We start from the raw sequence: 43,882 nt of genomic DNA, 5'->3' as shown, positions 1-43,882 counted from the left end.
CTCCGGGCTTTTCCCTTCGGTCTTGCGTTTCCGACTCTATCAGATCTTTCCGATCCGATTTCCTCGGTGCTTTCCGGTCCCTTTCGCTTTCGCTCCGGGGGCCTTTCGGCGTGGTCACTACTTTAGCTGATTTCCCCGGTGACTCATAATCGAGTCATTCGAAACGCATTACGGCATGCCGGAATACGCCCCCGCCGGGGGAATCTTCTTGAGTAGTGGATGGCCGCGCTACGGGGTGCTAGAACAAGCAGGCCCTGATCCAGCGGCTCGGGCCACATTACGCACTTCTGCGGCCCGAGTCAAGGCGCCTCTTGCGAGGGGTGTGGGCGCGGTACGGGCTCACCGTCGGGTCGCCCTCGATCCAGAAGCGCCAGGGGTGCGGGGCCCCCTCGCCTCCGACGCCCGTGCGGGGGCCGCTGCGGACGAGGGCCGGGGCCGGCGGGGTGCCGGTGAGGACGGCGAGCGGGGCGTCCGGGTCGGCGCAGGCGTCCTCGCCGTTCAGGGAGAGCGCGACGTCGAGGGCGGTGGCCAGGCGTGCCGGGCCCTTGGCCAGCTCGTTGTCGTTGCGGGCCGAGCGGCGGCGGGGGCGGGCCTGCTCGGCGCCGCTCACGATCTCCCCCGCGCGCAGCAGGACCCCGCTCGCGCTGCCCTCGGGGCCGCACACCAGATTCAGGCAGTGCCACATGCCGTAGGTGAAGTACACGTACGCGTGTCCGGGCGGGCCGAACATGACGGCGTTGCGTGCCGTCCGCCCCCGGAAGGCGTGCGAGCCCGGGTCGATCGCGCCGGCGTACGCCTCCACCTCCGTGAGGCGCAGCTCGATCCGTCCGTCCTCCGTGGTGCGGACGAGGGTGCGCCCGAGGAGGTCCGGGGCCACCTCCAGGACGGGGCGGTCGAAGAAGGACCGCGGGAGCGGCGTGCGGTCGGGGCTCTCGTTCATGGCGTCCGAGCGTAGTGGGGGGACCGGCGCGGAACCGGTTACCGTCTTGGCGCGTATGTAGGGGTCAGGACTAGAAGGAGTGAAAGCCATGGGATTCAAGAAGCTGCTCGCGAGCCTGGGTGCCGGCGGGGCCACCGTGGAGACGGTGCTCACCGAGGAGAACGTGGTCCCGGGCGGGGTCGTCCAGGGCGAGGTGCGGATTCAGGGCGGGAACGTCGACCAGCAGATCGAGGGGCTGTCCGTCGGGCTCCAGGCGCGCGTGGAGGTCGAGGGCGGCGACCAGGAGCACAAGCAGGACATCGAGTTCGTGAAGGTGCGCCTCGGCGGGGCCTTCCAGGTGCAGGCCGGCGCGGTGCACGTGGTGCCGTTCGGTCTGGAGATCCCGTGGGAGACGCCGATCACCACCGTGTCCGGGCAGCAGCTGCGCGGCATGAACATCGGCGTGACCACGGAGCTGGAGATCGCGCGCGCCGTGGACTCCGGTGACCTGGACCCGATCAACGTGCACCCGCTGCCGGCGCAGCAGGCGATCCTGGACGCCTTCCTCCAGCTGGGCTTCCGCTTCAAGAGCGCGGACATGGAGCGCGGGCACATCCGGGGGACGCGGCAGAAGCTGCCCTTCTACCAGGAGATCGAGTTCTTCGCGCCGCAGCAGTACCGCGGTCTGAACCAGGTCGAGGTCAGCTTCGTCGCCGACGACCGCGAGATGGACGTCGTCCTGGAGATGGACAAGAAGCCGGGCCTGTTCATCGAGGGCAGCGACTCCTTCCGGTCCTTCAAGGTCGGCCTGCACGACTTCCACACCACCGATTGGGCGGCTTACCTGAACCAGTGGCTCGCCGAGGTCGGCGGCCGTCGCAACTGGCTCTAGGCTCGGGTCCGTAAGGCCGTCGCGGCGGGACCGCCGAGGCGGCTACGGGCGATACGGAGGGTTTCTACGTGTCCGAGGGCAAGAGGGCGCCGCTCCCCCACGACTTCCATCCGCCGGTGGCGGCGTTCACCGTGGTGAGCGACGACATCGCGCCGGGCGGGGTCCTGAAGGACGCTCAGGTGTACGCGGAGGGGAACGCCTCGCCGCAGCTGAGCTGGGAGGGGTTCCCGGCGGAGACCAAGAGCTTCGCCGTCACCTGCTTCGATCCGGACGCCCCGACGGGCAGCGGGTTCTGGCACTGGGTGCTGTTCGACATCCCGGTGTCGGTGACGGAGCTGCCGGCCGGTGCCGGGTCGGGTGCGTTCGAGGGTCTGCCGGCCGGTGCCGTGCACGCCCGGAACGACTACGGCGCGAAGGAGTTCGGCGGTGCGGCTCCCCCGGCGGGGGATCCGGCGCACCGCTACGTCTTCACGGTGTACGCGGTGGACGAGGAGAGGCTCGGGCCGGACGCCGACGCCTCGCCGGCGGCGGTCGGGTTCAACCTGCGGTTCCACACGCTGGGCCGTGCGCAGTTGGTCGGTGAGTACGCGGCTCCCGCGGCAGGCTGATCGTTCGTTTGTTGTTTGCCCGCTTCTGGTCTTGGAGAGATCAGAAGCGGGCACCTTTTGTTTCGCGAGAAATTGCGTTGTCCGACCCGGCCGGCCCGGCCATCGTTGATCCAAGCCCGCCAGGGGGGCGGGACGGCATACGGGAGGTGGGCAACATGCGGGACACGCTGGTACTCAACGCGAGCTTCGAGCCGCTTTCGACGGTCACTCTGCACCGTGCGGTGGTGCTCGTGCTGCAGGCCAAGGCCGTCGTCGAGCAGGCCCATCCCGAGCTGCGGGTGCGCGGTGCCGCCGTCGATCTGCCGGTGCCCCGGGTGATCAGGCTCTGCCGGTACGTCCGGGTGCCCTTCCGAAGACAGGCGCCGTGGTCGAGACGGGGGGTGCTGGTCCGGGACCAGCACCGGTGCGCGTACTGCGGGAGACGGGCGACGACGGTCGACCACGTCGTGCCGCGGGCCCAGGGGGGCAAGGACACCTGGCTGAACACGGTGGCGTCCTGCGCCGAGGACAACCACCGCAAGGCGGACCGGACGCCGGAGCAGGCGGGGATGCCGCTGCTGCACCAGCCGTTCGAGCCGACCCCGGCGGACGCGATGCTGCTCGCGCTGCGGGCGAGCGAGCGGTCCGCGCTGCCGGAGTGGCTGGCGAGCTCGGCCGCGTAACGCGTACCCGCGGATTCCGCGTGCATGCGAAGGGCCCGTCTCCCCGGTGGGAGGCGGGCCCTCGCGTGTCACTTGAGCGTCAGCTGGAGGATGGCGACGACGCCGACGGCGATGATCACTCCGCGCAGGACGGTGGGCGAGAGCCTGCGGCCGACCTTGGCGCCGAGCTGGCCGCCGATCGTGGAGCCGACGGCGATGAGCAGGACGGCAGTCCAGTCGAACTCGGCGACGAAGAGGAAGAAAACGGCGGCGACCCCGTTGACGAGGGCTCCGAGGACGTTCTTGACGGCGTTGACGCGCTGGAGGTCGTCGTGGAGCAGCAGGCCCATGAGGGAGAGGTAGAGCACGCCCTGGGCGGCGCCGAAGTATCCGCCGTACATGCTGGCCAGGAGGAGGCCGACGAGGAGGGCGGGGCCGCCGTCGGGGTGCGCCTCGGACCCGGTCCGTTCGCGCCGGCGCTTGACGGCGGCCGCGATGCGGGGCTGGAGGACGACCAGGACGAGGGCGAGTCCGATGAGGACGGGGACGATCGCGTCGAAGGCGGCGGACGGCAGGGCGAGGAGCAGGATCGCGCCGACGAGGCCGCCGACGAGGGCGGCGGCGCCGAGGCGCAGGACGCGCTTCCTCTGGCCCTTGAGTTCGCGGCGGTAGCCGATGGCGCCGCTGACGGAACCGGGGACGAGGCCGAGGGCGTTGGAGACGTTGGCGGTGATCGGTGGCAGTCCGGTCGCGAGGAGGACCGGGAACGTGATCAGCGTTCCCGATCCCACGATCGTGTTGATGGTGCCGGCGCCGATGCCGGCGGCGAAGACCGCCAGGGCTTCCCAGATGGACAAAGCCCTCTCCTTACAGGGTCGGTGGGTCGCCTCCCCGCTCCGAGGTCGTCGGGGTCGAGGGGCTCGTACCGATCATGCACGAGAGTTACGTGTACGTGTCAGTCAACCGGCGGTTCGTCTCGCCTTTCGGGCGCGCCGGTCCTGGTGTTGAAGCCGGGGGCGCCGCCGCCGATGTTGCCGAAGGCGCCGGAGAGGCCCTTGAGGGCGTCGCCGATCTCGCTGGGCACGATCCAGAGCTTGTTGGCGTCGCCCTCGGCGATCTTCGGGAGCATCTGGAGGTACTGGTACGAGAGGAGCTTCTGGTCGGGGTCGCCCGCGTGGATGGCCTCGAAGACCGTGCGGACGGCCTGGGCCTCGCCCTCGGCGCGCAGTGCGGCGGCCTTGGCCTCGCCCTCGGCGCGGAGGATCTGTGACTGCTTCTCGCCCTCGGCGGTGAGGATCGCGGACTGGCGCGTGCCCTCGGCTGTGAGGATGGCGGCGCGCTTGTCGCGCTCGGCGCGCATCTGCTTCTCCATCGAGTCCTGGATGGAGGTCGGGGGCTCGATCGCCTTGAGCTCGACGCGGTTGACGCGGATGCCCCACTTGCCGGTGGCCTCGTCGAGGACGCCGCGCAGGGCCGCGTTGATCTCCTCGCGGGAGGTGAGGGTCCGCTCCAGGTCCATGCCGCCGATGATGTTGCGGAGGGTGGTGACGGTGAGCTGCTCGATGGCCTGGATGTAGCTGGCGACCTCGTAGGTGGCGGCCCGGGCGTCGGTGACCTGGTAGTAGATGACCGTGTCGATGTTCACGACCAGGTTGTCCTGGGTGATGACCGGCTGCGGCGGGAAGGGGACGACCTGTTCGCGCAGGTCGATCCGGTTGCGGATCGAGTCGATGAACGGGACGACGATGTTCAGTCCGGCGTTGAGCGTGCGGGTGTAGCGGCCGAAGCGCTCCACGATCGCCGCACTCGCCTGCGGGATGACCTGGATCGTCTTGATCAGGGCGATGAAGACGAGCACCACCAGAATGATCAGGACGATGATGACTGCTGACATCGTGTTCCCCGTGCCCTTCGCTGCCGGTTGACTGCCGGTTTGCTTTCGATGATCGAGTCTCGCAGACGCCGGAACGTCATGGGCGGGGTTCGGTCACATGACCACGGCGGTAGCGCCGTCGATCTCGACGACGTCGACCTGTTCGCCCGGTTCGAAGGTCTGTCCGGTGTCGAGCGCGCGGGCGGACCAGATCTCTCCGGCGAGTTTGATGCGGCCCCCGCCGCCGCCGTCGATCCGTTCCAGGACGACGGCCTGACGCCCCCTCAGGGCGTCGACCCCGCTGGACAGTCCCGGTCCGTCGCCCCTGTGGCGGGCGGCGAGGGGGCGTACCACCGCGATGAGCGCCACGGAGACGACGACGAAGACGAGTACTTGGGGAACGATGCCGAAGCCGAGGGCGGCGGTCACCGCTCCCGCGACCGCTCCCACGGAGAACATGCCGAACTCCGGCATCGCGGTGAGGACCAGGGGAATGCCGAGCCCCACCGCGACGATCAGCCACCACACCCACGCGTCGATGTCCACGTGGTCATGGTAGGGCGGTGGGGCGCTTCCGGGACAGGGCGCGGTGCTGTGCGGTCACGGCGCCCGGCCGGTCACTTGAGCGGCAGGCCGCGGGCGGTCCAGCGGTCCTCCAGGCGCTCGACGACGAGCGGGAGGCCGAAGCAGAGGGAGAGGTTGCGGGAGGTGAGCTCGGTCTCGACGGGACCGGCGGCGAGGACCTTGCCCTGACGAATCATCAGGACGTGGGTGAAGCCGGGGGCGATCTCCTCGACGTGGTGGGTGACCATGATCATGGAGGGGGCGTACGGGTCGCGGGCGAGGCGGCCGAGGCGGCGGACCAGGTCCTCGCGGCCGCCGAGGTCGAGGCCGGCGGCGGGCTCGTCGAGGAGGAGGAGCTCGGGGTCGGTCATCATCGCGCGGGCGATCAGGGTGCGCTTGCGCTCGCCCTCGGAGAGCGTGCCGAACCTGCGGTCCAGGTAGTCGTTCATGCCGAGGCGGTCGAGGAAGGCCTTGGCACGGTCCTCGTCGACCCGGTCGTAGTCCTCGTTCCAGGTGGCCGTCATGCCGTACGCGGCGGTGAGGACGGTCTGGAGGACGGTCTGGCGCTTGGGGAGCTTCTCCGCCATGGCGATGCCGGCCATGCCGATGCGGGGGCGGAGCTCGAAGACATCGGTGCCGACGCCGCCGAGGTGCTCGCCCAGGATGCGGGCGGTGCCCCTGGTGGGGAAGAGGTAACTGGAGGCGACGTTCAGGAGGGTGGTCTTGCCGGCGCCGTTGGGTCCGAGGATCACCCAGCGTTCGCCCTCCTTGACCGACCAGGAGACCTCGTCCACCAGAGCCCGTCCGTCGCGGACCACGGATACGTCCACCAGCTCCAGTACATCGCTCATGAGCGCGTTGTCTCCCCTTGGGGTCGAGTGTCGTCGCCTTGCGCCGGCGGGCGCGGCGTCCAGGGGAAAACCTACGTTATCGCCGGAGCGGGCCGGACAGGCCCTGGTGTTTCCCCCGAGTCCTTAGTCTGGGGGGATGCTTTCGGAACCACGCTCAGGACGCCTGGCCGCTTGGGGCAATGCCCTGTTGGCCGGGGAGGTGTCGCCGGACGAGGCGGCGCTCGCCATTGTCGGGGAGGACGCGGTGCACCGCGTGGAGGGGCTGCCGGGTGAGGCGGGGCCGGTGGGGCTGACGCTGGCCCTGGGCCGGCTGCGGCGGCTCGGGGTGACCGGGTGGCGGGTGGCGCTGCCGGCGCCGGGCCATCCGCTGGGGCTGAGCGGGCCGCCGGACTTCAACGCGCGCGCGTTGGAGGCGGAGGAGGCGGTGGTGGGCTTCGGCGCGCCGTACGGTCTCGTGCCGGAGGTCTCGGAGGCGGGTCCGGCGGGGAACGTGCACGTGGAGGTGGTGTGGCGCTGTCTCGCGGTGCGGGAGGCGCCGCCGGCGGACGTGCCGTCGCTCGGCGAGGCGGAGCGGGAGCTGGCGGAGGCGCTGCGGGACGCGACGACGGTGCTGACCCGGCTCGACGTGGCGGCCTCGGGCCCGGCGGCGGAAGCGGCGCGGGAGGCGTACCGGGCCCGGTCGGAGGTGGGCCGCGAGGTCCTGGCCCCGGGCTATCCGCCGCGCGCGGTACGGGTCCTGGAGCTGGCGCAGCGGATCGGCCTGCTCGTGGACCTGGCGTACGACCACGGCCACGGGGGCGCGGTGAGCGCCTCGGAGATGACGGCGCGGGGGGAGGCGCTGCGGCCGGTGGAGCGGGTGGCGCGGCGGGCGCAGGTCGCCGCGTACAACGCGTACGTGGAGGAACGGGAACGGGACCGGGGGTTCTGAGGGCCTGTCGTGACGGTCCCCGGCGGGTCTGTCGTGACCGGGCTCGGCGGGTCTGTCGTGGAAAGGGGAAACCCCCGGCTCCCGGGGGGATCGTCCGGGGGCCGGGGGTTTCGGCAGTGGGTCAGTCGTTGACGGCGCCGTTGCCGAAGGCCGGGTTGAGCAGGCCGATCACGTTGACCGTGTTGCCGGAGACGTTCACGGGGACGTGGACCGGGACCTGCACCGCGTTGCCGGAGGCGACACCCGGGGAGTGGACGGCCGCGGCCTCGGCGCCCGCGTCGGCGGAGGCGGCACCCGCGCCGGCGGCGACGATGCCACCGGCGACCATGGTGAGGGCGGCGGCCTTCTTGAACTTCTTCACTTGGTGATTCCTCCTGGTCGTCGCTGCGGCCGGTCCGCCGCAGCACGCCCTGGAGAACGCCCCGCCGCCCGGGAGGTTGCGCCGAACGGGGGACGTACACACGACGGTATGAACGGGTGAACGGTCGTGCGCCCGGCGCGCGGCGGGGGCGCGTCAGCGGGTGAGGCCGTGGCGGACCGCCCAGAGGGCCGCCTGGGTGCGGTCCGCGAGGTCGAGCTTCATCAGGATGTTCGAGACGTGCGTCTTGACCGTCTTCTCGGAGAGGACGAGGGCGCGGGCGATCTCCCGGTTGGAGCGCCCGTCCGCGATGAGGCCGAGGACCTCGCGCTCCCGTTCGGTGAGGGACGGCCCCCGGCCCGTACCGCCGTGGGAGTCGTCCGGGGAGAGGAGCGCGCCGGCGACCTCGGGCTGGAGCAGGACGTGTCCGGCGTGGACGGAGCGGATCGCGCCGGCCAGGGCGTCGGGGTCGATGTCCTTGTAGACGTACCCGGAGGCACCGGCGCGGAGCGCGGGGACGACCGTGCGCTGCTCGGTGAAGCTGGTGACGATCAGGACCCTGGCCGGGTTGGCGAGCTCGCGGAGCCGCTTCAGGGCCTCGATCCCGTCCGTGCCGGGCATCTTCACGTCCATGAGGACGACGTCGGGGCGGAGCTCCTCGGCGCGGGCGACGCCCTCGTCGCCGTCGGAGGCCTCCCCCACGACCTCTATGTCGTCCTGCACCTCCAGGAAGGTGCGCAGGCCTCGGCGGACGACCTGGTGGTCGTCGACCAGCAGGACGCGGATCGGCTTGTCAGCCACCGGGAACCTCCATCTCGATCGTGGTGCCCTCGCCCGGGGCCGAGGTCACGGTGAGCCGTCCGCCGACGCCGCCCGCCCGGTCCCGCATGGAGACCAGGCCGAGGTGGCGTCCGGCACTGCGGACCGTACGCGGGTCGAAGCCCTTGCCGTCGTCGGTGACGGCGAGCCGGGCGCCCTGGCCGCTGCGGACGAGGGAGACCCGGACCAGCTTCGCGTCCGCGTGCCGCAGGGCGTTGTGCAGGGCCTCCTGGGCGACCCGGAGGACGGCCTCCTCCTGGGCGGCCGGCAGGGCGCGGGTGCCCGGGCTCTCGAAGGTGACCCGGGCGGAGTGGGCGCGGTCCAGGACCTGGATCTGGGTGCGGAGGGTGTGGACGAGGCCGTCCTCGTCGAGGGCGGCGGGGCGCAGCTCCACGACGGCGGCGCGCAGCTCGTCGGCGGCCTCGGCGGCCAGCGCTGCGACCTGCTGGAGCTCGCCCTTGGCGCGGGCCGGGTCGCGGTCGACGAGGGCGGCGGCGGCCTGGGCGGTCAGCCGGAGCGAGAACAGCTTCTGGCTGACGGCGTCGTGCAGCTCGTGGGCGAGGCGGGAGCGCTCCTCGACGATGGTGAGCTCGCGGCTGCGCTCGTACAGGCGGGCGTTGGTGAGGGCGATGGCCGCGTGCTGGGCGAGGATCGCGAGCAGGGCCTCGTCCTCGGCGGTGAAGCCGCAGCGGCCGTCCTCCTTGGGGCAGCGCTTGTTGGCGAGGAAGAGGGCGCCGAGGGTCTCGTCGCCGTCCCGGACGGGCAGGCCGAGGAAGTCGGACATCTCGGGGTGGGCGTCGGGCCAGCCCTCGAAGCGGGGGTCCTTGCGGACGTCGGCGAGCCGCTCGGGCTCGGCCCTGTGGAGCATCGAGGCGAGGATGCCGTGCTGGCGGGGCAGCGGGCCGATCGCCCGCCACTGCTCGTCGCTGACGCCGTCGACCACGAACTGGGCGAAGCCGCCGTGGTCGTCGGGGACGCCCAGGGCCGCGTACTCGGCGTCGAGGAGCTCGCGGGCCGAGGCCACGATCGTCTTGAGGACGTCGCGGACCTCCAGGTGGCGGCTCATCGCCAGGAGCGCGGTGCTCACGGCGGCGAGGCCGGAGCTCGGTCGATGGCTCATGTGTTCACCGTACCGGTGGGGTGTGACCGTCCGTATCCGTCCGGGGACGAGGCCCGGGCGGGTCCCGGGACCTAGGTCGAAGGGCCCTCGGCGGTACGGGCGCGGGGACGAGGCGGCGGGCGGGGGCCGCGCCGGAGGGTGGAGCCGTCGGTATCCGAGCGGATGGACGGGAAGGGGCGGTCGTCATGGCTGTCGCGATCGTGACGGGGGCGTCGAAGGGGCTGGGCCTGGCACTGGCCCACGGGCTGGCGGGGCGGGGCTGGGACCTCGTGCTCGACGCCAGGACGGCGGACGTGCTGGAGGAGGGCGCGGCGGCGGTCCGCGCGGCGCACGGGACGCGGGTGGTGGCGCTGCCCGGGGACGTCCGGGACGCGGGGCACCGGCGGGAGCTGGTGGCGGCGGCGCGGGGGCTCGGCGGGCTCGACCTCCTGGTGAACAACGCGAGCGCGTTGGGCGCCGCTCCGCTGGTGCGTCTGGAGGAGCAGTCGCCGGAGGGCTTGCGGGAGGCCCTGGAGACGAACGTGGTGGCGGTCCTCGGTCTCGTGCGGGAGGGCCTGGCGCCGCTGCGGGAGAGCGCGGCGGGGACGGTGGTCGTGGTCAGCTCGGACGCGGCGGTGGAGGCGTACGGGACGTGGGGCGGGTACGGGGCGTCGAAGGCGGCGGCGGACCGGCTGGCGGCGGTGCTCGCGGTGGAGGAGCCGGGGCTGCGGGTGTGGTCGGTGGATCCGGGGGACATGGAGACGGACCTGTACGCGGCGGCGGAGCCGGAGGGGGTCGGCGGGCGGCCGGACCCGGAGACCGTGGTGCCGGGCTTCCTGGCCCTCCTCGACCGGCGTCCGGCGTCCGGGCGGTACGGGGTGGCGGCTCCGTCGCCGTCGGAGCCGGCGGAGCCGGCGGAGTCGGCGGAGTCGGCGGAGTCGGCGGAGTCGGTCCGATGAGCGTGGTGGCGGACGGCCTGGAGGGGCTGCGCGTACCGGAGGAGCTGTCGGCGCGGGTGCCGGCCGAGCAGCGGGGGCCGGGGCGCGGCCGGGACGACGTGCGGCTGCTGGTGTCGCGGGGCGCGGCGGTGTCGCACCACGCCTTCCGGGAGCTGCCGTCGCTGCTGCGGGCCGGGGACGTGCTCGTCGTCAACACGTCGCCGACGCTGGCGGCGGCGGTGGACGGGCGGCTCGGGCCGGAGCCGGGCGGGGAGCCGGTGGTGGTGCACTTCTCGACGCGGGGCGACGACGGGCGGTGGGCGGTGGAGCTGCGGTCGCCGGAGCCTTCGGGCAGTACGCGCCCGCGTGCGGGCGGCCCCGCGGGGGCGGTCGTACGGCTGCCGGGAGGGGCGCGGCTGGTCCTGGCGGGGCCGCTGACGCCGGGGAGCGGGCGGCTGTGGTGGGCGCGGCCGTGCGGGGACGTGCCGGGGCTGCTCGGGCGGTACGGGCGGCCGATCCGGTACGGGTACACGGAGCGGGACCAGCCGCTGTCCGCGTACCAGACGGTCTTCGCGCGCCCCTTCCCCGACGGCGCGGGCTCGGCGGAGATGCCGAGCGCGGGCCGGCCCTTCACGGCGGCGCTGGTGGCGGAGCTGGAGGCCCGGGGCGTGCGGATCGCCCCGCTCTCCCTCCACACGGGGGTGGCGTCGGCGGAGGCGCACGAGCCGCCGTACCCGGAGCGCTTCGAGGTTCCGGCGGCGACGGCGGCCCTGGTGAACGCGGCGAGGGCCGGCGGCGGCCGGGTCGTCGCGGTGGGGACGACGGTGGTGCGGGCGCTGGAGTCGGCCGCGGTCGGCGCTTCGGTGCGGGGCGCCCGGGGGTGGACCGGGCTGGTCGTGACGCCCGCGCGGGGCGTGCGGGTCGTGGACGGGCTGCTCACCGGGCTGCACGAGCCGGAGGCCTCGCACCTGCTGATGCTGGAGGCCGTCGCCGGGCGGGCGGCGCTGCGGGGCGCGTACGCCGCGGCGGTGAGGGACCGCTACCTCTGGCACGAGTTCGGGGACGTCCATCTCCTCCTTCCGGAGGAGACGGCTCACTGTGCGCATTGCTGACGCAACGCGGGGTGAGTTCGCCACCGTCGCCGTGTGAGGCGCCGCATAGGACCCACGTCACTTACGAAGCCTCTTAGTGGAGACCTTAAGGTCGGATAAGGACGGAGAAAAACGGGCACAGGGGACAGCTGACGACCTACCTCCGACCCCCCGATCCACTACCCGGCTTCGTACGTCACACCTTTGCCAGCAGATTTTGCTGCCGCTAAGAATTGCATCCGTCGCCGCCGAGTGAGGCGTGTGCCGCCCCCGGCCGGAGCGACCCCCAGCGATTCGAAGAGGTAGTCCTGCATGTCTGCGAACACCCCTGGCCACAGTCGTCGTGGTCTGAAGAAGACCCACAAGGCCACGATCGCCGGCGTCGCCGCTCTGGGCGCCGCGGCCCTCACGCTCTCCCTGGTCCCCGGCAACGGCTCCACCGAGACCGAGCCGCAGGCTCTCTCCGGTACGCACAAGGTCGCGTGGTCCTACAACGCGAACAGCACCCAGGCCAAGGCGCTGGCCGCCGGCCTCAACGAGCAGCAGACCGCGCTCGGCCTCAAGGCCCAGCAGGAGGCCAAGGCGCAGGCGAACCTCGCCGCCCAGGCGAAGGCCGCCGCCGAGGCCAAGGCCGCGAAGGCCAAGTCCGTCGCCCAGGCCCAGGCCGCGGCGAAGGCGAAGGCCGCCGCCAAGGCGAAGGCCGCCGCGGCGAAGCGCGCCGCCGAGAAGGCCGCCGCCAACCGCTCCGTCACCCGCGCCCCGGTCTTCGCGAACAACCTCGACGGCTGGATCCGCGAGGCGCTGTTCATCATGGACAAGCACGACATCCCGGGCACCTACGCGGGCATTCACCGCAACATCATCCGGGAGTCCAGCGGCAACCCCCGCGCCATCAACAACTGGGACATCAACGCCATCAACGGCATCCCCTCGAAGGGTCTGCTCCAGGTCATCCAGCCGACCTTCGAGCGGTACCACGTCAAGGGCACCAAGTTCGACCTGTACGACCCGGTCGCCAACATCGTCGCGGCCTGCAACTACGCCGCCGACCGCTACGGCTCGATGGACAACGTCAACAGCGCGTACTGATCGCGCACCGGTACGCCGAAGGGCGGCACCCCGTACGGGGTGCCGCCCTCGCGGCATGTGGTCAGCCGGTCACTTGCGCATGACCTCGGGCTCGTGGCGGCGCAGCAGCCGCGCCACGACCACGCAGAAGACGGCCGCCATCAGGAGCTGGACGCCGAGGTCCAGGCTCCACTGGCCGACCGTGTGCTCCCACAGGGGGTCGGTGTCCGTGGGGTTCTTCGGGTCCCACGGCGGCATGAGGCGCCCCAGGTCGAGGGTGGTGCCGGCGCCCGCGATGCCCCAGCGCGACGGCATCAGCCAGGCGAACTGCTCCAGGCCGGGCGAGCCGTACACCTGGAACAGGATGCCGGTGAAGACGACCTGGACGATCGCGAACATCACCAGGAGCGGCATCGTCTTCTCGGCGGTCTTCACGAGCGCGGAGATGACCAGGCCGAACATCATCGAGGTGAGGCCCAGGGCGATGACCTGGACGCACAGCTCGACGGCCGGCGGCATGAAGAGGCCCTCCTCGGGCAGCGCCCGGGTGGAGAAGCCGATGCCGCAGATGATGACGCCCTGGAAGGCCGTGATCAGGCCGAGGACGATGACCTTGGACATCAGGTACGCGGAGCGGGAGAGGCCGGTGGCGCGCTCCCGCTCGTAGATGACCCGTTCCTTGATCAGTTCGCGGACCGAGTTGGCGGCGCCGCTGAAGCACATGCCGACCGCGAGGATCAGCATGATCGTTCCGGCGTCGCCGTTGAAGCGGGACGGCGGGGTCGGCGAGCCGAGGCCGAAGTCGGCCGGGATGACGACCGAGACCGCGCCGAGGACCGCCGGCAGGATCACCATCAGGCCCAGGAAGCCCTTGTCGGACGCGATCACCGAGACGTAGCGGCGGATCAGGGTCCACAGCTGGGAGCCCCAGCCCTGCGGCTTCGGCGGACGGGACATCGCCCGCTGCGGCACCTGGACGGGCTGGGCGGCGACGGCGTCGATGTCCGCGGCGTACATCTGGTAGTGCTGCGAGCCCTTCCAGCGGCCCGCCCAGTCGTACTCGCGGTAGTTCTCGAAGGCGGAGAAGACGTCGGCCCAGGTGGAGTAGCCGAAGAAGTTCAGCGCCTCCTCCGGCGGGCCGAAGTACGCCACCGAGCCGCCGGGCGCCATCACGAGCAGCTTGTCGCACAGGCCCAGCTCGGCCACCGAGTGGGTGACGACGAGGACCGTGCGGCCGTCGTCCGCGAGGCCGCGCAGCAGCTGCATGACGTCGCGGTCCATGCCCGGGTCGAGACCGGAGGTCGGCTCGTCCAGGAAGATCAGCGAGGGCTTGGTGAGGAGCTCCAGGGCGACGGAGACGCGCTTGCGCTGGCCACCGGAGAGGGAGGTGACCTTCTTCTCCTTGTGGATGTCGAGCTTGAGCTCGCGCAGCACCTCGTCGATGCGGGCCTCGCGCTCGGCGGTCGCGGTGTCGCCGGGGAAGCGGAGCTTGGCCGCGTAGCGCAGCGCCTTCTGGACGGTCAGCTCCTTGTGCAGGATGTCGTCCTGCGGGACCAGACCGATGCGCTGGCGCAGCTCGGCGAACTGCTTGTAGAGGCTCCGGTTGTCGTAGAGGACGTCGCCCTCGTTGGCCGGGCGGTAGCCGGTCAGCGCCTTGAGGAGCGTGGACTTGCCGGAACCGGACGGGCCGATGACGCCGATCAGCGACTTCTCCGGGACGCCGAAGGTGACGTCCTTGAGGATCTGCTTGCCGCCGTCGACCGTGACCGTGAGGTGGCGGGCGGAGAAGGAGACCGAACCGGTGTCGACGAACTCTTCCAGCTGGCCGCCGACGATCCGGAAGGTCGAGTGGCCGACGCCGACGATGTCCTGCGGGCCCAGGAGGGCCGTGCCGCCCTTGGGGATCGGCTGGCCGTTGACGTACGTGCCGTTGTGCGAGCCGAGGTCGCGGATCTCGAAGCGCCCGTCGGGCGTCGCGTGGAACTCGGCGTGGTTCCGCGAGACCTGGAGGTCGGAGACGACCAGCTCGTTCTCCAGGGCACGGCCGATGCGCATGACGCGGCCGAGGGAGAGCTCGTGGAACGTGGTGGGGCTGCGGTCGGAGTAGGCCGACGACGCCCCCGCGGCGACGCCGGGGTGACCGTGCCCGGGCCCCTGCTGGTGCGGGACCTGGGGCTGCGCGGGCTGCTGCTGCCAGCCGGGCTGCGGCGGTGCCTGGTGCGGCTGCTGGTGCTGCGGCGGCGCCTGGTGCGTGACCCACTCGGCCTGCTCCGCGGCCTGGTGGGCCGGGACGGGCCGGGCCGGCTGCTGCGCGGCCTGCTGGGGCTGGGGCTGCTGCCCGGCCCGGGCTCCGGCGGCGAGATTCAGCCGCGGGCCGTCGTTCGCGTTGCCCAGGTGGACGGCCGAGCCGGGGCCGATCTCCATCTGGTGGATCCGCTGCCCCCGGACGAACGTGCCGTTCGTGGAGCCGTGGTCCTCGATGACCCAGCTCCGGCCGCCCCAGCTGATCGTGGCGTGGCGCCACGAGACCCTGGCGTCGTCGATGACCAGGTCGCCCTGCGGGTCCCGGCCCACGGTGTACGACCTGGACGGATCGAGGGTCCAGGTCCTTCCATTCAATTCCAGTACGAGTTCTGGCACTCCATGCCCCACTACTTGTCCCCCGATGTACCCCCGTCGCGGGGAGTCCAGGGATGGCGAACATCCGGGGGGAACTATTTCAGGCCCGGTCCCCTCTCCGAAAGTCGGGACGCGGGACGGGGGCCGGAGGAGCCTCCCGGGCACCCGGGTGTCCGGTACGCGGGACGGGGGGTCGGGGGGCGCGCGGTCCCCGATACGGTGGGAACCACCATGAGCGCATCGCAGATCTCAGACGTTCCCCCCTCGGACGTTCCCACCCTTCTCGTCAAGATCTTCGGGAAGGACCGTCCCGGGATCACCGCGGGACTCTTCGACACCCTCGCCGCCTACTCCGTCGACGTCGTGGACATCGAGCAGGTCGTCTCGCGCGGCCGCCTCGTCCTGTGCGCGCTCGTCACCGAACCGACCGTCGCCTCGCAGGGCGAGCTCCGGGCGACCGTGCACAGCTGGGCCGAGTCGCTGAAGCTCCAGGCCGAGATCATCTCCGGCACGGGCGACAACCGCCCCCGGGGCGAGGGGCGCTCGCACGTCACCGTGCTCGGCAACCCGCTCACGGCGGAGCAGACGGCGGCCATAGCGGCCAGGATCGCGGAGGCCGGCGGCAACATCGACCGTGTCTTCCGCCTCGCGAAGTACCCGGTGACGGCGGTCGAGTTCGCGGTCTCGGGCTGCGAGACCGAGCCGCTGCGGACCGCGCTCGCCGTCGAGGCGCACACCATCGGGGTCGACGTGGCCGTGGTCTCCGCCGGTCTGCACCGGCGCGCCCAGCGGCTCGTCGTCATGGACGTCGACTCGACGCTGATCCAGGACGAGGTGATCGAGCTCTTCGCGGCGCACGCGGGCTGTGAGGACAAGGTCGCCGAGGTGACCGAGGCCGCGATGCGCGGCGAGCTGGACTTCGAGCAGTCCCTGCACGCGCGGGTGGCGCTCCTTGCCGGGCTCGACGCCTCGGTGGTGGACAAGGTGCGCGCCGAGGTGCGGCTGACGCCCGGGGCGCGGACCCTGATCCGTACGCTCAAGCGGCTCGGCTACCAGGTGGGCGTGGTCTCCGGCGGGTTCACCCAGGTCACCGACGACCTGAAGGAGCGCCTGGGGCTGGACTTCGCCTCGGCCAACACCCTGGAGATCGTGGACGGGAAGCTCACCGGGCGGGTCACCGGGGAGATCGTGGACCGGGCGGGCAAGGCGCGGCTGCTGCGCCGGTTCGCGGCGGAGGCGGGGGTGCCGCTGGCGCAGACCGTGGCGATCGGCGACGGGGCCAACGACCTGGACATGCTGAACGCGGCCGGGCTCGGGGTGGCGTTCAACGCCAAGCCGGTGGTGCGCAGGGCGGCCGACACGGCGGTGAACGTGCCGTTCCTGGACACCGTGCTCTATCTGCTCGGGATCACGCGCGAGGAGGTCGAGGCCGCGGACGGCGGCGAGGACCTGCTGCACTGAGCCGTGGGCGGACCTCCACGGCGAGGAGGGCCCGGTCGTCCTGGGGACGACCGGGCCCTCGTGCGTACGGGAGGGGGTGCGGGCGTACGGGAGGGGGTGCGGGCCCGTCAGTCGTGCGGGGTCCAGAAGTCGACGAGGCTGCCGACGCCGTGCTCCACCGACTTCCAGGAGCCGTCGAAGGCGAGGACGGCGAAGGCGGAGGTCGGGAAGCCGCTGCGGTTCATACGGGCCGCGGTGTCGCCCTCGGCCCGGCCCGCGAGGGCGTCGGCGAGGGCGTGCATGCCGGGGTTGTGGCCGATGACCAGGAGGTCGGAGACCTCGTCCGGCACGTCGTTGAGCAGGGCGATGAGCTCGCCGAGGGAGGCCTCGTACAGCCGGTCCTCGTACACGGTCCTGGGGCGCTCCGGCAGTTCCTGCACGGCGAGCTTCCAGGTCTCCCGGGTTCTGACGGCGGTCGAGCAGAGGGCCAGGTCGAAGCCGATGCCGGTCTCGGCGAGCTTGCGGCCCGCGACGGGGGCGTCCGAGCGGCCTCGTTCGGCGAGGGGACGCTCGTGGTCGGACACCTGGGGCCAGTCTGCCTTCGCGTGCCGGAGGAGCACGATCCTGCGGGGTGTATCGACGCTCATGGTCCACAGCTTCGCACGAAACGGGCCGCTCCGACTCAGAGAGGCAGCGTGTGCCGGACCTGCTCCAGGAACCGTCCGACCGTCGGGTCTCCTCCGGTCGCGTGGGCCTCTCCCGGCCCGGTCATGAGCAGCAGGAGGGCGACGAACGCGGCGGCCGGGAGGGCGAGGGCCCACCAGGACAGCCGGGTGTCGACGCCGGTCGCCGTGGTTCCGGTGCCGCTGCGCGTACGGACCGACATGGCCGCCTCCGTGGGTGGGTCTCCGCTTTCGCCGTCGTCACCACCGTACGGAGCGCGGGGGCGGCGGCCCATCCGGTGATCCACCCACTCGACCCTGAGACCCGCCCCCTAGGGGATGCGGGGGCTGTCCCCCGGGCGGAGGGTCACGGGGCGGCGATGGACGCGATGACTCCGATGACGACGGTGATGGCGATCATCGCGCCGAAGACGGCGAGCAGCTTCTTCTGGCCGTTCGGCGGATTGGGTTCGAGGACTGGCATGGGAACAGTCTCGCACCTCAGCATTCGTCCTCGACCGTCCGGTCCCGGCCGGCCAGGATTCCGACGATCATCTGAGGCACCATCAGCCCGCCCATGAGCGCGATGGGCAGCCCCCAGCCGCCGCTGTGCTGGTAGAGCACGCCGACGAGGAGGGGGCCGGGGATCGAGATGAGGTAGCCGACGCTCTGGGCGAAGGCGGAGAGGCGGACGACGCCGGCGCCGGTGCGCGAGCGCAGGCCGATCATGGTGAGGGCGAGCGGGAAGGCGCAGTTGGAGACGCCGAGCAGGACCGCCCAGAGCCAGGCTCCGGCGGCCGGGGCGAGGAGGAGGCCGGTGTAGCCGCCGAGGCCGCACAGGGCGAGGGCGACGACGATCGGGCCCTGGGTCTTCATGCGGGTGGCGAGCCGGGGGATGACGAAGGCGAGCGGGACGCCCATGACCATGGTGACGGCGAGGAGCACGCCCGCGGTGGAGGCGGAGACGCCGGCGTCGCGGAAGATCTGCGGCATCCAGCCCATGGTGATGTAGGCGCCGGTGGCCTGGAGGCCGAAGAAGGCACCGAGGGCCCAGGCGGTGCGGCTGCGGGTGACGCGCGGCGGGGCGGCCTGCGCCGGGACGGCGGCCGCCGACTTCGCCTCCGTACGGGAGACGCGGGCGCCGGCGCCGTCCCGGTCGCGCAGGAGCGGGAGCCAGGGCAGGACGGCGAGCGCGGCGAGGGCCGCCCAGACGCCGAGGCCGAGGCGCCAGTCCCCGCCGAGCGCCTCGGTCATGGGGACGGTCGCGGCGGCGGCGACGGAGGTGCCGAGGGCGAGCGCCATGGAGTAGAGGCCGGTCATGGTGCCGACGCGGTCGGGGAAGTACCGCTTGACGATGACGGGCATCAGGACGTTGCTGACGGCGATGCCCATGAGGGCGAGGGCGCTGGCGGCGAGGAAGCCGGCGGTGCCGCCGGCGAGGGGCCGCAGGAGGAGGCCGGTGAAGATCGCGGCCATGCCCGCGCAGACGACGGCGGCGGGGCCGAAGCGGCGGGCGAGGCGCGGGGCGGTGATGCCGAAGACCGCGAAGCAGAGCGGCGGTACGGAGGTGAGGACGCCGGCGACGCTGCCGCTCATGTGGAGGCCTTCGCTGACCTCTTCGAGGAGGGCGCCGAGGCTGGTGATGGCGGGGCGCAGGTTGAGCGCGGCCAGGACGAGTCCGACGGTGACCGGGACGAGGAACCGGCGGGCCGGGGCGGCCGGGGGCGCCGTAGCGGCGGGGCGGTCGCGGTCGGGTGCGGGAGAATCCCCGGCGGTGGCGGCCGGTCGGACGGCGGGGTCGAGGGTCTTCGGCTCGTCAGGCATGGAGCCATCATAGAATCATGGGATGATTGGTTGTCCAATCTCGAACATCTCGAACATCTCGAACCCGAGAACATCTCGAACCCAGGCCTCAAATCGAATGGGAAGGTGCCTCCATGGCCCTCGGCCATCCCCGGCGCGCAGGTCTCTCCGACCAGGTGATCGCCGAGCTGCGGAACCAGATCACCTCCGGCGAGTGGCCGGTGGGCTCGCGCATCCCGACCGAGCCCGAGCTGGTCGAGCAGTTGGGCGTGGCCCGGAACACGGTGCGCGAGGCGGTCCGCGCGCTCGCGCACAACGGGCTGCTCGACATCCGGCAGGGCTCCGGGACGTACGTGGCGGCCACCAGCGAGCTGGCGGGCGTCATGCACCGGCGCTTCGCCGGCTCCGACCCCCGGCACGTCGCCGAGCTGCGCTCGACCCTGGAGTCCGCCGCCGCGCGGTTCGCGGCGGAGCGGCGCACGGAGCGGGACCTGAAGCAGCTCGACGCCCTGCTCGCACGGCGCGAGGAGGCGTGGGGGACGGGGGACGCGGAGCGGTTCGTGACGGCCGACGCGACCTTCCACCACGCGGTCGTCGCCGCCTCGGGCAACGAGGTACTCACCGAGCTGTACGCGGACCTGGGCGATCTGCTGCGGCAGTGGCTGCGGGACGACGTGGGGCAGGAGCTGCGGCCGGAGAACCACATGGACCACGCGCGCCTGGTGGACGCGATCCGGGACGGCGACGCGGAGCGGGCCGGCACGGAGGCGGCCGGCTACCCCTTCATGTGCCTGCGGAGCCCGGCGCCGGACGCCGCACCGGACGTACGGGGCTCAGGGGCCTGAGGAGCCCGGCGCGGGTTCCGGGTCCGCCGGCTGGTGGGTGATCCAGGCGGACCGGACCTCCTTCCAGCAGCGGCCGGCGAGCCGGGCGTAGTCGGCGGGGCCGACGTCCACGGGGGCGCTGTCGGTGTCGACGTCCCACCACCGCTCGCACTCGACGTGGAGGCGGACCCGGTCGGTGCGCGGATAGGGGTTCTGGCAGTGGGCGGTGACGCGGGAGCCCTCGACGTCGGTGCGGCAGGAGGCGCCGAAGTTCTCCGGCTCCCCGGCCGCGGGGGCGACGGCGGGTTCCTCCGCCGGGGCGGGCGCCGCGCGCACCTCGGCGGCGAGGGCGACCCCGGTCAGCAGCACGGCGACCGAGGCGAACGCCCCGAGTCCACGGCGTATCGCGCGCATGCCCGTACCTCCTCCCCGTCAGCAGCAGACCTTCACGCTCTGCACCAGTCTGGGGTCGTTCGGGCTACTTTTCGAGTCGACTGTTCGATTACGGCGTTCGGGAGCCCGGCGACCGGAAGACGGCGAAGGGCCGTGCGCACCGCCCCGGGGGGCGGGCGCACGGCCCTGGAGTCCGTACGAGGGCGTCAGGCGCCGATCGCGTGCAGACCGCCGTCGACGTGGACGATCTCGCCCGTCGTCTTCGGGAACCAGTCGGAGAGCAGCGCGACGATGCCGCGGCCGGCCGGCTCCGGGTCCGTGAGGTCCCACTCCAGCGGGGAACGGCTGTCCCAGACGGAGGCGAGCTCGCCGAAGCCCGGGATGGACTTGGCGGCCATCGAGCCGAGCGGACCCGCCGAGACGAGGTTGCAGCGGATGTTCTGCTTGCCCAGGTCGCGGGCGATGTAGCGGCTGGTGGCCTCCAGGGCGGCCTTGGCCGGGCCCATCCAGTCGTACTGCGGCCAGGCGAACTTCGCGTCGAAGGTGAGGCCGACGACGGAGCCGCCCTCGCTCATCAGCGGCAGCAGCGCCATCGTCAGGGACTTCAGGGAGAAGGCCGAGACGTGCATGGCGGTGGCGACGGACTCGAACGGCGTGTTGAGGAAGTTGCCGCCGAGCGCGTCCTGCGGGGCGAAGCCGATCGAGTGCACGACGCCGTCGAGGCGGTCGCCGAGGTGCTCGCGGACCTGGCCCTCCAGGCGCGCGAGGTGCTCGTCGTTGGAGACGTCGAGCTCCAGGACCTTGACGGCCTCGGGCCGGGGGAGCTTCTTGGCGATGCGCTCGGTCAGCGTCGGCCGGGGCCAGGCGGTGAGGATGATCTCCGCACCCTGCTCCTGGGCCAGCTTCGCGGCGTGGAAGGCGATGGAGGACTCCATCAGCACACCGGTGATGAGGATGCGCTTGCCCTCGAGGATTCCACTCATGGTGATCAGTGACCCATGCCCAATCCGCCGTCAACCGGGATGACGGCTCCAGTGATGTACGCGGCGTCGTCGGAGGCGAGGAACCTCACCGCGGCGGCGATCTCCTCGGGCTGCGCGTAGCGGCCCAGCGGCACCTGGGACACGATGCCCGCGCGCTGCTCGTCGGTGAGCACCGCGGTCATGTCGGTGTCGACGAAGCCGGGGGCGACGACGTTGAAGGTGATGTTGCGGGAGCCCAGCTCGCGCGCGAGGGAGCGGGCGAAACCGACCAGACCGGCCTTGGAGGCGGCGTAGTTGGCCTGGCCCGCGGAGCCCAGCAGGCCGACGACCGAGGAGATCAGGACGACGCGGCCCTTCTTGGCGCGCAGCATCCCGCGGTTGGCCCGCTTGACGACCCGGAAGGTGCCGGTGAGGTTGGTGTCGACGACGGAGGTGAAGTCCTCCTCGGACATGCGCATGAGGAGCTGGTCCTTCGTCACGCCGGCGTTGGCCACGAGGACCTCCACCGGACCGTGCTTCTCCTCGATCTCCTTGTACGCCTGCTCCACCTGCTCGCCGTCGGTGATGTCGCACTTCACGGCCAGGCAGCCCAGCTCGGCCAGGGCGGCCGGCGGCTCGCCGGAGCGGTACGTGAAGGCGACCTTGTCGCCGGCCTCGGCGAACGCGCGGGCGATGGCGAGGCCGATGCCCCGGTTTCCTCCGGTGACGAGAACCGAGCGGCTCAACGGATCACCCTTTCGATAGCGGTCTGGTAGCCGAAAACCTATCTGCATCGCTCCCGACATGAGGAATCGACCTCCGACAGTGGCGTACGGGCCGCACTGTCGGGTCCCTACAGCCCGGGGCCGCCGGGAGCCGACCGCCCGGCGGCCCTCGACCGGGCCCGCGAGGGGGTGCTCAGGGGGCCGGGAAGCCCGGTCCGGCGGGCCGCCGGAACGCCCGGCGGTCACCGGCGCGCCTTGTGCCGTTGCCCCAATGCCCGGCGCGCGGTGGCCGGTTGGGCCCGGTTCCGCCGAGGGCGCACGCCAATGCGCCGCCCCGGCCGCCCCTCCCGTGATTGACTTCCCGGGCAGTCCCGTGACAGTCGTCCGAGACCGTCTTCCGAGTCTTCCGATCACCGAGAGCGAGGCCGCTCGTGGTCCATCAGATCGACCCTTCGTTCGTCGCGCTGCCCCTTCGGGCACTCGCCGACGCGGCGCTCGCCCGAGCGCGCGCGCTGGGTGCCGAGCACGCCGACTTCCGCCTGGAGCGGGTGCGCAGCGCCTCGTGGCGGCTGCGCGACGCCAAACCGTCCGGTTCCTCGGACACCACGGACCTCGGCTACGCGGTGCGGGTGGTGCACGGCGGGGCCTGGGGGTTCGCCTCCGGGGTCGACCTGTCCATGGACGGGGCGGCCCGGGTCGCCTCGCAGGCGGTCGCCATGGCCAAGCTGTCGGCGAAGGTGATCGCGGCGGCCGGCTCCGACGAGCGGGTGGAGCTGGCGGCGGAGCCGGTGCACGAGGACAGGGAGTGGATCTCCTCGTACGAGATCGACCCCTTCTCCGTGCCCTCCGAGGAGAAGGGCGCGCTGCTCGCCGACTGGAGCGCGCGGCTGCTGCGGGCGGAGGGCGTGGCGCACGTGGACGCCTCGCTGCTCACCATCCACGAGAACAAGTTCTACGCGGACACGGCCGGCACCGTGACCACCCAGCAGCGCGTGCGGCTGCACCCGCAGCTCACGGCGGTGGCCGTGGACGGGACGACCGGCGAGTTCGACTCGATGCGGACGATCGCGCCGCCGGTCGGTCGCGGCTGGGAGTACCTGACCGGCACGGGCTGGGACTGGGACAAGGAGCTGGACGAGATCCCGGCGCTGCTGGCCGAGAAGATGCGGGCGCCGAGCGTCGAGGCGGGGCGGTACGACCTGGTCGTGGACCCGTCGAACCTGTGGCTGACCATCCACGAGTCGATCGGGCACGCCACCGAGCTGGACCGGGCCCTGGGCTACGAGGCGGCCTACGCGGGCACCTCCTTCGCCACCTTCGACCAGCTGAACAAGCTGGCGTACGGCTCCTCGGTCATGAACGTGACGGGCGACCGGACCGCCGAGCACGGGCTCGCGACCATCGGCTACGACGACGAGGGCGTCGAGGCGCAGTCCTGGGACCTGGTGAAGGACGGCACGCTCGTCGGCTACCAGCTGGACCGGCGGATCGCGAAGCTCACCGGCCTGGGCCGGTCGAACGGCTGCGCCTTCGCGGACTCCCCCGCGCACGTGCCGGTGCAGCGGATGGCGAACGTCTCGCTCCAGCCCGATCCGGGCGGCCTGTCGACGGAGGACCTGATCGGGGGCGTGGAGCGGGGCATCTACGTGGTCGGCGACCGGTCCTGGTCGATCGACATGCAGCGGTACAACTTCCAGTTCACCGGGCAGCGCTTCTTCCGCATCGAGAACGGGCGGCTCGCCGGGCAGCTGCGGGACGTCGCGTACCAGGCGACGACCACGGACTTCTGGGGCTCGATGGAGCAGGTCGGCGGCCCGCAGACGTACGTCCTCGGCGGCGCCTTCAACTGCGGCAAGGCCCAGCCGGGCCAGGTCGCCGCGGTCTCCCACGGCTGCCCCTCCGCCCTCTTCCGGGGCGTCAACATCCTCAACACGACGCAGGAGGCCGGTCGATGATCGCGCGCCACCAGATCCGCCGGGGGTCCGGGGGGCGTCCCCCGGGCAAGCACAGTCTCAACACGACGCAGGAGGCCGGACGATGAGCCGCGTCAGCAAGCCGTACGAGATCGTCGAGCGGGCCCTGGAGCTGTCCCGGGCCGACGGGTGCGTGGTCATCGCGGACGAGGAGTCCTCGGCCAATCTGCGCTGGGCCGGGAACACCCTGACGACGAACGGCGTCACCCGGGGCCGCACGCTCACGGTGATCGCGACCGTCGACGGGGCGCGGGGCACCGCCTCCGGCGTCGTCTCCCGGTCCGCCGTGACCGTGGACGACCTGGAGCCCCTGGTGCGGGCCGCCGAGGCCGCCGCCCGGTCCGCCGGGCCCGCCGAGGACGCGCAGCCGCTGGTGGAGGGCGTGCCCGCCTCCCCCGACTTCACGGACGCCCCGGCGGAGACCTCCTCCGCCGTCTTCGGGGACTTCGCGCCCGCGCTCGGCGAGGCCTTCGCCCGGGCCCGGGCCGGCGGCCGCGAGCTGTACGGCTTCGCCCACCACGAGCTGACCTCCACCTATCTGGGCACGTCGACGGGGCTGCGGCTGCGGCACGACCAGCCGAACGGGACCCTGGAGCTGAACGCCAAGTCCCCCGACCGCTCGCGCTCCGCCTGGGCCGGGCGCGCGACGCGGGACTTCAAGGACGTCGACCCGGCGGCGCTCGACGCCGATCTGGCGGTCCGGCTCGGCTGGGCGGAGCGGCGGATCGAGCTGCCCGCCGGGCGGTACGAGACGCTGCTGCCGCCGACCGCCGTGGCCGACCTGCTGATCTACCAGCAGTGGAACGCCGCGGCCCGGGACGCGGTGGAGGGCCGTACGGTCTTCTCCAAGCCCGGCGGCGGCACCCGGCTCGGCGAGACCCTCTCGCAGCTGCCGCTGACGCTGCGCACCGACCCGAACGAGCCGGGCCTGGAGTCCGCGCCGTTCGTGATCGCGCACTCCTCCGGCGACGACTCGTCGGTCTTCGACAACGGCCTGCCGCTGGGGCCGACCGACTGGGTGCGGGACGGGAGGCTGGAGCGGCTGGTCACCACCCGGCACTCGGCGGGGCTTACTCGGTTGCCCGTGGCCCCCGGAGCGGGGAACCTGATCCTGGACGGCGGCGGGGAGCGTTCCCTGGAGGAGATGGTGTCCTCCACCGAGCGCGGTCTGCTGCTGACCTGCCTCTGGTACATCCGCGAGGTCGACCCGGCGACGCTGCTGCTCACCGGGCTGACCCGGGACGGCGTCTACCTCGTGGAGAACGGCGAGGTGGTCGGCGAGGTGAACAACTTCCGGTTCAACGAGTCGCCGGTGGACCTGCTGTCGCGGGCGTCGGAGGCGGGCCGTACGGAGAAGACGCTGCCGCGCGAGTGGAGCGACTGGTTCACCCGGGCCGCGATGCCCGCCCTGCGGGTGCCGGACTTCAACATGAGCTCGGTCAGCAAGGGGGTCTGACCCACCTAGACTGAGCCACGGCATCACCCCAATCGACCGAGGAGACGGACGACCGTGACGGACATCGTCGACGAGCTGAAGTGGCGCGGGCTCTTCGCCCAGTCCACCGATGAGGACGCACTGCGCAAGGCTCTCGCGGACGGTCCCGTCACGTTCTATTGCGGCTTCGACCCGACCGCGGCCAGTCTCCACGTCGGTCACCTGGTCCAGGTCCTCACCGTCCGCCGGCTCCAGCGCGCCGGGCACCGGCCGCTGGCGCTCGTCGGCGGGGCCACCGGGCAGATCGGCGACCCGCGGCCGTCGGCCGAGCGCACCCTGAACGACCCCGGGACGGTCGCGAACTGGGTGAACCGGCTGCGGTCGCAGATCGAGCCGTTCCTCTCCTTCGAGGGGGAGAACGCGGCGGTCATGGTGAACAACCTGGACTGGACCGCCGGCCTCTCGGCGATCGAGTTCCTGCGGGACATCGGCAAGCACTTCCGGGTCAACAAGATGCTGACCAAGGACTCCGTGGCCCGGCGCCTGGAGTCCGAGCAGGGCATCAGCTACACCGAGTTCAGCTACCAGCTGCTCCAGGGCATGGACTTCCTGGAGCTGTACCGCCGCTACGGCTGCGTGCTCCAGCAGGGCGGCTCGGACCAGTGGGGCAACCTGGTGGCCGGGCTCGACCTGATCCACCGGCTGGAGCCGGGGGCCGAGGTCCACGCGCTCGCGACCCCGCTGATGGTCAAGGCGGACGGCACCAAGTTCGGCAAGACCGAGGGCGGGGCCGTCTGGCTGGACCCGGAGATGACCACGCCGTACGCGTTCTACCAGTTCTGGCTGAACGTGGACGACCGGGACATCTCGACCTACCTGCGGATCCTCTCCTTCAGGTCCCGCGAGGAGCTGGAGGCGCTGGAGGCGCAGACCGCCGAGCGGCCGCAGGCCCGGGCGGCCCAGCGGGCGCTGGCCGAGGAGCTGACCACCCTGGTGCACGGCGCCGAGCAGTGCGCGGCCGTCGTCGCCGCCTCCAGGGCGCTGTTCGGCCAGGGCGACCTGGCCGAGCTGGACGGGGCGACGCTGGCCGCGGCCCTGTCCGAGCTGCCGCACGCGCGCGTGTCGGAGCTGGGCCAGGTCGTGGACCTGTTCGCCGAGGTCGGCCTGGTGGCGAGCAAGTCGGCGGCGCGCCGCACGGTGAAGGAGGGCGGGGCGTACGTGAACAACGCGAAGGTCACCGCCGAGGACGCCGAGGTGTCGGCGGACGACCTGCTGCACGGGCGCTGGCTGGTGCTGCGGCGCGGCAAGAAGAACCTGGCGGCGATCGAGTTCGCCGGCGCCTGACGGGTCCGCCCGTACGGCATGACCGGAGGCCCGGTACGGCACGTGGTGTGCCGTACCGGGCCTCCCGGCTCTCCGCGCGGTCCCCGCGGGGTCAGGTCCGCTGTCTGTTGCCCTTGATCGAGGCCCAGAGCATGTCGCCCAGGCCGACGACGACGACCGCGCCGATCAGCTGGAGCAGATGGCGGATCCAGTCGATGCCCTTGGTGTCGTTCACACCGATCCAGGTCGCGACCGCGTTTCCGAGGACGCTGCCGAGGATGCCGAACACGACCGTCAGCCAGAGCGGGATCTGCTGCTTCCCCGGCAGGATCGCCTTCGCGATCAGACCGAGGACGAGTCCCACGATGATCGCCCACAACCAACCCATTGTCGCCTCCTTGTACGCATGTGGCCCCAGTCTCGACCTTGCGGACATGTGACGCATGTCGGACAGCGCCATACGTGCCCCGGTCTCGTACGCGCCGGGGGGCGGGCGTACGGTGGAACGAGGACCGGACCGGGGTGGGTCCGGCGCGACCGGCGGGTGGTGAACGGTGATGCCGAAGCGTGGCGGAACCGAGGTCTTCCGGATCACGGGGGCCCGGCAGGGGCTCGCCGACGACGTCCGGGGGCGGCAGCGGAGGTACGTCATCTCGATGACGGTCCGGACGCTCTCCGTGATCGCCGCCGCGGTGCTGTGGAACGTCGAGCGGCACGTGGCGGTCGTGGCGCTCGCCCTGGGCATCCTCCTGCCGTACGTCGCCGTGGTGATCGCCAACGCGGGACGCGAGTCGGCCCCGTCCCTTCCCTCCACGTTCGTACCGACTCCGGTGCGGCCCGCGCTCGGCGCGGAGGAGGAGAAGGCGGACCCGGAGGCGGACCGCTCGCAGGGCCGGAACTGATCACCGAGCGTGGCCGGAAACCTCAAGAAAAGCTCAGATCAATCATGAAGTTCCAGTGCACCGCACCCCATGTGCCGTGACATACTGCCTACGCGCTCCGCATCCCCCGTCGGAGCGACGGACCGGTGCCGGGCAGCTCCCCCCGTGGCTGCTCGGCATCGCCCTTGCTGGACAATGACCGGATGATCAATGGTCCGGTGAGCGAAGAGAAGCCGATCTGTTCGGCCAAGGGCTGCCGCGCCGACGCCGTCTGGGTGCTCGCGTGGAACAACCCCAAACTGCACGCGCCGGAGCGGCGCAAGACCTGGCTCGCGTGCGAGGAGCACCGCGAACACCTCTCGCAGTTCCTGGGCGTACGGGGCTTCCTCAAGGACGTCGTGCCGCTGGCCGACTGGGAGTCCACCGCCCCCTAGGGGGTATCTCGCCGATCAGACCGGGCACCGCGAGCCCGGCATGATCGGCGAGACACGCCCTGGGCCCGGGGCTCAGCCGCCGATCGCGGACATCGGGCGGTCGGGCTGGAGGAAGCTCGGGTCGTCGAGGCCGGAGCCGGCCTTCTTGCCCCACATCGCCTTCTTCCAGATCTCCGCGACCTCGGCGTCCCCCGCGTCCGAGCGGAGGGCGGCCCGCAGGTCGGTCTCCTCGGTGGCGAAGAGGCAGGTCCGGACCTGTCCGTCGGCGGTGAGCCGGGTGCGGTCGCAGGCCCGGCAGAACGGGCGGGTGACGGAGGCGATGACGCCGACCGTGTGCGGTCCGCCGTCGACCGTCCAGCGCTCGGCGGGGGCGGAGCCGCGCTCGTCGGCGCCCTCCGGGGTCAGGGCGAAGCGGGTGCGCAGGGACTCCAGGATGTCCCCCGCGGTGATCATGCCGTCGCGCTTCCAGCCGTGCTGGGCGTCGAGCGGCATCTGCTCGATGAAGCGGAGCTCGTACCCCTCCTCGATCGCCCAGGCCAGCAGGTCGGGGGCCTCGTCGTCGTTGAGTCCTGGCATCAGGACGGCGTTGACCTTGACCGGGACGAGGCCGGCGTCGCGGGCGGCGGCCATGCCGTCGAGGACGTCCCGGTGCCGGTCGCGGCGGGTGAGGGTCTTGAAGACGTCGGGGCGAAGGGTGTCGAGCGAGACGTTGACCCGGTCGAGGCCCGCGGCCTTCAGCGCGGTCGCGGTGCGCTTGAGTCCGATGCCGTTGGTGGTGAGGGACATCCGGGGGCGGGGCTCCAGGGCCGCGCAGCGCTCGACGATGCCGACGAGGCCGGGGCGGAGCAGCGGCTCGCCGCCGGTGAAGCGGACCTCGGTGACGCCGAGGTCGGTGACGGCGATGCGGATGAGCCGGACGATCTCGTCGTCCGTGAGCAGGTCCGGTTTGGCGAGCCACTGGAGGCCCTCTTCCGGCATGCAGTAGGTGCAGCGCAGGTTGCACCGGTCCGTGAGCGAGACGCGCAGGTCGGTGGCGACCCGGCCGAAGGTGTCGATGAGCACGGTGGGCCCCCTCCCCGTCTGTGGATCGGTTCGTTTCGATCGCCTTGTTCCGAGCCTACGCGAGCGGTGCGACATCGAGCAGGGCAGATTGTCACGAGGAGCGGCGCGGCCGCGTCGTAGGGTCCTACGACGCGGCCGTCCGTGCGGGGGCGGGACGCGTCCGGTTCAGTGCGCTCCGACACCGGTGAGGGACTTGACCTCCAGCTCCGCGTACTTGCCCTTGTCCGCCTTCTCCTTGGAGAGGACCGAGCCGAGCCAGCCGAGCAGGAAGCCGAGCGGGATGGAGACGAGCCCGGGGTTCTCCAGCGGGAACCAGTAGAAGTCGACGCCCTTGAACATCGAGGTCGGCTTGCCGGAGACGACCGGCGAGAACAGCACCAGGACGACGGCGGAGACCAGACCGCCGTAGATCGACCACAGGGCGCCCCGGGTGGTGAACCGCTTCCAGAAGAGCGAGTACAGGATCGTCGGCAGGTTGGCGGAGGCGGCGACCGCGAAGGCGAGGGCGACCAGGCCGGCGACGTTGAGGTCGCGGGCGAGGGCGCCGAGCGCGATGGAGACGACGCCGATGAGGACGGTCGCCCAGCGGGCGGCCCGCACCTCCTCCTTCTCGGTGGCCCGGCCGCGCCGGATGACGTTGGCGTAGATGTCGTGCGCGAAGGACGACGAGGAGGCCAGGGTCAGGCCGGCGACGACGGCGAGGATGGTCGCGAAGGCGACCGCGGAGATGACGGCGAGGAGGATCGCGCCGCCGGTGGAGCCGGCTCCGCCGCCGATCTCCAGGGCCGCGAGCGGGGCCGCGGTGTTGCCCGCCTTGTTGGAGGCGATGATGTCGCCGTTCTTGAGCAGGGCGGCGGCGCCGAAGCCGAGGACGATCGTCATCAGGTAGAAGGCGCCGATGATGCCGATGGCCCAGTTGACCGACTTCCGGGCGGCCTTGGCGGACGGGACCGTGTAGAAGCGGATGAGGATGTGGGGCAGGCCGGCCGTGCCGAGGACGAGCGCGATGCCGAGCGAGAGGAAGTCCAGCTTCGAGGTGGCGGTGGCGCCGTACTTGAGGCCGGGCTCCAGGAACGCCTGGCCCTTGCCGCTGTTGGTGGCGGCCGCGCCGAGCAGCTCCGACAGGTTGAAGTGGAACTTCCACAGGATGAGGAAGGTGATCAGGAGCGTGCCCGCGATGAGCAGGACGGCCTTGACCATCTGCACCCAGGTGGTGCCCTTCATGCCGCCGATGGTCACGTACACGATCATCAGGACGCCGACGAGGGCGACGATCGCGACCTTGCCGCCGTCGCTGGTGATGCCGAGGAGCAGCGAGACGAGGACGCCCGCCCCGGCCATCTGCGCGAGCAGGTAGAAGATCGAGACGACGATGGTGGAGGTGCCGGCGGCGGTGCGCACGGGGCGCTGGCGCATCCGGTAGGCGAGGACGTCGCCCATGGTGAACCGGCCGGAGTTGCGCAGCGGTTCGGCGACCAGGAGCAGGGCGACGAGCCAGGCGACGAGGAAGCCGATCGAGTAGAGGAAGCCGTCGTAGCCGAAGAGGGCGATGGCGCCGGCGATGCCGAGGAAGGACGCGGCGGACATGTAGTCGCCGGAGATCGCCAGGCCGTTCTGGAAGCCGGTGAACTGGCGTCCGCCGGCGTAGAAGTCGGCGGCGCTGCGGGTCTGCCGGCCGGCCCACACGGTGATGACGAGGGTGGCGATCACGAAGGCGCCGAACAGGGCGATGATCAGGGGCCGGTGCTCGCCGGTGGCGTTGTCCGCCGCGAGCAGGACGGGGGTGCTCATGCGTCGCCCTCCATACGGGACTTGATGGCCTCGGCCTTGGGGTCGAGCCGGTTCGCCGCGTGCCGCGAGTAGAGCCAGGCGATGAGGAAGGTGGTGAGGAACTGTCCGAGGCCCAGGACCAGCGCCACGTTGACGTTGCCGAGGACCTTGGTGCCCATGAAGCCGCCCGCGTAGTTGGAGAGCAGCACGTAGAGCAGGTACCAGGCGATGAAGGCGAGGGTGAGGGGGAAGGCGAACGAGCGGTAGGTGCGGCGCAGTTCGCCGAACTCCTCGCCCTCCTGCACCTCGACGAACTGCTCCGTGGTGGGCGGCACGGGAGCCCGGTCGGCCTCCGTGTCGTTTCGGGCTGGCGGCGGTGCTTCGGTAGCCACGGATTCTCCTCGTGACGCGGGGGCGGACGGCTGGGTCAAAGGGGGCCTCACCGGGGGTACGGGAGCCGGGGCTCCGGGTGGAGCCCTCCCCTGCACAACGGCACGGAGGAGGAAGCGAAGCGGTTCACCCCGAGGATTTTCTCGGGCAGATCTTCATGAAGTCCTCTCAACTCATTGATGGGACAGGAAGATCAGCGATAGCTTCACTCGTCATGCACCTGTCCGTGCGCAAACCCGCGCGCGGGCAGTACATACGGATGATGTGGAGAACCCATGGCTCATCTGGGATCGAGGCGCGGCCGAGCTCTCGCTCTGCCGGTCGGCCTCGCGCTCACGGCCTCGCTCGGCTTCCTTCCCTCCGGTGCTTCGGCCGCGGAACTGAGCGACGCCCCGGCGGCCACCGCCGTGGCGACGGACGGGCCGAAGCTGTCGTACGTCGTGAACGTCGACGGGGGCCGCTCGGCCGCCAAGTCGGTGAAGAAGGCGATAGCCGCCGCCGGCGGTACGGTCGTCGTCTCGTACGACCAGATAGGCGTGATAGTCGTCCACTCGCAGAACCCGGACTTCGCGCAGCAGGTCCGCAAGGCGCGCGGCGTGGTGTCGGCCGGCGCGACCCGCACCGCCCCGCTCTCCGTGCAGGGCGACAAGTCCGTCGGCGGCGGCACGCAGGAGCTGACCGAGGCCGAGGCCAAGGCCGCCGCGGCCCGGGCCACGGACGAGCAGGACGCGCTGGAGCCCCTGCAGTGGGACCTGCCGGCGATCAAGGCCGACAAGGCGCACCAGCGGACGCTCGGCAGCAAGCGCGTCACCGTCGGCGTCATCGACACGGGCGTGGACGACACCCACCCGGACCTGGCGCCGAACTTCGACGCCAAGGCCTCCGCGAACTGCGTCTCCGGCAAGCCGGACACAACCCCCGGCTCGTGGCGTCCGAACCCGGGCGAGAGCGACCACGGCACGCACGTCGCCGGTACGATCGCCGCCGCCAAGAACGGCATCGGCATCACCGGTGTCGCCCCGGGCGTGAAGCTCTCCGGCATCAAGGTGTCCACCCCGGACGGCTTCTTCTACACGGAGGCCGTGGTCTGCGGCTTCGTGTGGGCGGCCGAGCACGGCGTCGACATCACGAACAACAGCTACTACACCGACCCGTGGATGTTCGCGTGCAAGAACGACGCGGACCAGAAGGCCCTGATCGAGGCCGTCACCCGCGCCACCCGCTACGCGGAGCGCAAGGGCACGGTCAACGTGGCGGCGGCCGGCAACTCCAAGTTCGACCTGGCGGCCGACTCGATCGTCGACGACAGCAGCCCGAACGACTCCACGCCCGGCGGCCGGACCATCGACCCGAAGGTGTGCCTGGACTACCCGGCGATGCTCCCGGGCGTCGTCACGGTCTCCGCGACCGGCGCCAAGGACCTCAAGGCGTCCTACTCCAACTACGGCCTCGGCGTGATCGACGTCGCCGCGCCCGGCGGCGACCGCACCGCGTACCAGACGCCGGACGCCCCGGCGGTGAACGGCCTGATCCTGTCGACCACGGTCAACGGCGGCTACAACTACAAGGGCGGCACGTCGATGGCCTCGCCGCACGCGGCGGGCGTCCTGGCGCTCATCAAGTCGAAGCACCCGAGCGCGAGCCCGGCGGCGCTCAAGGCGCTGCTGTACGCGCAGGCCGACAAGCGCGCCTGCACCAACCCGTACGACATCGACGCCGACGGCAAGATCGACGCCGTCTGCGAGGGCGGCAAGAACAAGAACGGCTTCTACGGGGCCGGTCTGATCGACGCGCTCGACGCGGTCCGCTGGTAACCAGCGGTCGTCGGGGCCCCGGTGCGGTACGCCGCGCCGGGGCCCTTTCGCACGCTCCGGACCCCGGGGCGGATCATGGGCTCCATGGACAGCACGGTGCGCACGGGTACGGAATCGCTGTGGTCGGCCCTCGGCGGTGATCCCGCCCTCGTCGACCGGGTGTCGTTCACGGGGCCCTCGGGGCTGCTGCCGGCCCGGCTGCCGGTGATGGACCTGGCGCGGGCCTCGGTCGCGGTGGCGGGGCTCGCGGCGGTCGAGCGGGCGGGGCTCCCGGGACCCGTGCGGGTGGACGACGGGGCCGTGGCCACCGCCTTCACGAGCGAGCGGCACCTGCGGGTCGACGGGCGGGCGCCGGTGAACTTCGCGCCCCTCTCCCGGTTCTGGCGGGCGGCGGACGGCTGGGTCCGCACCCACGCCAACTACCCGCGCCACCGGGCGGCGCTGCTCGCCGCCCTCGGCGTGCCCTCCGGGTCGTCGGAGGACGTGGCGGTGGAGGCCGTGGCGGCGGCGATCGGGGAGCGGAGGGCCGTCGAGGTGGAGACGGCGGTGTACGGGGCCGGGGGCCTGGCGGTCGCCCTGCGCACGCCCGGGGAGTGGGCGGCGCACCCGCAGGGCCGGGAGGTGGCGGGGGGCCCGCTGCTGACCCGGGAGCGGCTCGACGGGGCGCCGCCCCGGCCGCGTTCGGGACCGCCCCGGGTGCTGGACCTGACCCGGGTGCTCGCGGGGCCGGTGGCGACCCGGACCCTCGCGCTGCTCGGCGCGGACGTGCTGCGGATCGACCCGCCGGGCAATCCGGAGCTGCCGGACCAGCACGCGGACACCGACGTCGGGAAGCGGACGGCCGTCCTCGACCTGGAGCGCCCCTCGGACCGGCGCGCCTTCGGCGAACTCCTGGACGCGGCCGACGTGCTGGTGACCGGCTACCGGCCGGGCGCGCTCGACCGCTTCGGCCTCGACCGCCCGGGGCTCGTCACGGCCCGGGTCTCGGCCTGGGGCGACCGCGGGCCGTGGGGCGGGCGGCGCGGCTTCGACTCCCTGGTGCAGGCGGCGACCGGGATCGCCGTCGTGGAGGGCTCGGCGGAGGAGCCGGGCGCGCTGCCCGCGCAGGCCCTGGACCACGGCACCGGCTATCTGCTGGCGGCGGCGGTCCTGCGGTCGCTGACCGAGCAGGACCGGGACGGCGGCACCCGGCTGGTCCGCCTCGCGCTCGCGCGGACGGGCCACTGGCTGACGCACGGGCTGCCCGCGTACGAGCCCGAGCGGTACCTCACCGAGTCGGAGGGCCCGCTCGGACGGCTGCGGCACGCGCTGTCGCCGGTCGCGTACGAGGGCGGCCCGGCGGGCTGGTCGCGGCCGCCGGGCCTGCCGGGCGCGGACGCGCCGGTGTGGGCGGACCCTACGGCTTGACGAGGACCTTGAGGGCGGTGCGCTCGTCCATGGCCTTGTAGCCGCCGGGGACGCCGTCGAGGCCGACGGTCAGGTCGAAGACCGGGGACGGGTCGACCGTGCCGTCGAGGACGTCCGGGAGGAGTTCCGGGATGTACGCGCGCACGGGGGCGACGCCGCCGCGCAGCGCGATGTTCCGGTCGAACATGACGGACAGGTCGAGGCCGGTGCCGCTGCCGTGCGGGACGCCGACGTAGCCGATGGACCCGCCGTCGCGGGCGACGGCGACGGCGGTCCGCATGGACTGCTCGGTGCCGACGGCCTCGATGACGCCGTGGACGCCCTGGCCGCCGGTGAGCTCGCGGACGGCGGCCTCGGCGGCCTCCCCGCGCTCGGCGACGACGTCGGTGGCGCCGAAGGCGCGGGCGATGTCGGTGCGGGCGGTGTGCCGGCCGAGCGCGATGATCCGCTCGGCGCCGAGCCGCTTGGCGGCGAGGACGCCGCAGAGGCCGACGGCGCCGTCGCCGACGACGGCGACGGCGGAGCCGGGCCGCACGCCGGCGCCGAGGGCCGCGTGGTGGCCGGTGCCCAGGACGTCGGAGAGGGCGAGGAGCGCGGTCAGGAGCCGGTCGTCGGAGGCCGCGTCGGCGGGCAGCTTGACGAGGGTGCCGTCGGCGAAGGGGACGCGGACGGCCTCGCCCTGGCCGCCGTCGGAGCCCACGGAGCCCCAGAAGCCGCCGCGCGGGCAGGAGGTCTGGAGGCCCTCGGCGCAGTACGCGCAGGTGCCGTCGGACCAGACGAAGGGGGCGACGACGAGGTCGCCCCGCCGGAAGCCGCGGACCCCGTCGCCGGCCTCCTCGACGACGCCGAGGAACTCGTGGCCGATGCGCTGGCCCGGCTGCCGGGCGGACTCGCCGCGGTAGGCCCACAGGTCGCTGCCGCAGACGCAGGCGCGCAGGACCCGCAGGACGACGTCCCGGGGATCCTGGATCACCGGGTCGGGCACGTCCTCCACGCGCATGTCGAACGGGGCATGGATGGTGGTGGCGCGCATGACGGACGGTCCTTGCTGTCAGACGGTTGTACGACTTTCACCGTACATCGCCCGCAGCGCTCCGGTCGTCAGCAGGTACTGCGCCGCGATGTAGGTCAGCATGATCCAGAAGTCGGGCGCGGGCGGCTGGGGCCATGCGGCGACGCCGGTGGCGATGAGGGTGTCGGACAGCAGGAAGAGGGCGCCGCCGAGGCCGGCGAGGAGCCCGAGGGAGCTCGCGCGGTAGGCCATGGCGGTGAGCAGCAGCGAGTAACCGGCGACCGGGATCCGCAGCTCGGCGGGGAGGTCGGGCCAGAGGAGCGCGACGGTGCCGGCGAGGGCGGCGGCGTAGAGGGCGCCGAGCGCAGGGGACGTGCGCCGGCGGCCGAAGAGGACCAGGTAGCAGATGTGCCCGGCGGCGAAGGAGCCCATGCCGACGAGGAAGGCCCAGTCGGCGTCGGAGAGCAGGAAGACGTCGCCGCCCCAGCCGAGGAGGAGCGCGGCGAGCAGGAGCTTCGGGGCGCCCCGGGTGGCGGCGTACGCGGCGAGCAGGGGCATCAGGAGCGGCTTGGCGATCTGGTGGCCGAGCTCGGCGCCGGCGAGCAGGGAGGCCAGGTCGACGGCGGCCGCGAGCCCGAAGGCGGCGAGCAGCGCGCGGGAGACGGGGGTCGCGGGCGCGGCGGGCGGCACGGCCCGCGCCGTGGCGGGGGCGCTCACGCGGCGGACTCCGCGGCGGGTCCGGCCGTGGCGGGACCGGCCGCGACGGGGCCGACCGTGGCGGGACCGGCCGTGATGGGGCCGGCCGTGGCGGGGCCGACCGTGGCGGGGCCGGTATTCGGCGGCGAGGGCGGGCCCGGCTGCCAGCCGGGGCCGCGGAACACCCGCCCGGCCCGCTCGCGCCAGCCGTGCGCGGCCCGCAGGTCGCGGGCGATGGCGGCGTACTCGTGGGTGGCGACCCGGAGCGGGTTGTACGTCTCGATGTTCTTGGTGAGGCCGTAGACGGGCCGCTCGGTCTCGCCGACCCAGGAGCCGAACATCCGGTCCCAGACGATGAGGATCCCGCCGAAGTTCCGGTCCAGGTAGCCGCCCTGGGAGGCGTGGTGGACGCGGTGGTGCGAGGGGGTGTTGAGGAGGTACTCGAAGGGGCGGGGCAGCTTGCCGACGCGCTCGGTGTGGATCCAGAACTGGTAGACGAGGTTGACCGAGTAGCAGAAGGCGACGGCCGCCGGGTGCACGCCGAGGGCGATCATCGGCAGGTAGAACGGCCAGGAGGTCACGCTGGTCCACGGCTGGCGCAGGGCGGTGGTGAGGTTGAACCTGCGGCTGCTGTGGTGGACGACGTGGCAGGCCCAGAGGATGCGGATGACGTGGTGCCCGCGGTGCTGCCAGTAGTAGAAGAAGTCCTGGGCGAGCAGCATGAGCGGGACCGTCCACCAGAGGACGGGCACGCGGAGCGGGGTCAGCTCGTAGACGGCGGTGTAGATCGCCACCACGGGGATCTTCCACAGCGCGTCGAAGGCCAGGCTCCCCAGGCCCATGCCGAGGCTGGTGGCGGCGTCCCTGGTCTCGTACCCGGCGGCGTCCTCGTCGGGGTGGATCCGGTGGCTGACCATCTCCAGGACGGTGAGCAGGACGAACGCCGGTATGGACCAGAGCACGACATCGGGCAGGTTCGGCATGCCGTCGACGGTAGAGGCGGGGGTCGGGGCGCGGCTAGACGTTGTTACCAACAAGTATGCGAGACGGGTTGTCAGCAGGCTTTGGCACCTTCCGACAAGACCCCGTCCCGGCTCAGACCCCCGCCGCCCCCAGCAGCGATCCCGCCCCGTACGTCACCGCCATCGCCGGGGCCCCGCCCGCCGCGTCGCGCAGGACCGCGCGGGTCGCGGGGGCGGCGCCCGGGCGGGCGCTGGACCAGCCGGTGAGGGCGTCCGGGGCGATGCCCGGCTCCACGCGCACGTGGGCGCGCAGGGCGTCGCGGGCGGTGAGCTGCTCGGCGGCCTCGCGGGCGACGTCCGGGGAGAGGCCGCGGGCGGCCAGGAGGGCGGCGGGTTCGTCGAGCTCGGCCGCGGGCCGCTCGCGCGGCTCGCGCTCCTCCTCGGCAAGCGCCGCCTTCTCGGAGTCGCGCCGGGTGGAGACCGAGACGTACTCCCCCGCCGCCATCGGCATCGATCCGGCGAGGAGCCCGGAGAGGCGGGCCGTGAGCGGCGCGGACCCGGATCCGGTGGCTCCGGCGACGCCGACGACGAGGCCCGCCGTGGAGACGACGCCGTCGTCGGCGCCGAGGACCGCGGCCCGGAGCCGGTTGAGGCGGGAGCCGAGACCGCCGCCGTGGGCCTCGTCGTGCGCGGAGGGCGCGGGAGGCGCGGGAGGCGCGGGAGGCGCGGGAGGCGCGGGGGGTTCGGTCACGTGAGGAGGGTCGCACCCGGCGGGGCGCCGCCCCCGGAACGACCCGCCCGGCCCGGCCGGGACCGGTCCGCCCGGAGCACCGGGGAGGGAATTGTCGGTCGCGGGCCGTATTCTCAATGACCATGCTCGACGACCGCACGACAGCAGCAGCGTGGCCGGCCGCCTACCCGCAGGGGTACGCGGTCGTCGACGTGGAGACCACCGGCCTCGCCCGCGACGACCGGATCGTGTCCGCCGCCGTCTACCGGCTGGACGCCCAGGGGAACGTCGAGGACCACTGGTACACCCTCGTCAACCCCGAGCGCGACCCCGGTCCGGTGTGGATCCACGGGCTGACCAGCGACGCCCTGGAGGGCGCGCCGCTCTTCCCGGAGATCGCGGCCGACTTCGCGGCCCGGCTCGACGGGCGGGTGCTCGTCGCGCACAACGCGATCTTCGACTGGCAGATGATCGCCCGGGAGTACGCGCGCGCCGAGTCCACCGCGCCCGTGCGGCAGCGCCTGTGCACGATCGCGCTCGCCAAGCAGCTGTCGCTGCCGCTGCCCAACCACAAGCTGGAGTCGCTCGCCGCGCACTTCGGCGTCGAGCAGCGCCAGGCGCACAACGCGCTCGACGACGCCCGGGTGCTCGCCGAGGCGTTCCGGCCGAGCCTGCACGCGGCGGCCGAGCAGGGCGTGCGGCTGCCGCTCCTGGAGTGCCGGCCGCTGACCGAGTGGGCCGCCTCCCCGGCCGCGCCCGCCGCGTACCCCTCCTCCGCGTACCGGGCGAACAGCTGGCGTCCCTCGCGGAAGCGGCCGGCCTGCCCGTACCCCAATCCCGGCCGTTACGAGACCGACAAGCCGCTCCGGCAGGGGATGCGGGTGGCGTTCTCCGGGGACACCTCCATCGACCGCGAGCTCCTGGAGGACCGCACCGTCGAGGCCGGGCTGCACGTCGCCGGCAGCGTCTCCCGGCTGACCAGCCTGCTGGTCACCAACGACCCGGAGTCCGCCACCTCCAAGACCCTCAAGGCCCGGTCCTTCGGCACGCCCGTCGTCGACGAGGCCGCCTACACCCAGCTGCTGCGGGACGTGGCCCCGGCAGACGGGTGACGCCCCGGCCCCTCCTGGCGTGCCGGACCGCCCGCGCCCGCGAGGGGCCCCACCCTGTGGCGCATGGCACGTTGTGAGGTCTGCGGAAACGATTACGGCATGTCGTTCGAGGTGCACGCGCAGGGCGCGGTGCACGTCTTCGACTGCTTCGCCTGCGCCATCCACCGCATGGCGCCCATCTGCGAGCACTGCCGGGTCCAGATCATCGGCCAGGGCGTCGAGGTCGGGGGCAGCTGGTACTGCGGCGGCCACTGCGCCCGCGCGGAGGGGAAGGTGGGCATCGTCGACAAGGTGTGAGGACAAACCCCGAAGAAACGATTCCGGAGGGCGGCCCCAGCGCGCCGAACCCCCCTGCGTGCACCCCGTGGCCCCCGCTGTACGGTCATGGGGTGTACCGCTTCCTGTTGTCCCGGCAGTGGGTGATCCTCACTCTGATCGCCCTCGTCCTCGTCCCGACGATGATCGAGCTGGGCTTCTGGCAGTTCCACCGGCACGAGCGCCGGGTCGCCCAGAACGCCCTGATCGCGGACAGCGTCGCGGCGGAGCCGGTCCCGGTCGAGGAGCTCACCTCCCCCGGCCACACCGTCCCGCGCGCCGACTACTGGCGCCCGGTCACCGCCACCGGCACCTTCGACACCGCCCACGAGGTGGTCGTCCGGCGCCGCACCTCCTCCGACGACCGGATCGGCGTCCACGTCCTGACCCCGCTGGTCCTGCGGGACGGGAAGGCCCTGCTGGTCAACCGGGGCTGGGTGCCGGCCGCCGCCGACCAGCGCTCCTACCCGGCGGTGCCGCCCGCCCCCAGGGGCGAGGTCACGATCACCGGGCGCCTCAAGGCGGACGAGACGACCGGCGCCAGCGGCATCAAGGACCTCAAGGGCCTGCCCGACCGCCAGGTCATGCTGATCAACGGCCGGCAGCAGGCCGAACTCATCGGCCGCGAGGTCCTCGGCGGCTACGTCGAGCAGACCGCGCCCGAACCGGCCGACGGCACCCTCGAACAGATCCCCGAGCCCGACCACGACTCGATCGGCGCCCACATGGCGTACGCCGTGCAGTGGTGGCTCTTCGCGGCCGGAGTGCCCGTCGGCTGGGTGATCCTGGTGCGCCGCGAGAAGCGCGACCGGGAGGCGGACGCCGCCGCCGGGGCCGCCGGACCGCCGGAACCGGACGCCGCGGAGACCCTGGCCGCGCCGTCGCGCTGATTGACCGCCGCCGCTTCCGGGAACAGCCCGAGCGTGACGCGACACATCGACGACTACGCCCTCATCGGCGATCTCCAGACCGCCGCGCTCGTCGGCCGCGACGGATCGGTCGACTGGCTGTGTCTGCCCCGGTTCGACTCGGCCGCCTGCTTCGCCGCCGTTCTCGGCGACGAGGAGAACGGGCACTGGCGGATCGCCCCCAAGGGCGCCACGACCTGCACCTCCCGCCGCTACGCCGAGGACTCCCTCGTCCTGGAGACCCTCTGGGAGACCCGTACCGGCACCGTCAAGGTCATCGACTTCATGCCCCAGCGGGACGTCTCTCCCGACGTGATGCGGATCGTCGAGGGGGTCGGCGGCAGCGTGGAGATGGACGCCGTCCTGCGGCTGCGCTTCGACTACGGCTCGATCGTGCCCTGGATGCGCAGGGCCGACGGGCACCGGGTGGCGGTCGCCGGGCCCGACGCGGTCTGGCTGCGCAGCGAACCGCACGTGAAGACCTGGGGCCAGCAGTTCTCCACCCGCTCCTCCTTCACCGTCGCCGCCGGCGAGAAGGTGGCCTTCGTGCTGACCTGGCACCCCTCGCACGAGCCGCGCCCCGAGCTGATCGACCCCTTCGAGGCCCTGGAGCAGTCGCTCGCGGACTGGCGGGAGTGGGCGGCCCGCTGCACCTACCGGGGACCCCACCGGGAGGCGGTGCTGCGTTCCCTGATCACCCTGAAGGCGCTCACGTACGCCCCCACCGGAGGGATCGTCGCCGCCCCCACCACCTCCCTGCCGGAGGAGATCGGCGGCGTGCGGAACTGGGACTACCGCTCCTGCTGGCTGCGCGACTCCTCCCTCACCCTCGGCGCGCTGCTCGCCGCCGGATACGTGGAGGAGGCGGCCGCCTGGCGCGACTGGCTGCTGCGCTCGGTCGCGGGCGACCCGGCCGACCTCCAGATCATGTACGGCCCGGCCGGGGAGCGCCGACTGCCCGAGACGACCCTGCCGTGGCTGCGGGGGTACGCCGACTCGGCGCCGGTGCGGACCGGGAACGCGGCCGTGGACCAGTTCCAGCTCGACGTGTACGGCGAGGTCATGGACTCGCTCAACCGGGCGCGGGAGGCCGGGATCCCGGCGGAGCGGCACGCCTGGAACCTCCAGCTGAGCCTGCTGGGCTTCCTGGAGTCGACCTGGCGGGAGCCCGACGAGGGGCTGTGGGAGGTGCGCGGGCCGCGCCGCCACTTCACCCATTCGAAGGTGATGGCCTGGGTGGCCGCCGACCGGGCCGTGCGCACCCTGGAGGCCGATCCGTCGCTGCCGGGGGACGCGGCCCGGTGGCGGGCCATGCGGGACGACATCCACGCCCAGGTGTGCGACAAGGCGTACGACCCCGTGCGGAACACCTTCACCCAGTCGTACGGCTCGCGGGAGCTGGACGCCGCCACCCTGCTCATCCCCCAGGTGGGCTTCCTGCCGCCGGACGACCCCCGGGTGGTGGGCACGGTGGACGCGATCATGACGGAGCTGACGCACGACGGCTACGTGCGCCGCTACAGCGCCGACTCGACGGCGGTGGACGGCCTGCCGGGGCAGGAGGGGACCTTCCTGGTCTGCTCGTTCTGGCTGGCGGACGCGCTGCGGGCGACCGGGCGGCCCCGGGAGGCGCGGGCGCTCTTCGACCGGCTCGTGGCGCTCGGCAACGACGTGGGGCTCCTCGCCGAGGAGTACGACCCGGCGACCGGCCGCCAGCTGGGCAACTTCCCGCAGGCCTTCAGCCACATCGGCCTGGTGGGCACGGCGTTCGCGCTGGCAGCGGACGAGCCGGACCCGGCAGGATGAGGCCATGGATCTTGGACTGAAGGACCGTGTGTACGTGGTGACCGGCGCGACGCGGGGGCTCGGCCGGGCCTCGGCGGAGGCGCTGCTCGCGGAGGGCGCCAAGGTGCTGGTGACCGGGCGCGAGGAGAAGACGGTCGCGGAGGCCGTGGAGGCGCTCGGCCCGGGCGCGGCCGGGGTCGCGGCCGACAACACCGACCCGGGGACCCCGGCCCGGCTGATCGCGGAGGCGCGGTCCCGGTTCGGCGGCTTCGACGGCATCCTGATCAGCGTCGGCGGGCCGGCGCCCGGCTTCGCGGCGGACAACACCGACGAGCAGTGGGCCACCGCCTTCGACACCGTCTTCCTGGGGGCGGTGCGGCTGGCCCGCGCGGCGGCCGAGGCGCTCGGCGAGGGCGGGGTGATCGGCTTCGTCCTGTCGGCCTCGGTCCACGAGCCGATCGCCGGTCTGACCCTCTCCAACGGGCTGCGCCCCGGCCTGGCCGGCTTCGCGAAGTCCCTGGCCAACGACCTCGGCCCGCGCGGGGTGCGGGTCGTCGGGCTCCTGCCGAGCCGGATCGACACGGACCGGGTGCGCTCGCTGGACGCGCTCTCCGGGGACGCGGACGCGGCCCGCGCGGCGAACGAGGCCACGATCCCGCTGCGCCGGTACGGCACGCCCGGGGAGTTCGGACGGACGGCGGCCTTCCTGCTGTCGCCGGCCGCCTCGTACCTGACGGGGCTGATGCTGCCGGTGGACGGCGGGGCCCGCAGCGGCTTCTGAGCGGCCGTCACGCGAAAGCGCCCGCCGGGAGTGACCCGGCGGGCGCTCTCCGCGCTCCGTCCTCAGGTGACCCGGCGGGCGCCGTGCTTCACCGCGCGCAGGCGCGCCTCGGTGGGCAGGGACGACAGGCCCGTCGCGGTGCGGGCGTGGGCGAGGGCCCGGCCGCTGAGGGTGGTGAGGGCGTCGGCCGGGGAGGCGTGCGGCTCCAGCTGGAACCTCACCCGGGTGCGGGGGGCGCTGCGGCGGCCGGTGAGGGAGACCCGGGCCTGCGCCACGCCGTCCTGTGCGGCGGCGTCCGCCTCCAGGACGCTTTCCAGGGCACGCCCGCGCACGACCGCCTCCTCGCCGTCGCCGGTGTCGACGACGACCTCGGCGAGCCTGGCCCGGCGGAACTGGGCGATCAGCCACCAGAGGGCGAGCAGGACGATCACCCCGAGGACGGCGATGACCACCGGCCACCACCAGCCCTCGTCCCGCCAGCGCTGCCGGTCGGCGGTGGTGAGCAGGACGTCGGAGGGGCCCGACCAGGGCCACCAGGACGGTACGGCGAGGCCGGCCGCGGCGGCGAGGACGGAGCCGCCGAGGAGGACGAGGATCAGCCCGGCGAGGCCGAGCAGGACGCGGTTGACGCGCCGGAGGACGACGGTCACCGGGCGGTCCTTTCGTGACGGGGACCGGGCCCCCGGGGCTTGGGCGTCATCGGCTCATCCCTTCTCGGGCGGCCGGGCCACCCGCACCTTCGGCACGGGCGGGTGGGCGAGGGCGAGTTCGTCGACGCCGGTGGTGACGGCCCGCTCCAGGTCGGCGCGGACCTCGTCGAGGTCCCGGAAGTGCGAGACCGCCCGGACGGTGGCCTTGGAGCGGCGGACGCGCACCTTCGCGGACCGCACGCCGGAGACCTCCATGGCGCGGTCCCGCAGGATGAGGGCCGCGGCCTTGCGGTCGAGTCCGGCCCGTACGTCGGGGTGGTCCCGGCGCATGGGGAGGACGGAGCGCAGCCCGGGGGTGAGGGCCA

At 72.7% G+C, this 43,882-nt stretch carries 47 protein-coding genes (1 of these 47 running past the window's edge); 21 read left to right on the top strand and 26 right to left on the bottom strand.

What is annotated here, in order from left to right:
• Positions 1 to 277: 277 nt before the first annotated feature.
• Positions 278 to 940 carry a DNA-3-methyladenine glycosylase gene (locus ADL08_RS12455; RefSeq protein WP_053642158.1) on the bottom strand — a complete coding sequence of 221 codons (663 nt, stop codon included), beginning with the start codon at positions 938 to 940 and terminating at the stop codon, positions 278 to 280.
• Between the two features lie 88 nt (positions 941 to 1,028).
• Between ADL08_RS12455 and ADL08_RS12450 the strand changes: the two genes are divergently transcribed.
• From ADL08_RS12450 to ADL08_RS12440, 3 genes are all read left to right on the top strand, one after another.
• Positions 1,029 to 1,811 carry a sporulation protein gene (locus ADL08_RS12450; RefSeq protein ID WP_053642157.1) on the top strand — a complete coding sequence of 261 codons (783 nt, stop codon included), beginning with the start codon at positions 1,029 to 1,031 and terminating at the stop codon, positions 1,809 to 1,811.
• A gap of 68 nt (positions 1,812 to 1,879) precedes the next feature.
• Entirely contained in the window at positions 1,880 to 2,419 is a 540-nt protein-coding gene (locus tag ADL08_RS12445; RefSeq protein WP_053642156.1) for a YbhB/YbcL family Raf kinase inhibitor-like protein, read from the top strand.
• 155 nt (positions 2,420 to 2,574) lie between these two features.
• Positions 2,575 to 3,081 (top strand): HNH endonuclease, encoded by a 507-nt coding sequence (locus ADL08_RS12440; protein ID WP_053642155.1) that lies wholly within the window; start codon positions 2,575 to 2,577, stop codon positions 3,079 to 3,081.
• A gap of 68 nt (positions 3,082 to 3,149) precedes the next feature.
• Here ADL08_RS12440 and ADL08_RS12435 read toward each other — a convergent pair whose 3' ends face one another.
• The 4 genes from ADL08_RS12435 to ADL08_RS12420 all read right to left on the bottom strand — a co-directional run bounded on the left by ADL08_RS12435 (position 3,150) and on the right by ADL08_RS12420 (position 6,348).
• Positions 3,150 to 3,917: a sulfite exporter TauE/SafE family protein gene (locus ADL08_RS12435; RefSeq protein WP_053642154.1), complete on the bottom strand. Its 768-nt coding sequence runs from the start codon at positions 3,915 to 3,917 to the stop codon at positions 3,150 to 3,152.
• A 98-nt stretch (positions 3,918 to 4,015) separates the two neighbouring features.
• The gene (locus ADL08_RS12430; RefSeq protein WP_053642153.1) at positions 4,016 to 4,954 is read right to left on the bottom strand and encodes an SPFH domain-containing protein; all 939 of its coding nucleotides are present in this window, start codon (positions 4,952 to 4,954) and stop codon (positions 4,016 to 4,018) included.
• A 93-nt stretch (positions 4,955 to 5,047) separates the two neighbouring features.
• Positions 5,048 to 5,479, bottom strand: a complete 432-nt coding sequence (locus tag ADL08_RS12425; RefSeq protein WP_053642152.1) for an NfeD family protein — start codon at positions 5,477 to 5,479, stop codon at positions 5,048 to 5,050.
• 71 nt (positions 5,480 to 5,550) lie between these two features.
• A complete protein-coding gene (locus ADL08_RS12420; protein ID WP_053642151.1) occupies positions 5,551 to 6,348 on the bottom strand; it encodes an ABC transporter ATP-binding protein in 798 nt (265 codons plus the stop codon).
• Between the two features lie 136 nt (positions 6,349 to 6,484).
• On the opposite strand from ADL08_RS12420, the gene ADL08_RS12415 reads away from it, so the two are divergent.
• Positions 6,485 to 7,276 (top strand): hypothetical protein, encoded by a 792-nt coding sequence (locus ADL08_RS12415; RefSeq protein ID WP_053642150.1) that lies wholly within the window; start codon positions 6,485 to 6,487, stop codon positions 7,274 to 7,276.
• A gap of 121 nt (positions 7,277 to 7,397) precedes the next feature.
• Here ADL08_RS12415 and ADL08_RS12410 read toward each other — a convergent pair whose 3' ends face one another.
• From ADL08_RS12410 to ADL08_RS12400, 3 genes are all read right to left on the bottom strand, one after another.
• The gene (locus tag ADL08_RS12410; protein ID WP_053642149.1) at positions 7,398 to 7,637 is read right to left on the bottom strand and encodes a chaplin; all 240 of its coding nucleotides are present in this window, start codon (positions 7,635 to 7,637) and stop codon (positions 7,398 to 7,400) included.
• A 153-nt stretch (positions 7,638 to 7,790) separates the two neighbouring features.
• A complete protein-coding gene (locus tag ADL08_RS12405) occupies positions 7,791 to 8,435 on the bottom strand; it encodes a response regulator (protein ID WP_053642148.1) in 645 nt (214 codons plus the stop codon).
• Positions 8,428 to 9,573 carry a GAF domain-containing sensor histidine kinase gene (locus ADL08_RS12400; RefSeq protein WP_053642147.1) on the bottom strand — a complete coding sequence of 382 codons (1,146 nt, stop codon included), beginning with the start codon at positions 9,571 to 9,573 and terminating at the stop codon, positions 8,428 to 8,430. The genes ADL08_RS12405 and ADL08_RS12400 overlap by 8 nt, the downstream gene beginning before the upstream one ends.
• Before the next feature lie 185 nt (positions 9,574 to 9,758).
• Between ADL08_RS12400 and ADL08_RS12395 the strand changes: the two genes are divergently transcribed.
• From ADL08_RS12395 to ADL08_RS12385, 3 genes are all read left to right on the top strand, one after another.
• Positions 9,759 to 10,511, top strand: a complete 753-nt coding sequence (locus ADL08_RS12395; RefSeq protein ID WP_053642146.1) for an SDR family NAD(P)-dependent oxidoreductase — start codon at positions 9,759 to 9,761, stop codon at positions 10,509 to 10,511.
• A complete protein-coding gene (locus ADL08_RS12390) occupies positions 10,508 to 11,602 on the top strand; it encodes an S-adenosylmethionine:tRNA ribosyltransferase-isomerase (RefSeq protein WP_053642145.1) in 1,095 nt (364 codons plus the stop codon). Before ADL08_RS12395 ends, ADL08_RS12390 begins: the two co-directional genes overlap by 4 nt.
• A 291-nt stretch (positions 11,603 to 11,893) precedes the next feature.
• Entirely contained in the window at positions 11,894 to 12,670 is a 777-nt protein-coding gene (locus ADL08_RS12385) for a transglycosylase SLT domain-containing protein (RefSeq protein ID WP_053642144.1), read from the top strand.
• A 69-nt stretch (positions 12,671 to 12,739) separates the two neighbouring features.
• Here the strand turns inward: ADL08_RS12385 and ADL08_RS12380 are convergent, their stop codons facing one another.
• Positions 12,740 to 15,301: an FHA domain-containing protein gene (locus tag ADL08_RS12380; RefSeq protein ID WP_053642143.1), complete on the bottom strand. Its 2,562-nt coding sequence runs from the start codon at positions 15,299 to 15,301 to the stop codon at positions 12,740 to 12,742.
• 198 nt (positions 15,302 to 15,499) lie between these two features.
• Between ADL08_RS12380 and serB the strand changes: the two genes are divergently transcribed.
• Entirely contained in the window at positions 15,500 to 16,729 is a 1,230-nt protein-coding gene (gene serB, locus ADL08_RS12375) for a phosphoserine phosphatase SerB (protein WP_053642142.1), read from the top strand.
• Between the two features lie 107 nt (positions 16,730 to 16,836).
• Here serB and ADL08_RS12370 read toward each other — a convergent pair whose 3' ends face one another.
• From ADL08_RS12370 to ADL08_RS12360, 4 genes are all read right to left on the bottom strand, one after another.
• Positions 16,837 to 17,355 carry a SixA phosphatase family protein gene (locus ADL08_RS12370; RefSeq protein ID WP_053642141.1) on the bottom strand — a complete coding sequence of 173 codons (519 nt, stop codon included), beginning with the start codon at positions 17,353 to 17,355 and terminating at the stop codon, positions 16,837 to 16,839.
• Positions 17,356 to 17,390: 35 nt separating this feature from the next.
• The gene (locus tag ADL08_RS12365) at positions 17,391 to 17,594 is read right to left on the bottom strand and encodes a hypothetical protein (protein WP_053642140.1); all 204 of its coding nucleotides are present in this window, start codon (positions 17,592 to 17,594) and stop codon (positions 17,391 to 17,393) included.
• Between the two features lie 143 nt (positions 17,595 to 17,737).
• Positions 17,738 to 17,854, bottom strand: coding sequence for an SGM_5486 family transporter-associated protein (locus ADL08_RS38720; RefSeq protein ID WP_260321902.1), 117 nt, complete (start codon positions 17,852 to 17,854; stop codon positions 17,738 to 17,740).
• Positions 17,855 to 17,871: 17 nt separating this feature from the next.
• Positions 17,872 to 19,194 carry a CynX/NimT family MFS transporter gene (locus ADL08_RS12360; RefSeq protein WP_053642139.1) on the bottom strand — a complete coding sequence of 441 codons (1,323 nt, stop codon included), beginning with the start codon at positions 19,192 to 19,194 and terminating at the stop codon, positions 17,872 to 17,874.
• A 113-nt stretch (positions 19,195 to 19,307) separates the two neighbouring features.
• On the opposite strand from ADL08_RS12360, the gene ADL08_RS12355 reads away from it, so the two are divergent.
• Positions 19,308 to 20,018: a FadR/GntR family transcriptional regulator gene (locus tag ADL08_RS12355; RefSeq protein WP_053642138.1), complete on the top strand. Its 711-nt coding sequence runs from the start codon at positions 19,308 to 19,310 to the stop codon at positions 20,016 to 20,018.
• Here the strand turns inward: ADL08_RS12355 and ADL08_RS12350 are convergent.
• The 3 genes from ADL08_RS12350 to fabG all read right to left on the bottom strand — a co-directional run bounded on the left by ADL08_RS12350 (position 20,007) and on the right by fabG (position 22,098).
• Positions 20,007 to 20,411, bottom strand: a complete 405-nt coding sequence (locus ADL08_RS12350; protein WP_053642137.1) for a hypothetical protein — start codon at positions 20,409 to 20,411, stop codon at positions 20,007 to 20,009. The genes ADL08_RS12355 and ADL08_RS12350 overlap by 12 nt on opposite strands.
• 185 nt (positions 20,412 to 20,596) lie before the next feature.
• Entirely contained in the window at positions 20,597 to 21,373 is a 777-nt protein-coding gene (gene fabI, locus ADL08_RS12345) for an enoyl-ACP reductase FabI (protein ID WP_053642136.1), read from the bottom strand.
• A 5-nt stretch (positions 21,374 to 21,378) separates the two neighbouring features.
• Complete coding sequence (fabG, locus tag ADL08_RS12340; RefSeq protein ID WP_053642135.1) at positions 21,379 to 22,098, bottom strand: 3-oxoacyl-[acyl-carrier-protein] reductase; 720 nt, start codon at positions 22,096 to 22,098, stop codon at positions 21,379 to 21,381.
• 410 nt (positions 22,099 to 22,508) lie between these two features.
• Here fabG and ADL08_RS12335 point away from each other — a divergent pair, with 410 nt between their 5' ends.
• From ADL08_RS12335 to tyrS, 3 genes are all read left to right on the top strand, one after another.
• Positions 22,509 to 24,032, top strand: coding sequence for a TldD/PmbA family protein (locus ADL08_RS12335; protein WP_053642134.1), 1,524 nt, complete (start codon positions 22,509 to 22,511; stop codon positions 24,030 to 24,032).
• A gap of 82 nt (positions 24,033 to 24,114) precedes the next feature.
• Positions 24,115 to 25,506: a metallopeptidase TldD-related protein gene (locus ADL08_RS12330; protein WP_053642133.1), complete on the top strand. Its 1,392-nt coding sequence runs from the start codon at positions 24,115 to 24,117 to the stop codon at positions 25,504 to 25,506.
• A 54-nt stretch (positions 25,507 to 25,560) separates the two neighbouring features.
• Positions 25,561 to 26,829, top strand: a complete 1,269-nt coding sequence (gene tyrS / locus ADL08_RS12325; RefSeq protein ID WP_053642132.1) for a tyrosine--tRNA ligase — start codon at positions 25,561 to 25,563, stop codon at positions 26,827 to 26,829.
• A gap of 91 nt (positions 26,830 to 26,920) precedes the next feature.
• On the opposite strand, the gene ADL08_RS12320 is transcribed toward tyrS, so the two are convergent.
• Positions 26,921 to 27,196 (bottom strand): GlsB/YeaQ/YmgE family stress response membrane protein, encoded by a 276-nt coding sequence (locus ADL08_RS12320; RefSeq protein ID WP_053642131.1) that lies wholly within the window; start codon positions 27,194 to 27,196, stop codon positions 26,921 to 26,923.
• A 169-nt stretch (positions 27,197 to 27,365) separates the two neighbouring features.
• On the opposite strand from ADL08_RS12320, the gene ADL08_RS12315 reads away from it, so the two are divergent.
• Both ADL08_RS12315 and ADL08_RS12310 read left to right on the top strand, forming a co-directional pair.
• A complete protein-coding gene (locus tag ADL08_RS12315; protein ID WP_053642130.1) occupies positions 27,366 to 27,710 on the top strand; it encodes a DUF3099 domain-containing protein in 345 nt (114 codons plus the stop codon).
• Between the two features lie 182 nt (positions 27,711 to 27,892).
• Positions 27,893 to 28,123: a hypothetical protein gene (locus tag ADL08_RS12310; protein WP_053642129.1), complete on the top strand. Its 231-nt coding sequence runs from the start codon at positions 27,893 to 27,895 to the stop codon at positions 28,121 to 28,123.
• 72 nt (positions 28,124 to 28,195) lie between these two features.
• Here the strand turns inward: ADL08_RS12310 and moaA are convergent, their stop codons facing one another.
• The 3 genes from moaA to ADL08_RS12295 form a co-directional block, all read right to left on the bottom strand.
• The gene (gene moaA, locus ADL08_RS12305; RefSeq protein ID WP_053642128.1) at positions 28,196 to 29,185 is read right to left on the bottom strand and encodes a GTP 3',8-cyclase MoaA; all 990 of its coding nucleotides are present in this window, start codon (positions 29,183 to 29,185) and stop codon (positions 28,196 to 28,198) included.
• Between the two features lie 165 nt (positions 29,186 to 29,350).
• Positions 29,351 to 30,976, bottom strand: coding sequence for a cation acetate symporter (locus tag ADL08_RS12300; protein WP_053642127.1), 1,626 nt, complete (start codon positions 30,974 to 30,976; stop codon positions 29,351 to 29,353).
• On the bottom strand, positions 30,973 to 31,347 hold the full coding sequence (locus tag ADL08_RS12295) for a DUF485 domain-containing protein (RefSeq protein ID WP_053642126.1): 375 nt from the start codon (positions 31,345 to 31,347) through the stop codon (positions 30,973 to 30,975). Before ADL08_RS12295 ends, ADL08_RS12300 begins: the two co-directional genes overlap by 4 nt.
• 273 nt (positions 31,348 to 31,620) lie before the next feature.
• Between ADL08_RS12295 and ADL08_RS12290 the strand changes: the two genes are divergently transcribed.
• The gene (locus tag ADL08_RS12290) at positions 31,621 to 33,159 is read left to right on the top strand and encodes a S8 family peptidase (protein ID WP_053642125.1); all 1,539 of its coding nucleotides are present in this window, start codon (positions 31,621 to 31,623) and stop codon (positions 33,157 to 33,159) included.
• Between the two features lie 84 nt (positions 33,160 to 33,243).
• Entirely contained in the window at positions 33,244 to 34,566 is a 1,323-nt protein-coding gene (locus tag ADL08_RS12285; protein ID WP_053642124.1) for a CoA transferase, read from the top strand.
• Here the strand turns inward: ADL08_RS12285 and ADL08_RS12280 are convergent.
• The 4 genes from ADL08_RS12280 to ADL08_RS12265 all read right to left on the bottom strand — a co-directional run bounded on the left by ADL08_RS12280 (position 34,556) and on the right by ADL08_RS12265 (position 37,987).
• Complete coding sequence (locus tag ADL08_RS12280) at positions 34,556 to 35,599, bottom strand: zinc-dependent alcohol dehydrogenase family protein (RefSeq protein ID WP_053642123.1); 1,044 nt, start codon at positions 35,597 to 35,599, stop codon at positions 34,556 to 34,558. The genes ADL08_RS12285 and ADL08_RS12280 overlap by 11 nt on opposite strands.
• A gap of 18 nt (positions 35,600 to 35,617) precedes the next feature.
• Positions 35,618 to 36,295, bottom strand: a complete 678-nt coding sequence (locus tag ADL08_RS12275) for a lysoplasmalogenase (RefSeq protein WP_053642122.1) — start codon at positions 36,293 to 36,295, stop codon at positions 35,618 to 35,620.
• Positions 36,292 to 37,257 carry a sterol desaturase family protein gene (locus tag ADL08_RS12270; protein WP_053642121.1) on the bottom strand — a complete coding sequence of 322 codons (966 nt, stop codon included), beginning with the start codon at positions 37,255 to 37,257 and terminating at the stop codon, positions 36,292 to 36,294. Before ADL08_RS12270 ends, ADL08_RS12275 begins: the two co-directional genes overlap by 4 nt.
• Positions 37,258 to 37,369: 112 nt before the next feature.
• Positions 37,370 to 37,987 carry a VIT1/CCC1 transporter family protein gene (locus ADL08_RS12265; protein ID WP_053642120.1) on the bottom strand — a complete coding sequence of 206 codons (618 nt, stop codon included), beginning with the start codon at positions 37,985 to 37,987 and terminating at the stop codon, positions 37,370 to 37,372.
• A gap of 116 nt (positions 37,988 to 38,103) precedes the next feature.
• Between ADL08_RS12265 and ADL08_RS12260 the strand changes: the two genes are divergently transcribed.
• From ADL08_RS12260 to ADL08_RS12240, 5 genes are all read left to right on the top strand, one after another.
• On the top strand, positions 38,104 to 39,078 hold the full coding sequence (locus ADL08_RS12260; RefSeq protein WP_053642119.1) for a DEDDh family exonuclease: 975 nt from the start codon (positions 38,104 to 38,106) through the stop codon (positions 39,076 to 39,078).
• A 63-nt stretch (positions 39,079 to 39,141) separates the two neighbouring features.
• Positions 39,142 to 39,375 (top strand): hypothetical protein, encoded by a 234-nt coding sequence (locus tag ADL08_RS12255; protein WP_078968305.1) that lies wholly within the window; start codon positions 39,142 to 39,144, stop codon positions 39,373 to 39,375.
• Between the two features lie 92 nt (positions 39,376 to 39,467).
• Positions 39,468 to 40,283, top strand: coding sequence for an SURF1 family protein (locus ADL08_RS12250; protein ID WP_053642117.1), 816 nt, complete (start codon positions 39,468 to 39,470; stop codon positions 40,281 to 40,283).
• Positions 40,284 to 40,316: 33 nt separating this feature from the next.
• On the top strand, positions 40,317 to 42,107 hold the full coding sequence (locus ADL08_RS12245) for a glycoside hydrolase family 15 protein (RefSeq protein WP_053642116.1): 1,791 nt from the start codon (positions 40,317 to 40,319) through the stop codon (positions 42,105 to 42,107).
• Between the two features lie 4 nt (positions 42,108 to 42,111).
• Positions 42,112 to 42,867, top strand: a complete 756-nt coding sequence (locus tag ADL08_RS12240) for an SDR family oxidoreductase (RefSeq protein WP_053642115.1) — start codon at positions 42,112 to 42,114, stop codon at positions 42,865 to 42,867.
• Between the two features lie 62 nt (positions 42,868 to 42,929).
• Here the strand turns inward: ADL08_RS12240 and amaP are convergent, their stop codons facing one another.
• Together amaP and ADL08_RS12230 are read right to left on the bottom strand one after the other, a co-directional pair.
• A complete protein-coding gene (gene amaP / locus ADL08_RS12235; protein WP_053642114.1) occupies positions 42,930 to 43,517 on the bottom strand; it encodes an alkaline shock response membrane anchor protein AmaP in 588 nt (195 codons plus the stop codon).
• A gap of 54 nt (positions 43,518 to 43,571) precedes the next feature.
• Positions 43,572 to 43,882: the 3' portion of a DUF6286 domain-containing protein gene (locus ADL08_RS12230; RefSeq protein WP_053642113.1), read on the bottom strand. It continues 301 nt past the right edge of the window; the window shows 311 of its 612 coding nt (coding positions 302–612); the start codon falls outside the window, past its right edge; the stop codon is at positions 43,572 to 43,574.

It is taken from the genome of Streptomyces sp. NRRL F-6492 (assembly GCF_001280125.1).
Taxonomy (GTDB): Bacteria; Actinomycetota; Actinomycetes; order Streptomycetales; family Streptomycetaceae; genus Streptomyces.
This window is presented reverse-complemented; position numbering and strand designations above follow the sequence as displayed.

Coding starts and splice junctions, on each gene's coding strand:
- ADL08_RS12390 (WP_053642145.1), top strand. CDS start 10,508: ATGAGCGTGGTGGCGGACGGCCTGGAGGGGCTGCGCGTACCGGAGGAG.
- ADL08_RS12415 (WP_053642150.1), top strand. CDS start 6,485: ATGCTTTCGGAACCACGCTCAGGACGCCTGGCCGCTTGGGGCAATGCC.
- serB (WP_053642142.1), top strand. CDS start 15,500: ATGAGCGCATCGCAGATCTCAGACGTTCCCCCCTCGGACGTTCCCACC.
- ADL08_RS38720 (WP_260321902.1), bottom strand. CDS start 17,854: ATGCCAGTCCTCGAACCCAATCCGCCGAACGGCCAGAAGAAGCTGCTC.
- ADL08_RS12365 (WP_053642140.1), bottom strand. CDS start 17,594: ATGTCGGTCCGTACGCGCAGCGGCACCGGAACCACGGCGACCGGCGTC.
- ADL08_RS12315 (WP_053642130.1), top strand. CDS start 27,366: ATGCCGAAGCGTGGCGGAACCGAGGTCTTCCGGATCACGGGGGCCCGG.
- ADL08_RS12385 (WP_053642144.1), top strand. CDS start 11,894: ATGTCTGCGAACACCCCTGGCCACAGTCGTCGTGGTCTGAAGAAGACC.
- ADL08_RS12350 (WP_053642137.1), bottom strand. CDS start 20,411: ATGCGCGCGATACGCCGTGGACTCGGGGCGTTCGCCTCGGTCGCCGTG.
- ADL08_RS12395 (WP_053642146.1), top strand. CDS start 9,759: ATGGCTGTCGCGATCGTGACGGGGGCGTCGAAGGGGCTGGGCCTGGCA.
- ADL08_RS12260 (WP_053642119.1), top strand. CDS start 38,104: ATGACCATGCTCGACGACCGCACGACAGCAGCAGCGTGGCCGGCCGCC.
- ADL08_RS12255 (WP_078968305.1), top strand. CDS start 39,142: ATGGCACGTTGTGAGGTCTGCGGAAACGATTACGGCATGTCGTTCGAG.
- ADL08_RS12450 (WP_053642157.1), top strand. CDS start 1,029: ATGGGATTCAAGAAGCTGCTCGCGAGCCTGGGTGCCGGCGGGGCCACC.
- ADL08_RS12430 (WP_053642153.1), bottom strand. CDS start 4,954: ATGTCAGCAGTCATCATCGTCCTGATCATTCTGGTGGTGCTCGTCTTC.
- ADL08_RS12285 (WP_053642124.1), top strand. CDS start 33,244: ATGGACAGCACGGTGCGCACGGGTACGGAATCGCTGTGGTCGGCCCTC.
- ADL08_RS12370 (WP_053642141.1), bottom strand. CDS start 17,355: ATGAGCGTCGATACACCCCGCAGGATCGTGCTCCTCCGGCACGCGAAG.
- ADL08_RS12320 (WP_053642131.1), bottom strand. CDS start 27,196: ATGGGTTGGTTGTGGGCGATCATCGTGGGACTCGTCCTCGGTCTGATC.
- ADL08_RS12270 (WP_053642121.1), bottom strand. CDS start 37,257: ATGCCGAACCTGCCCGATGTCGTGCTCTGGTCCATACCGGCGTTCGTC.
- ADL08_RS12310 (WP_053642129.1), top strand. CDS start 27,893: ATGATCAATGGTCCGGTGAGCGAAGAGAAGCCGATCTGTTCGGCCAAG.
- ADL08_RS12455 (WP_053642158.1), bottom strand. CDS start 940: ATGAACGAGAGCCCCGACCGCACGCCGCTCCCGCGGTCCTTCTTCGAC.
- fabI (WP_053642136.1), bottom strand. CDS start 21,373: ATGAGTGGAATCCTCGAGGGCAAGCGCATCCTCATCACCGGTGTGCTG.
- ADL08_RS12440 (WP_053642155.1), top strand. CDS start 2,575: ATGCGGGACACGCTGGTACTCAACGCGAGCTTCGAGCCGCTTTCGACG.
- ADL08_RS12420 (WP_053642151.1), bottom strand. CDS start 6,348: ATGAGCGATGTACTGGAGCTGGTGGACGTATCCGTGGTCCGCGACGGA.
- ADL08_RS12280 (WP_053642123.1), bottom strand. CDS start 35,599: ATGCGCGCCACCACCATCCATGCCCCGTTCGACATGCGCGTGGAGGAC.
- ADL08_RS12290 (WP_053642125.1), top strand. CDS start 31,621: ATGGCTCATCTGGGATCGAGGCGCGGCCGAGCTCTCGCTCTGCCGGTC.
- ADL08_RS12400 (WP_053642147.1), bottom strand. CDS start 9,573: ATGAGCCATCGACCGAGCTCCGGCCTCGCCGCCGTGAGCACCGCGCTC.
- ADL08_RS12240 (WP_053642115.1), top strand. CDS start 42,112: ATGGATCTTGGACTGAAGGACCGTGTGTACGTGGTGACCGGCGCGACG.
- ADL08_RS12330 (WP_053642133.1), top strand. CDS start 24,115: ATGAGCCGCGTCAGCAAGCCGTACGAGATCGTCGAGCGGGCCCTGGAG.
- ADL08_RS12360 (WP_053642139.1), bottom strand. CDS start 19,194: ATGCCTGACGAGCCGAAGACCCTCGACCCCGCCGTCCGACCGGCCGCC.
- ADL08_RS12300 (WP_053642127.1), bottom strand. CDS start 30,976: ATGAGCACCCCCGTCCTGCTCGCGGCGGACAACGCCACCGGCGAGCAC.
- ADL08_RS12355 (WP_053642138.1), top strand. CDS start 19,308: ATGGCCCTCGGCCATCCCCGGCGCGCAGGTCTCTCCGACCAGGTGATC.